The organism is Bacteroides sp. FSHCM14E1, assembly GCF_019633785.1.
GTDB lineage: Bacteria > Bacteroidota > Bacteroidia > Bacteroidales > Bacteroidaceae > Bacteroides > Bacteroides hominis.
Map to the genome: position 1 here is coordinate 115,344 of NZ_JADKYL010000012.1, position 47,520 is coordinate 162,863.

The window sequence follows — 47,520 nt, forward strand, 5'->3', positions numbered from 1 at the left end:
GAAAAACCAATAAACAAATAACTATCAACAATTAAAAACCAAACAAATTATGGCAGCACGTTATGATTTCAGAGAAGTTCCTTCTAAAAAAGAGAACGGAGAGGAACCCAAGCTTTATCCCCACATCATTTCGAGTGGAACCATCCGGACACGCACCATTCTTGAAGAAATTTCGGAAGCCTCCACCTTCACAGTAGGCGACCTGGAAGGAGTGCTCTGTGCCCTGACAGAGAAAATCTCCAAATATCTGGTGGACGGATACCATGTGGAGTTGGGCAAGATCGGCTATTTCTCGGCAAGCCTGAAGGCAACGCATCCGGTGAAAGATAAAAAAGAGATCCGCGCACAATCCATTTACTTCGACAACATTAATTTCAGGGCTTCGATGTGGTTTCGCAGACATACCAAGGGCTATGTGGAACGTGCCGGCAAATACGGTTCACGAAGCTCGTCACAGCTCAGCGAAGAAGAAAAGCTTTTTCGACTGGAAAGGTATCTAAATGAAAATGCTTTTATCACCCGTTCGGACTACACCCGACTGACCGGACGACTGAAAAATAAAGCGTTGGAAGATCTACACCGATTTGTAGATCAGGGCATTATCAAACCCAAAGGGCGAGGAAGCCTACTGGTATTTATCAAAAAATCGCCTTCCAAAGAGGAAATTTAGCGGGTGGAAGATGGAAGATGAGGGTGGAAGATAAACGGCTAAAAAACCGCATCTTCCACCCTATTAGTTTACTACGAATCAGACAGTTATCTTTTAAAAGGTGGAAGATGGAAGATCGAAATGCATTTTTTGTATGAGAGGAGGATTTTCTTCATGAAAGCGGCAAACTTCGATTCCTCGTTTATTGGGTCTGTATCCTGAATTTCAGTATCTTCCATGGAGACCAGCATTGCCGCAAGCCTCTCCTCTATCGATTCAAAGAGTTTTGACTGTTTGGAAACACATTCATTCAGCAGTTCGGTTTGCTTTTCCAGCAAACGGATCTTTTCTAATGCATTAGCATATAATTTCGCGATTATCTCGACATTTTCAAAGGTGATGGCACAACCGTAGTCTTTTCCTGCTTCAGCCGGAAGGCTATGCAATTTAATAAAATCACACACGCTGTCATCATTCAATAACAAAGTGTAGTTTACGTAAGTGAAAGTAATTTCAGGAAGTTCCGACCAAGAGAGAACATCTTTTACCGTAGTCTCGTATTTTTCGGCAGCTTGCCGTAGAGTAATCCAATTAGCCATACAGGGAAAAAGATTAAAGTTAAAATAATCTACCCTGCACGGTTTCTTGAATGTGATTATATGAAAAGGTACGGGGCATTACTCATCCAATGGATTAGGTATGTAGCGGCACCCCGACACATGGATAAGTAAGCCCGTACCAATACAGATACAGGCTGCACTCATCCGGTGTGTCTTATAAATCGCTACATTTTAATCCACCGAAGAGAACTGCGTATTTATGGGCATAAAAATGTTTATGCCAACCATAGTTCTACTGCAAAGATACGTTTTTTCTGAACAAAACAACAAACAATAATGAATGTTTTTCAGAAAAGCATTTATCTATCTGCAAGAAGATTATGCGGATGGCAGGATATGTTCAATCAAACGCAATCCAACTTTACCATTCATTCTATTCATTTACCACAAACTGTCTGATCCGGCAGGCCGTACCCTTACTTTGCGGATGATGATCTTTTGACATCCTGAGCATCAGACGATGTTTGCCTTTCGGCAACTCCGTATCGAACATATATACCCAAGGAATATACAGTCCGCCGCTCCAAGCCGTAAACGTATCCAACTTTTTAAACGTAGCACCGTCAATACTATATTCCAGAATCCCGGCAGCCGGACCACTTACACAGAAGATACCGACAGCCGTCCCTTCAAAGTCGAGTGTCAGTTTCGCTCCGGGACGATCGGTTTCAAGCATGGGCACATCGACAAAGCCCGGACGCGTTTCGGCAATAAGGCGCGGAGTCCACGAAGGGACTAACTGCCAGCCTTTATTTATATGAGCTTGCCGGATGTCGACCAACTTGCCATTTGTATAACTATATCCGTCTAGCGGCACGGCAGGAAGCACATGAGGCTTGACGGCAGTTCCGGCAGCAACACAAGAAGCATACATTTCATCGAGCACCTTATTTATCGTAGCCACATAATAAGCATGCCCCAAAGGTTTGGGATGCGTACCGCCAAACTGTTCCCAATTGAATTCACCTTCCCGCATACGGGCGGCGATTTCTGTAGCGAGGTTGACGGAAGGGACCAGATAATGGTTCGCCACCCGTTCGTGATTCAGAATCACATCGGGCATCTGACCTCCGTCCAGTTTCGGGATGAAAGGATCGTAGATAAAATGCAGCATCATGATATCCATAGACGGATTGGAAAGCAAAGCATGGCGTACGATACCTTCCATTCCTCTTACCTGCTCAATGGCATTAAAGCCGTTGGTATCATCGTTCACCGCCGCTTCCACAAAAAGCAGATCGACTTTGGCCTTGGACAACACATCGTCCGCCAAGCGGAATGCTCCGGGCGTACTGCCCGTAGAAGGAATCCCGGCATCGATAAAGGTAAACTTTGTATAAGGGAAACGCTGCTTCAAATCTTCACAAATCATATCCCTCCATCCCTTCATTTCTGTGATGGAACCTCCCAGAAAAGCAACCGTACCAACACGTTCTTTCTCAAACATCTGATACGAGTTACGATAGTCCCCTCTTAATGTATAGCATTGTTTGGCTTCATAACCCGGCTGATGGCGGATAATAAAGTCGACCACCGGAGCAGGATCTGACAAACTATGCGGATGATGATCCACTCCTGGTTTCAAGATAAGTTCGAATGGAGCCCCCATGGCTGTATATCGTTGGCGGACAATAGCCGAGTTCTCTGAAAACGGCACTACCTTGTCACTGTCTCCACATACACAGATCACCGGAATCCTCGCATCCGCCAAAGGTTTCAGCCGGTCAATCGGATTACCGGAAAATGAATTCATCTGATCATCCGTCAGCCCCCATTCCTCTAACAGACCTTTCCATAGTCCGGCATTCTCAGGCGAACGTCCCGGCCAACTGAATACGTTACAAACCGGAGCGTCCACATAGATACAGGCCACTTTATCCGGATGATCGGCCGCCCAATTATAAGCAAACAGACCTCCACGACTGAAACCCTCAAGCGTTACTTTGGGAGATAGTCCATACATACGTACCATATTCCAATAAAAATCAGTACCGGACTTCCGGGCACGGGGACTTCCATAAAGATGAGTCAGATCATAATATGCCACATGAAAACCACGCCTCAACAATTCTTCATCAACTGAAGCAAAAGCACCGAAAAAAGCAGGACGCCAGATCCAGGGATTGCCGGTTGCCGCATGTTTCGGGCAGACAACAATAGCCTCCCGATCCTGATAAGCAAAAGTATATTGATCGAACCCTTTCCATTTACCTTTAAGTCCCGGGAAGGGTTGAGAAACATGTGCCGGTGGTTCCTCGCCGGTCAGTTGCCGGTAAATGGCCTGTGCAATACGGACAGCAGCTTTTTCGTTGGGATGTACGTTGTCGGCAAAACACTCTTTCATCCCCGTTAACGGAGTATGCAGATCGATTACTTTCAATCCGTATTTGGCAGCCAACCGGTTGATAACCGGCATCACTCCATGAACAATGATACTATCATTGATGCCCCACTGGACAGCGTATGCGGGAATAGGATAACATAAATAAATTTCCGGCTTCGACGGTAATGCCCGAAGCGTTCGGATCATCGTCTCCATATCTTTCTTAAAATCGGATTTATATCGCCAGTTCTGAGGTTTCGTATCATTGGTCCCCAATTTAATAGTCACAATATCGGGATTATAGTCCAATGCTTGCCGATAGCGCTCTTCCTTCATATAGGGATTGTCCCCTTTCATCAGCATGGTGCGGGCACTGACTCCAAAGTTCCGGACCTCATAACCGTCGCCCAACATCTGCCCCAGCACAGCGGGATAGCTGTCTTTAGCAGGATTACGTGTACCTACACCATATGTGATACTATTACCGATACAGGCTATTTTGATAACCTTTTTTTGTGCTGCTACATATTGTACGGTAATAAAAAGCAGGAATAAAGAGATAATTGCGTTTTTCATTATTCTGTTAGTTTATCCGCCCCAAAGATACACAACGGTTTTTAAACCCAAAAAGATACGTATGAAAACAATTGTTCCTGACAATTATTCTAATTACCTTTGCCAGCAACCGCTATCAATAAAACAATGGAAACAAAAGACGAAGCCTGGCAAGTAGTCAGCAGCAAATATCTATTTCGCCGCCCGTGGTTGACCGTACGGTGCGACGACATGCTTTTGCCTAACGGCAATCATATCCCGGAGTACTACATCCTTGAGTATCCCGACTGGGTGAACACCATCGCCATCACCAGAGAAGGAAAGTTTGTATTTGTCCGCCAGTTCCGACCGGGAATCGGCAAACAGCTATATGAACTTTGTGCGGGTGTATGCGAGAAAGAGGATGCATCACCGCTTGTTTCGGCACAACGTGAACTGCTGGAAGAAACCGGATACGGCAATGGTAACTGGCAGGAATATATGGTGATTTCGGCCAATCCAAGCACACATACCAATCTGACTCACTGCTTTCTGGCAACGGATGTAGAACGAGTAGACATACAACATCTGGAAGATACGGAGTCACTTACAGTGCATCTGCTCACCTTTGAAGAGGTACAAGAACTCCTGAAAAGCAACCAAATCATACAGGCATTACATGCGGCACCGCTCTGGAAATACGTAGCAGAACAAAAACAAATGAAATAAAACAGTTATCCGGGTAGGGAATTTTTCATTGGGTGTTGTCTTTATAGGAAAGAACCTATAAAACCAACAAACATTATGAAAGAATTTATGCTGATCGCTTCTCTGGTTTTGTCATTCTGCATTCTTATTTTGTGTAGAGACTATATCGTATTTATGCTGAAAAAATGAAAAAGTTTCGCTTTTATGCCTCTTTTTTCGTTTTGACATGACATAACAAATAAGGAATCATTATTTTGCTTTTCTTTGCAGTGAGAAAGAAGAGCATCATGGATTCCTTTGATAAATATATATCCCGAAACCTTCCGCTGGTCAGCCTGATCAGTGCGGTTTTTATCATATACCCCAATATAGCCTGCACTCCGTGGGAGCTAAACTCTTTGAAGCCATCGGACTACCTTGGTTTCTTTTCTTATTTTATATATCGCTTCCTTTTCTTTTGGGGGATGATCGGTTTCCTGATAAACTACAATCTGCGGCAGATCCCGACAGCGCTATTCCGGAAACGCCTGACTCACAACTTCCTGTTTGCACTGACCGGTTATCTGTTCTTCGCATCCGTTTCGTACACCATCTCTTCGCATGGTTTCCATACGGATTTTCTGGGAAGCACTTTAATCTCCCAGTTCTTCACGCTCTGCTTTTTATGCACATTGGTAGGATACATCTCCATGCTTTATACCCGGCAGAGAGAAAAAGAGCAGGAAATAGAACGTCTTCGTTTTGAGAACTTACAAAGTCGTTGTGACGCACTGGCCAATCAGGTAAACCCGCATTTCTTCTTTAACTCACTGAACGGAATATCTTCATTAATACGAAAAAAGAATGATGAAAACACGCTGATGTACGTCAATCAGCTATCTGATATCTTCCGGTACATCTTGCAAAGCGACCGGAAAGGGCTCGTCACGCTGAGAGAAGAACTGGAGTTCATCCAATCTTTCCAATACGTAATGGAGGTACGTTTTGCCAATAAACTGGTTTTTGCCATCGACGTAGCCGAAAGGCAAAAAGATTTGCTGACACTGCCTGTACTCTCACTACTTCCGTTAGTCGATAACGTCACCGTACACAACCGGATAGACAGCGAACACAAGATGGAGATCTCCATCCGGCTGAACGAACAATCTGAACTGGTGGTGTCCAATCCCATTTACCCTAAGCTATCCCCGCCCGACACAAACGGAACCGGACTAAGTAACTTGGAAAATCGATTCAATCTGTTAATGAATAAGCAAATCCGGGTGGAATCTGACGAAGAGACATTCCGGGTATATCTACCTCTAATATAGTAGTTGTTATGAAAGTACTGATTGTAGAAGACGAAACCGCTGCCTATGAAAACCTGACGGATATCCTCGCGGAGGTAGCCCCCGATATCCGGGTCATGGCCAATACAGAAAGTGTCACGCAGACTGTCGGATGGTTGCAGTCAAATCCGGCTCCGGATCTGATATTCATGGATATTCATTTATCAGACGGATCGGCCTTTGCCATTTTCGACAGAATAAAGCTGGAGACTCCTATTATATTTACAACGGCTTATGACCGATATGCCATCGAAGCTTTTAAAGTGAACAGCATAGACTATTTACTGAAACCTGTCAAGGTGGAGGATGTAGAACACGCACTGGAAAAATACAGCAAACTGACCCGACAGGACCTTTTGCAATATTTGGCACAACTGACGCAGCTGAAACCCGCACCCAAGTACAAAGACAAACTATTGATTGCACATAAAGACAAACTGCTCCCGGTGAGCATAAAAGAGATTTCTTATTTCTACGCAACCGGTAAAAACACATATGTACGCCTGAAGGACGGCAACTGTTATCCTTATTCCAAGACCTTGGAACAGATCGTCTCCTCACTCAATCCGACAGACTTTATCCGGGCTAACAAACAGTTTGTCATAGCCAGAGACAGCGTAACGGATATAACTATCTGGTTTGACAGCCGACTGCTTATCACACTCGATACCGAAGTGCCGGAACGTGTTTATGTCAGCAAAAACAAAGCATCGGAATTTAAGACGTGGCTTGTAAACGATAAATAACAAACTCAATAAAAACAAACGCAATGATACGAAAAATCAGACTAACATGTGGCATCATCTGCCTGACACTGATCACCCTGCTGTTCCTTGATTTCACCGGAACACTGCACGGTTGGTTCGGCTGGCTGGCAAAAATCCAGTTCCTTCCTGCGATACTGGCATTGAACATAGGGGTAGTAGCCTTTTTAATAATTCTGACAGCCGTATTCGGACGAATCTACTGTTCGGTGATTTGTCCGCTCGGAGTATTCCAGGATGTGGCAGCCTGGGTTGGGAAAAGACGGAAAAAGTTGCCTTACTCCTATTCTCCGGCACTCTCTTCACTACGCTACGGGGCATTGGCTATATTCATCATTACTCTGATAGCAGGAGTTAGTTTCATCGCAACTTTGTTTGCTCCGTATAGTGCTTACGGACGTATTGCAAACAACCTGTTCCAACCCATCTGGTTATGGGGAAACAACCTGTTTGCTCATCTGGCGGAACGAATCGACAGTTATGCATTTTATGACGTCGAAGTCTGGATGAAAAGTCTGCCGACATTTATCATCGCTGCAGCGACTTTCGTTATCCTGATTCTGCTGGCATGGCGAAACGGGCGTACCTACTGTAATACCATCTGCCCTGTGGGGACAGTACTGGGATTTCTTTCACGCTATTCTTTATTCCGCGTCACGATTGATACGGATAAATGTAACGGGTGCGGACTGTGTGCACGCCATTGCAAAGCGGCATGCATCAACTCCAAAGAACATACGATAGACTACAGCCGTTGTGTGGCTTGCATGGACTGCCTTGGCAAATGCAAGCAGAAAGCGCTCAGTTACCAATTACGAACAAGCAAAACAGGATCAACACAAGTGAAGCAGAATGCTCCTCTGGCCTCATCCGGCCAAGTAAATGAAGCACGCCGCAACTTCCTGACCGTAACGACAATGGTAGCCGCAACATCGGCACTCAAAGCACAGGAGAAAAAAGTAGATGGCGGACTCGCCACCATAGAAGATAAGAAAATACCCAATCGGCAGACACCCATCACACCTCCCGGTTCGTTGAGTGCGCGTAATATGTCTGCACATTGCACGGCCTGCCAACTGTGTGTATCAGCCTGCCCCAATCAGGTATTGCGTCCTTCCACGAAACTGATGAACCTGATGCAGCCCGAAATGTCGTACGAACGCGGCTATTGTCGTCCGGAGTGTAACGATTGTTCCCAGGTATGTCCGGCAGGAGCAATCCGCCCTATCACGGTGGCCGACAAGTCTTCGACTCAAATCGGGCATGCGGTCTGGGTAAAAGCGAACTGCGTACCACTGACTGACGGGGTGGAATGTGGCAATTGTGCCCGTCATTGTCCGACAGGAGCCATTCAGATGATTCTATCCATACCGGACCAAACAGACTCCCCCAAAATACCGGCAATCAATACCGAACGTTGCATCGGTTGCGGAGCATGTGAAAATCTTTGCCCGGCACGCCCGTTCAGTGCCATCTATGTAGAAGGTCACGAAAGACACCGTATCATATAACACATCCCAAAAGTAGAAACATATGGAAAAACAGAATAAGCATATAGACCGAAGAGGATTCCTCAAAATTGTGGGTATCAGCGCCGCTACAACAACTGCCGCTCTTTATGGTTGCGGCTCCGGAGATAAAGCCGGTCAGGGACGGAGTGCCTCTTCTCCTGTCCCCACAGATAAAATGACCTATCGCTCAGTAGGCGGAATCAAAGATAAAGTTTCTCTCCTGGGGTATGGCTGCATGCGCTGGCCTACAATCCCTTCACCGGAAGGGAAAGGAGACCTTATCAACCAGGAAGCCGTCAATGAACTGGTAGATTATGCTATCGCCCACGGAGTAAACTATTTCGATACATCGCCCGTATATGTACAGGGCTGGTCGGAAAAAGCAACAGGAATTGCCCTCAAAAGGCATCCGCGTGAAAAACTGTACATAGCAACCAAACTATCGAATTTTTCAAACTTCTCACGTGAAAACTCACTGGCTATGTATCACCAGTCGTTTGAGGATATGCAGGTAGAGTACTTTGATTATTATCTGCTGCACGCCATCGGTGGCGGCGGAATGAAAGTGTTCAACGAACGATATATCGATAACGGCATGCTTGACTTCCTTCTCAAAGAACGTGAAGCCGGGCGTATCCGGCACCTCGGCTGGTCATTTCATGGTGATGTCGAGGTTTTCGACCAGGTACTCGCCATGCATGATACGGTGAAATGGGATTTTGTACAAATTCAACTCAACTATATGGACTGGCGCCACGCTACAGGAAACAATGTCAATGCGGAATATCTTTACGGAGAACTGGCCAAACGAAACATTGCCGCTGTCATCATGGAACCACTGTTGGGCGGGCGCCTGTCAAATGTCCCTGAACACATCGTGGGACGACTGAAACAGCGACGTCCTGAAGACAGCATAGCATCGTGGGCTTTCCGCTTTGCCGGTTCACCGGAACTGGTACTGACTGTATTGAGCGGTATGACCTACATGGAGCACTTGCAAGATAACATCCGTACTTATTCACCACTGGTTCCTCTGACCGATGACGACAAGGAATATCTGGAAGAGACTGCACAACTTATGATGCAATATCCTACCATCCCATGCAATGACTGCAAATATTGCATGCCCTGCCCATACGGCATCGATATTCCTGCCATCCTCGTTCATTACAACAAGTGCGTAAACGAAGGGAATATTCCGCAAAGCCGGACAAGCGAAAACTATAAAGAAGCACGGCGCGCTTTCCTGATAGGCTATGACCGCAGTGTACCCAAACTACGGCAAGCCAGCCATTGTATTGGCTGCAACCAATGCACCTCACATTGTCCGCAGTCTATCCGGATTCCGGACGAACTGCACCGTATCGATCATTTTGTAGAACAACTCAAACAGGAAACGCTATAATGGAAAAGATAATCGATCTACTCCACTCCGGAGGCTATTCCTGTGTGATCGGGAACGGAGCGGAAATACGCACCTTCACTCAACGGGGCGTAGCCGATTTATACGATCTGTTCCGGCAAGAACCCTCTTTCATGAAAGGAGCCTGCATTGCCGACAAGGTGATTGGGAAAGCTGCCGCAGGACTAATGGTTCTGGGAGGAATCCGCCGGGTATATGCAGATGTCATCAGCCAACCCGCACTTACACTCCTGCATGATGCCAATGTTGAGGTTACTTATATCCGATTGGTGCCTTTCATTGAGAATCGGGACAAAAGCGGATGGTGTCCGCTGGAAACAGCTTGCCATGAAATCAGTTCTTTAGAAGAAATATTCCGGATCATTGAGAATTTCCTCTCCAAAATGAGGATGAAGAAAAATCTGCTTGGCATCCTGTTTGCCTGTACTTTTCTAAGTACCTCTTTAGAGGCACAAGTCCGGAGAGACACGACCCACACGACACAGAATTACGAGATAGACGGGGTAGTAGTCACCGGCACACGAAATGAAACTGACATCCGCCATCTGCCTATGACTGTTTCAGTCCTGAACCGCGAAACCATAGAGAAACGTTTAGAGCCTTCTTTACTCCCCATGTTGACAGAACAGATCCCGGGGTTATTCACAACCAGCCGTGGCATCATGGGGTATGGCGTGTCGAACGGTGCGGCAGGTGGTATCAGCCTGCGTGGCATCGGAGGCAGCCCCACTACAGGATTATTAGTATTGATTGACGGACATCCACAGTACATGGGGCTAATGGGGCATCCTATTGCCGACGCTTATCAATCGATGCTGGCTGAAAAAGTGGAAGTAGTACGTGGCCCTGCATCCGTACTTTATGGTTCGAATGCAATGGGCGGAGTAATCAACATCGTGACCCGTCAGCAGCGGGAAAACGGAGTGAAAACGGGAGCCCGGCTGGGATATGGCTCATATAATACATGGACGACCGAAGTTACCAACCAAGTAAAAAAAGGACGTTTCAGCAGTGTTATCACCGGTTCTTACAACCGGACAGACGGACATCGCCCCGATATGGAGTTTGAGCAATACGGCGGATATACAAGGCTGGGCTATGAATTGAACCGCACATGGAACATATCCGCAGATCTGAACCTGACGCATTTCAATGCCTCTAATCCGGGAACAGTCAGCACTCCGGTTTTCGATAACGATTCACGCATTACACGTGGCATGACTTCATTTGCTTTGGAGAATAAGTATGAACATACATCGGGGGCACTCAAGTTTTTTTATAATTGGGGTAAACATCACATTAATGACGGATACGGTACAGGCGAAGAACCACTGGACTACCGTTTCAACTCTAAAGACCGGATGACGGGAATTTCCTGGTACCAGAGTACTTCTTTATTTACGGGTAACCGGCTGACTGTAGGATTAGACTATATGCGGTTTGGCGGTGAAGCATGGAATCGCTTCATTACAGACCGCCATAAAGAAAATATCTCGGATAAATCGGAAAATGAAATTGCGGGATACGTTGATTTCCGTCAGGCAATCGGTAGTCATCTGACAATAGACGCAGGGATCCGTGCAGATCATCACACTGTCTCCGGAACAGAATGGATACCACAAGTCGGCTTGTCGGTACAGTTGCCACACAACGCAAGCTTGAAAGCTATGGCCAGTAAAGGATTCCGCAACCCTACAATCCGCGAACTATATATGTTCCGCCCTGCCAATCCCGATTTATTGCCGGAACGGTTATGGAATTACGAATTGTCTTATTCTCAACGACTGTTCGATCAAACGTTTTATTATGGGGTTAACCTCTTTTATATCAATGGTGACAATATGATCCAGACTATCCGCACAGACGGACGTCCGCTGAACGTAAGCACCGGTAAAATAGAGAACTGGGGAGCAGAAGCCAGTATAGCGTACCACATCCATCCTACATGGAACCTGACTGCTAACTACAGCTGGCTTCATATGGAACACCCTCTGGTTGCCGCACCGGAACATAAATTATATGCAGGAATTGATTACACAAAAGGCAAATGGAATTTCTCCACCGGAATACAATATGTGGCAGGACTTTATACTGTAGTGAGCCCTGAAGAAAAGAAAGAAAACTTTCTTCTATGGAATCTTCGAGGTAATTATCGTATCTGCTCCATCGCCGGCCTGTTTGTAAAAGGAGAGAATCTGCTGGCGCAACGTTATGAAATAAATGCCGGTTACCCTATGCCGAAAGCTACATTTATGGGAGGAATCAACATTAACTTTTAATTATCATATCATAATATGGAAACAACATCTATCAAGCTTTATTCATTAAATTACAACGATGCCAAAACATATCTGGCAGCGATGCTGTTTGTCGTGGGAAATATGGCATTGCCCCAACTTTTTCATCTCATCCCCCAAGGGGGTATCACCTGGTTACCGATCTATTTCTTTACTCTGATCGGAGCCTATAAATATGGGTGGAAAGTCGGATTGTTGGCAGCACTCTTTTCACCTGTCCTGAATTCATTGTTATTCGGTATGCCCCATCCGGCAGTTTTACCTGCTATCCTTTTAAAATCAGTGCTTCTGGCTGTAGCGGCCGGTTATGCCGCCCATCATTATAAGCGTATCTCCATTCCCATTCTGCTGGTTGTCGTGTTGGCCTACCAGGTGGCCGGTACTCTGGGTGAGTGGATCATGGTCAAAGATTTCCTCAGTGCCGCACAGGATTTCCGTATCGGCCTGCCGGGAATGGCTCTGCAAATATTCGGAGGATACCTGTTTATAAGCCGTTTGATTTATAAATAAAAGGAAAGGCTTTCGCAACGTTAGCATTATCCGACTCAGGATATCCGGTAAATATCTTCCGATCACAATTAGATAAAGAGTAAAGCATCTGTTCAAATGGGCTTTACTCTTTATTTCTTCTACCGTACAGACAACAGTATATAATACAGCACCTCTACCATATTCCTAATTATACACTTCTTTGATGTATATAGTCCGTTTTGTATATATTTCCCCAATAGAGTCATTACCGTAAACAGTAACAGACAGATTAACTTTGCAACAATTATTGTTATCCATCCTATTAAAACTATTAAGAACATGAAACAACAAATCTGTACTATTACAAAGTATATCCTATTTGCTTTGTTAACATTCAACTTCACTGCTTGCAAACAACAAGAAGAGAAAACTCTGACTTTTGCCATTGCGTCAGACTTCCATGCGCAAGATGTACCCGACGGAAAAGAGCGGATAGAAACTTTTATCAAAGCCGCAAAAGATAATAATGTGGATTTTATTATTGAATTAGGTGATTTCATCCGTTTGGATAGTGCTTCAATACCTTATTTAAATGCTTGGAACAGCTTTACGGGTGACAAATATCATGTGATAGGGAATCACGACATGGATCGGTATTCTCCTGAAGAATACGTAAAAGGCAGAAATATGCCGGGACGGTACTATTCATTCGACAAAGGAGATTTCCATTTCATTGTCCTGGACGGAAATAACCTCTATGACGGTAAGAAATATACTCATTATTCTAAAGCCAACTATTATGTCGATGCCAAAAAACGCGCATTTGTAGATCCGGAACAATTGGAGTGGTTAAAAAAGGATTTGAAAGCCACAGACAAGAAATGTATCTTATTCTCGCATCAAAGCATCGAAAAAGCGATGAACAATAAAGAAGTCGTACGCCGGATTCTGGAGGACGAAAACAAACGCGCGGGCTTTAAGAAAGTAGTACTGGCATTCAGCGGACATAATCATAGCAACTATACTGAAGAAATAAACGGAATCACTTATATGCAGATGAACAGTGCATCGTATGTATGGATAGGCGAACCGACACAGACAGAGAAACGCTATCCGGAAGAAATAAATAAAAAATACGGAATCTTACAATATTCAATGACTTACACCCAACCTTTATATGCTATTGTAAGCTTGAATAGTAAGGGAGCAAAAGTAAAAGGGGCAAAAGCTGATTTTATTCCTCCTACACCAAAAGACCTAAATATGAAAGACTCAATTGGCACTTTCCCCTTGGTGTCAGTTATAGAAGATGCAGACATAAAATTCTAAAAATATACCTTTAACTCCCCTTTTATCGCTAAAAGAAATAGAACAAAAATGAAAAAAGTCATTTTATCAGGTGTCTTATTATTATCTGTCATCACACTTAATGCCCAGAAAAAAGAGACATATAGGGAATTGGCAAATCCGGTCGCCACCAACCCTGCACAATGGGCAAAAGTCAAGACTACGCAGGTGAGTTGGGGAAGCACGGACTCACGATATAAAAAAGAGGAACCGGCTCCGATCTCCCGTATACAAAAGAGCATGAAACTGACTGCCTGGAAAGGAGAGAAAGTTTCCGCACAGTTCGTTGTATGGAGCACACAGGATGTGAACCACCTGTCATTCGTAATCAGTGATTTGCGATCAAGTAAGAGCAAGATCACTGCAACCGGAAACATACAGAGCGGATTTGTACGTTATGTGATGACTGACGAACTAAACAAAGATGGCAAAGGGGGTTGCGGTTATCGGAATAAAGCTGATTTTGATTCGACTTTAGTTGCCGATCCTATTGATCATCATACCCACATACTTTCCATTCCGGCACGCTCTACACAGGCAGGATGGATTAGCATCCGCATACCACAACAAACTAAAGAGGGAAAGTATACAGGAACCGTTACCGTGAAAAACGGTGATAAAACATTATCTGAACTGCACCTGACCATCCATGTAAAAAACCGTACACTTCCTACACCGTCCGACTGGAAGTTCCATTTGGATTTATGGCAAAACCCTTATGCGGTTGCCCGCTATTATGATGTGGACTTATTCAGTAAGGAGCATTTTGATCTGATGCGCCCCATCATGCAGCGATATGCCGATGCCGGAGGAAAAGTAATTACTGCTTCTATCATTCACAAGCCTTGGAACGGACAGACGTATGACGCCTTTGAAAGCATGGTGACCTGGCTCAAGAAGGCGGATGGAACCTGGTATTTCGATTATACCGTATTCGACAAATGGGTAGAGTTTATGATGTCACTCGGCATCAAGAAGCAGATAGACTGTTATTCGATGGTTCCATGGAAACTTTCATTCCAATACATTGACCAGGCAAGCAATTCATTCAAATATCAGAATTGTAAACCGGGAGAAAAAGAGTACGAAGTTTTCTGGGAAACCATGCTGAAATCGTTCGCGCAACACCTGAAAGAAAAAGGATGGTTCGAGATCACACATATCGCAATGGACGAACGCCCTATGGACGTGATGCAGGCAACATTGAAAGTCATTGCCAAGGCCGATAAAAATTTCAAAGTATCATTTGCCGGAACTTATCATGACGAACTGGTACAAGGACTGAACGATTACTGCATTGCCATCGGCGAAAAATTCCCCCCCGAAGTTATTGAATCGCGCAGAAAAGCAGGCAAAGTCACCACTTATTATACTTGCTGTACAGAACCCCGCCCTAACACATTTACTTTCAGCCCGCCCGCCGAAGCCGAATGGTTGGGATGGTTTGCCGCCAAAGAGAACCTGGACGGATATGTCCGCTGGGCATTAAATAGCTGGGTAAAGAATCCGTTGCAAGACAGCCGTTTCACGGCATGGGCTGCCGGAGACACTTACCTCATCTACCCGGAAGGGCGTACCTCCATTCGCTTTGAGAGGTTGATAGAAGGTATACAGGCATTTGAAAAAATTCATCTGCTAAAAGAAGAGTTCAAGAGGAAAAATAATCGTCAGGGGCTGAATCAGATCCATAAAATTCTGAAGACATTCGATGAGTTCGGCCTGGAGACCCGTCCGGCAGCAGAAGTCGTGAAAAAGGCGAAAGAAACAATAAACCACTATTAACTGACTGAGATGAAAAGAAATATAATACTGATATGCCTGATGTTCACTGCCTCAGAGATGTACGCACAATGGGAGTGGCATAACCCGCAGGATAACCGAACCACCCCAGGTTCCGTTATCCAAAATCAAGGATGGAACGAAGACGGGGGCAATTATTGCCGTCTGCCATTACGAGCCAAAGCTAAAGTCAGAAAAAAAGTATGGAACCTTGCCGGTGAATCGGCCGGACTTGCCATCCGTTTTAAAACAGACGCGAAAGAGATCAAAGTAAAGTATAAAACAACAGGAAACTACAGCATGCCACACATGCCTGCTACCGGAGTTTCGGGAGTCGACCTTTACCGTAACTCAGACCGTGGGTTCTGCTTCGGCAGTTATTCTTTCGGAGATTCCGTCCGTTATAATTATCAGATAGACCGTGGCAACCTTTCAAACGGCGAACAGGAATATACGCTGTATCTGCCGCTGTACAATGGAGTGAAAGCAATGGAAATAGGAGTCCCCGAGGGTAGTAAGTTCTCTTTCATACCCCGGATAACCGAAAAACCGATCGTTCTTTACGGAACCTCCATTGCGCAGGGAGCTTGCGCGTCACGCCCGGGAATGGCATGGGGAAACATCGTGAACCGGTCATTGGAAATCCCTTTTATTAATCTGGGATTCTCCGGAAATGGAAAACTGGAGAAAGAAGTGCTCGACCTCATCAACGAACAGGAAGCATGTGCTTATATAATTGACTGCATGGCCAATTTAGGCGACTATGACGTGGAACAAATAAAAAAGCTGGTAAAGCAGGCTGTTCTTCAAATACGTGAAAAGCACGATACACCTATATTACTGGTAGAACATGCAGGATACAGCAATGGAACCACAAACCAAAAGCAATATGAAACCTACAGCCACACCAACAAAGGACAAGCGGAAGCGTATAAAGAACTGAAAAAAGCGGGAATAAAGGAGATCTATTACCTGTCAAGAGAAGAACTGGCATACGATCCGGACGCATGGGTCGACTATGTGCATCCTTCTGATGTAGGCATGATGCGGCAAGCGGCTGCCGTAGAAAAGAAACTCAGAAAAATGATTAAATGAAACATACTTCATCAGATCAGTAAAGATTCAATAAACAAAAAGATTACTTCTTTAAAACGACTGTCATGAAAACATTTTTATTAGTACTTGTATGCTTTTGCTCACTCACAGGATTTTCCGCTCCCAAAGCCAAAAGAGTAGTATTAATTGCCTTGGATGGAATATCTGTAGAAGGCTTTCAAAAAGCAAACACTCCGAATCTGGACGCACTGCTAAAAGAAGGCGTGCTCTCAATTCAAACCAGAGTAGTGATGCCTTCGGTAACCTTGCCCAACTGGACAAGTCATTTAACAGGCAGCGGACCGGAACAACATGGGATCGTAGACAATGGCTGGGAAATCAATAAAAAGAAGTTCCCGTCTGTCGAAACCGATGCCGATGGTTATTATCCGTCAGTATTCAAAGTACTGAAAGATAAGGTTAGCGGAATGAAAACCGCTTTCTACTACAATTGGATTAACCTATTTTATCCCCATAACAAAGCCTATTTTGATGAAGTCAGCTATCTGGAGAACGATGCTTACCTTCCTAATTACGACAAGGCTTTCGAGTTCATCGTAGAAAACCGGAAACAACCCACCCTCGTATTTCTGTATTCCGTACATACAGACCATGCGGGGCACAATCATAAATGGATGTCTCCGGAATATATCAAATCCATCGAAGAAGCAGATGTCGAGATAGGCAAATTCATCGAAAAGATGAAAAAGGAGAAGTTGTATGAAAGCACACATTTCATGTTTTTAAGCGATCACGGAGGCATTAACTATGGTCATGGAGGAATGAGTGTGAATGAAATGATCGTACCATGGGGCATTACAGGACCCGGCATAAGAAAAGATTTCAATATGGAAGAACCTAACAATACAGTGAACACCGCATCGGTTATATTGCACTTATTTAAGGTGAACCAGCCACTTCCCTGGACAGGAGAAGTACCTAAATCAATCTTTAAATAACAAATACCCTATGAAGAAGTTATTATTATCCATTGTTGGTTTCATGGCTCTAACAAGTATCCAAGCGCAAAATGAAAATATACATTTTGCAAATACCATTGAGATTACTCCGGGAGACAGCAAAGAAACCATTATCAACAAGGCGGCCCACATAGTGCCTACCCCCAATCAATTAAAGGCATTGCAGAATGAATTTATCGCCTTCATCCATTTCGGACCAAACACGTTCACCCGCATGGAGTGGGGAAACGGTATGGAAGATCCGAAGATATTCGACCTTAAGGAACTATATACCGATCAATGGTGCGAAGCCATGAAAGCAGCCGGCATAAAAATGGTGATCCTGACAGTGAAACATCATGATGGATTTGTTCTTTGGCAAAGCCGATATACCAAACACGGCATCATGTCCACCGCATTCAGGGACGGGAAAGGAGATGTGTTGAAAGAGCTGTCTGCATCTTGCCGTAAATACGATCTGAAATTGGGCGTTTATCTCTCTCCGGCAGACTTGTATCAGATAGAAAACCCGGAAGGGTTGTATGGCAACCTGAGCAAATATACGCTGAGAACCATTCCGCGCGAAGTTGCGGGAAGACCTTTTAAGAACAAAACCCAATTCAAGTTTGAGGTGGATGATTACAATGAATACTTCCTCAATCAGCTCTTCGAACTCCTGACAGAATACGGTCCCATCCATGAAGTATGGTTCGACGGAGCGCATCCCAAACGGAAAGGAGGCCAGACCTACAATTATCCTGCCTGGAAGAAACTCATCAAAACATTGGCACCCCAAGCGGTTATTTTCGGACGAGAAGACATCCGATGGTGCGGAAATGAAGCCGGAAGTACCCGATCAACCGAATGGAACGTTATCCCATATATGCAGAATCCGGATACAGCGTCCCATTTTCCAGACATGGAAGCCCAAGACTTAGGAAGCCGGGAACAATTATACAAAGGTAAGTTCCTGCATTATCAGCAGGCGGAAACCAACACTTCCATTCGCGAAGGCTGGTTCTATAGAGATGATACGCGACAGAAAGTGAGAAGTACGGATGATGTATTCGATATTTACGAACGTGCCGTAGGGGGTAATTCAACCTTTTTGCTGAATATTCCTCCCAACCGTGAGGGACGCTTCTCTCCCGCCGATGTCAAGGTATTGAAGGAAACCGGAGAAAGGATCAGGGAGACGTACGGCACGGACTTACTGAAGAATGCCAATGGACCGAAGGAGGTTCTGGACGGGGATGCCGGGACTTACATCCAATCAGCTGACGACATTGTGATTTCCATGAATGCCCCCGTTACATTCAACCGTCTGCTCATCCAGGAGGCCATCCGCACGAATGGAGAAAGAGTGGAAAGACATACGCTGGAGGCATGGAAAGACGGAGCATGGAAAGAGATTGCCCACGCCGCCAACATCGGCTACAAGCGTATTCTGCGATTCCCAGAAGTGACTACCGATAAAATCAGGATTCGCATCAACGAAGCGCGCCTCACTCCCGCCATCAGTAACATCTCGGCACATTATTACCAATCCCGCCCCCCTCAACTGAGTTTTAAAAGAGCCTTGAATGGTATGATGACCATCGAGCCATTGCAACAGGAGTTCAACTGGAAAGCACATGGCGAAGACATCGCAAAAAATCTCAATGCGGGATTTAAGATCTATTATACCACCGATGGAACAGAGCCCGACACGAACGCTTCACTCTACACCGCTCCTTTCAAGATGGAAAAGGGAGAACTGAAGGCCGTAGCCGTACTCAACCGCCAGAAGGGAGCTGTACATAGCGAACTGTCCGGATTGATAAAGCAAGGATGGAAGCCCTTGGAGAGCAGCAACGGAACAGGCAAAAAGCAGATGCACAAAGCCTTTGACGCTGACCCGCGCACCTATTGGACCAGTGAAGAGGGGGTTCCTCCCACCCTCACTATTGATCTGGGAAAAGAAGAATCTTTGAGTGGCTTCGCTTATACTCCACAAAGAGAACACTCGAAAGGCATGATGGCAAAAGGCGATATCCTGATCAGCAAGGATGGCAGGAAATGGAAAAAAGCGGAGACATTCGTGTTCGGCAATTTAATCAATGATCCCACCAAGCGGTTTCATTACTTCAAACAAGCGGTGAAGGCACACTACGTACGCATTGAAACAACCGAAATCGCTGCCGGCGGAAAGACGGTGACCATCGCTGAAATTGATTTATTCTAAATATTAAATATAAATAGTGATTCATGAAGAAAAACATTTTATTCTTATTGTTACTGGCCGCTACCACGAGCGCAACTGCTGCATACAACGGCCGCGTGTTTGTTGACAAGAACAGCAATGGGCAGTTTGACCGTGGAGAGAAGACACTGGGAGGCATCAAAGTGTCTGACGGACTGAATGTAACGGAAACTGCGAAAGACGGAACGTACACACTGCCCGGACACGCCCGCCAACGATTTATCTTTATCACCACCCCATCGGGATACAAGACACTCAACAAACACTATCATAAGATAGACTCCCGGACGAATGGGTACGATTTCGGCCTTTTGACTTATCACCCAGGTATTGGCAAAGACGGATCGCATCAATACGTCCATGTTTCGGATACCGAAATATTCAACACCGAAGGCAACGAAGCCTGGGTGAGAAATATCCGGGAATATGCCGCCAATGAAAACGCAGCGTTCATTATACATACCGGAGATATCTGTTACGAGAACGGCATGAAGAAGCACATCAAGCTGATGAACACCGAAAACATGAACGTTCCCGTATTCTATTGCATCGGCAACCACGACCTGGTGAAAGGGAAGTATGGCGAAGAGGTGTTCGAAAACAATTATGGCCCTGTATACTACTCGTTCGACGTGGCCAATGTGCACTACATCGTCACACCGATGCCGGGTGGAGACCACAAGCCGGGATATACTCGCCTGGATGTGTGCAGATGGCTGAAAAATGATCTGGCACACATCAAGCCGGGGACACCGATTGTTGTTTTCAATCATGACATCCTGACGTATGGCGACGAGTTTATATATAAAGGTAGCGAAACGGAAAGTATCGACCTGAACAAACATAACCTGAAAGCATGGGTATATGGCCATTGGCACATCAACCACGTGAAGAAGCAGGGAAGCGTATATACAGTCTGTACCAGCGCACTGGACAAAGGCGGCATTGATCACTCGACCAGCGCTTTCCGAATCATGCATGTGGACGGGAAAGGAGATTTCAGCTCTGAACTGCGCTACTCGTATCTGAACAATAGCATCTGCATCGCTTCGCCTGCTGGTCATACAGCCTCACCGGAAGTGACCGTCAATGTGTACTCGTCGGCATCGCCGGTGCGCCGGGTCACTTACACTTGCCTGGATCAGGATAAACCTGTATTGAGAGACAAACGCCTCAGCCAAAGCTCCGACTGGTGCTGGACAGCAACATTGCCTTTGAAGGAAACGCATGCCGGCAAAGAACTCACCATACAAGTAGAAGCGGAATTCAAGAACGGAGAGACAGCCCGTTCCGAAAAAAACTTTGTCTATCTGCCTCAACAAGCCGACATCAGACTGACCGAGAACTGGGACAACCTGTTGGGAAATGCCACCCACACGGCCAAGGCCGCTACCGCACTGGACAGCATACCCGGATTGGCGTGGGTGAAAAACATAGGAGCCAATATATACATGACTTCTCCGCTTATACATAATGGCAACATATATACCGCTTCGGTAGACGAAGACCTGAAAGGGAGAGCGCACATCTATGCGCTGGACGGAAAAAGCGGTGAGATAAAATGGAAATATCCGGTGAAAAGTTCCGTTAAAAACACCATCGCGATAGATAATGGTCTTGTTTTCGCACAAGATGTACTGGGAAATCTCTACGCAGTGGACTGTGAAAGCGGAAAGCTATGCTGGGAAAGCAAACTGCCCGTAAACGGATTGCCCGCACTGATAGACGGATTGGTGGCCTGCGATGGAGTAGTATATGCGGGTACAGGAAAAGCCCTGTCGGCTTTCGAAGCCCGGACAGGAAAAAGAATCTGGAAGAACGAAGGATGGTCACAAAGAGAAGGAACCACTTCGACACTGACACAAGGAAACGGCATCCTGATAGGTTCGGTACAATGGAGCGCACTCTATGGCAACGACTCGAAAACGGGCAAGATGTTATGGAGTGTCAGCAATCATGGACTGCGAAACAGAGGCGCATCTGCCGCCATGCACGGGTCGCTGTTATACCTGATATCCGAGAAATCGTTCTTCATCTTAGAAGCCGCTACGGGAAGAATAATTGTACGCAAACCCTTGCCGTATAACTTGGACGCAACTTCCACTCCACTACTCACCGACAAGGAAATCATCTTTGGCACGGCAAACAAAGGACTTGTGGCACTGGATAACGAAACATTGGAAGAGAAATGGAATTGTCCGATAGGCGATGCCTTGATCTACACCGCACCATACAGCCGCCCGACTTCGGGAACCATAGAAACCAGCCCGGCATTGGCAGGAAAAACCGTATATGTAGGCGCATCGGACGGAGGCATATACGGCATTGACAAAAGAACCGGAAAAATCGTCTGGAAATACACCACCGGAGCACCCATATTCAGTTCGGTGGCCATATCGGGCAATACATTGATAGCAACCGACTTCGGAGGAAATGTATACGCTTTCAGTACGATAAAGAAATGATAAAGAACGCGAATCAACCTCACATATCCCTGATTCACACATAGAGAGGTAAAAAGAAAAGTTTGAAGAAAGAAAGGCTGTTTTCCGTAAGGGAAGCAGCCTTTCAACATTTTGCAAGAAAACTACCGGGTCCTTAAGACAAAAAGATATCAAACATCCCATTTCAGTAACATTCACCTTATTAAAAACGGATGAGCCAGGAGATAAAAAGATAGAAACGGGAGCTTTCCGAAGGGGAAAACCGGGCTCCGGGGGATGAAGAGCCGGGCTTTTCGCGGAAAGAAGGAAGCTTTTGCTCTGAAAGAAGGAAGCATTTACCCCTAAAGACGGTTGCATTTCCTCCATAAGCCCTTATGTTTTTAAAATACATCCTTGTGTTTTCGGAATTTTCTCCTGTTATTTCCAGAATGATGGTTTACGGGAACTCTTTTATCTCTGGTTGGCGAGAAGAAACAGTGCTTGTCAGCAGAGCAGAAAGACAGCTATTTCTATCAAGAAAGACACCATAAAACACCCAAGAGCATAACTTGGCTTCTTTTCAATCGCAAACAAAAAGGATAAGAAGCAATAAGATATTAAGCTAATCAAGCAGGAGGCGTTTTTTGCCACAACAAATATTCAGGGACGAAAAGAAACGATTCTGAAGGCGGCTGATTATCAAAATGACAAAAAGAAAGACTTGCATACCGACGTTTAAACCGATATACAAGTCTTCATCTATCTATTAACGTAACCAAACAAAGTCCTTATCAATAATAACGATTCATCGTTATCGAATATCAAGACGCTCTTCTTATTCTGCCCAGAACTTATTTTGAACCAGGTTTTTATTCAACGTAATATCATCCACCGCAATCGGAGAATAATAATATTTAGGTTCTTCGAACTTAAATTTACCTACCTGAGATTTCAAGCGGATGTATCCCTTATCTCCTTCAGTCAGCTCGATGGTATGCCCTTCCAATGTATAAACGGTGACCTTTTTCCTATCCTCTTCCGGGATATTGTCAGCCTCTGCCGAGTTTCTTACAAAAGCGATATCCGGTTGGCCATCACCTGTCAGATCGTACAATCCCATTCCTGGAATATAAGATCCCTCGGGTGCCTTTTCCATCAGTTTACCACAGCTCCAACGCATCAGGTCGTTATAGCGGAAACCCTCGCAAGCCAATTCAATACGACGTTCACGGCGCACCTCCAGAACCGCTCCTTTCTGAGTAGAGGAAACGTTGGAATAACGTACCTCCTGCACCGGATCGATATTCGCAAGCCAATCTGCCAACGAAGCTTCCGGCATTCCGACGCGTTTGCGGATCAGATTAATAGAACGATCCACATCCGGCTGAGTCAGCGTGCCTAACTCCGCTTTTGCTTCGGCATAAATCAATAAGATTTCGGCGTAACGAAATATCGGCAAGTCTGTATAACTCAGATTCCATCCGATCTGGTCGTGCGTACGAGGATCGAACTTTATCTGCGGATAGCCTCCCGCATCCACATTTATACGATGGGACTCACTCTCGCTGGCCTTTTGATATCCGGGCCACATGATGGTCTGGCGCAAGCGCGGATCGCGATTCTCAAAGATCTCCTGATACGTTTTTGTCGCATATCCCGGTACCGATTGGAAGGTTTTCGTCCGATTCCCGTCAATGACCAGGTAATCCTCCATCAGATCGCGGGAGAGACCATGGTAAAAATCACAGACCTGCTGTGCGTTATGGAAACGTCCCAGTGCCTTGTCGTAATCACTCACCAGGATCATTTCCGGATTGTTCGTCAGGTTCAGACTGCAAAACAGGGATTCATAAGCCTCCAGTCCGTCGCTCTTCACTTCCGACAGGCTATATGTGCCATCCATCAGTTGTTCTGCCGCCGAAACCGCGACATTCAGAAAGCGGTCCGCGTCATTCAGCCCAAGTTCGGGATGATACTTCCTGAATGTGCCTTCGTTCAAGGCAATCCGGGCCTGAAGAGCCAAAGCCACATTCCTGAAAATGCGTGTCTTGCTTGCTCCCGTCTTCATGTTCTTTACAGCAAAATCCAGATCGGCCATGATCGAATCTACAACCAAAGCTCTGGGGTCTTGTGGCTTATACAATTCCTCGGTATCGGTAGTTTGCAAATCGGCGCTATACCAAGGCACGTCCGAGTATGATTTTACTTTATCGTAATACAACTTGGCACGAAACATCCGGGCAAGTCCTATATAGTGATTGATTTCGGCTTTGTCACCGGTCACCTTTCCGGTACGCGCAAGCATAAAGTTCACCTTACGGATATCCCCCCACGACCAAGTACCCCAGGTTTCGGGAGAACGCAAGCCACTCAGCAGTTCATAAGTAGAGCTTTCCTCCTTATAAAGCATATTGTCCGAAACAGCGTCCCAGTAAGAACCGCTCAGGTATCCATACATACCATTGGTGTACGACTCCAGGTCTCCCGCGTTCTGAAAAAACACTTTCTCGGTAATTGATGTTTCCGGAAAACGATCCATGAAAGAATCATTGCAACCACTCAACACGTTCAACAGGCCAAAGCCTAAGGCGGTGGTATATAATTGTTTTTTTATTGATTTCATATTATTCTACTTATTTAAAATGTTACATTAAGACCAAAAGAGTAAGAACGTTGCAACGGATATTTCTGCCCGCCCAATCCTTCGGGATCTACTTTATAGTGTTTATACAACCCCGAAATCGTAAGCAGGTTATCACCGGAGAAATAAACCCTCACACGGTTGATTCCAACCTTGTTCATCAACAGTGCCGGCAACGTATAACCAAAAGTCAGATTTTTCAGACGTATGTAAGAAGCATCTTGCAAATAGCGGGTTTGCGCCAATCCGGCTTCTTTGGATGATGATTCGGCCACATATCCCTTCAGACGGGGGAAATAACCGTCGGGATTCTCTTCTGTCCAACGATCGTAATAGTTTCCTTTGGTGATATTGGTCCAAGGTTGTGCATAAATTCCCCAGAAATACAAGTCTCCCGATGGATTATAGTCTTTTTTACCTACACCTTGCAAGAAAAGGCTGAGGTCAAATCCGTTCCAATTTCCACCTGCTGTAAAGCCATAAGTAAAACGTGCTCTGGAGTTACCAATCACTCTCAAGTCACCATGGTCATCCAACGTATTGGCGCCTCTATACACTTCACCGTCACCATTCAAGTCAGCGAATTTCAAATCACCCGGAGCTATCGGACGCGAACTCGCATAAGATGCCAGCTTCGACTGGTCTGCATGGTTATCGATGTCTTCCTGCGAAGTGAAAAATCCCAGGGTAGTATATCCCCATATTTCTCCTATTTCCTTGCCTTCATAATTACTGCTTAATACACCGGTTGTGTTTTTGAATTTGGTGATGTAAGCACGGCTGTCAGCCAAGTTAAATCCTAACTGGTAATCAAACGGTTTGCCGCCCAATTTAAACCGGTCTTTCCATCCCAATGTGATTTCCCAACCTTCGGTCTTTAAATCGGCAGTATTCTCTTTAGGCACAGAGGTTCCCAACACGTTAGGCAAAGGTTCTCCCGTAGTCAACATGTCTTTCGTACGGCGCACATAATAATCTCCATTGAAAGTCAACCGGTTATTAAGGAAGTTCATTTCCACACCCAAATTGGAAGTGGATACTTTCTCCCAAGTCAACCCTCCGGATACCAATCCCGGTGCATTGACGTATACCGGTTGTTCTCCGTCAATAATCTGGGAAGTTTTGCCCGATCCCATCGTTGCGATATATTCATAAGCACCTACATCCTGGTTTCCCAATACACCGTAAGAATAGCGTAACTTAAAGAAGCTGAATATGTTTTCAAAGGGTTTAAAGAATTTTTCTCTCGAAACTACCCATGCGACCGAACCCGACGGGTTGAAGACAAAGCGCGAATCTTTGGGGAAACGTGAAGTTCCATCGTATCGTCCGTTGAACTCGGCGATATACTTATCATCGAACGTATAATTGAAACGCGCATATCCTCCCCGAAGTGCCCAAGTAGTAATCGATTCGCTGACAGACATATCGCCCGTTGCCAATCCCAAAGTAGGAAGAGAGGTGGAAATCAAGTCCTTACGACCTAACTGGGTATTCTCATAACGATATTCCTCTTGGTTGAATCCGGCAATTACAGTGATCGCATGCTTTTCATTAAATGTCTTGTTGAATGTAGCGTAAGCATCGAACGTCAGACGCGTTGTTTCATTCGACTGGCTATAGGCGCTTGTCGTTTCATTGAAATATTTGGGTGCCATCTCAGGACCTTCATAGTAAGCAACCGGCAGGTAATGCCATCTATTTCTGTTCTTATCGAAGTTATAGGAAAAATTTCCGTTCACAAACAACACATCCTTTATAATATCCAGACGTGTCGCAAACTGGGTCTTTATACTTGAACCTTGTTCAGATGCACGTCCGCCCTCCTGCATCACTCCAAGAACCTGTGCTCCCTTTTTTGTCCACGAACCATCGGGATTTGTCAACAATTCCAGAGGGCTGATACGATTGATTTCCCAGAAATAGCTCGAGCCCAATGACGTAGGTCGTTCATAGTCTTTTATAATGAAGCTCGTATTGTTAGAGATGCTCCAGAAGTCGGTAATCTTGAAGTTCAGTTTAGAACGCAAGTTATATCGATGAAACTTATCGGGATTGTATTTAATCATACCATCCGTGAAGTTATACCCGGCAGAGAAGAAGTAATTTACCCTATCTGTCTTGCCTGAGATATCTACATTATGGTTCATTGAAAATCCGCTTTTTTTATAAGCTTCGTTCACCCAGTCCGTATTCCCGAAATAGCTGTAGGTGCCATTCGGATTCAAGAAATAGGGTGAAGTCGATGGATCTTCCGATCTTTTCTTGGCATACGCCAACTGCTCTTCATTAAACATATTATACAAAGGGCGTCCCATGATGTTTTTTGTTTGAGCCACAAGATACGGATCTGTGATAACCTCCGGTGTCTTAGTGTTTTGCCGCAAAGAGAAGTTATTATTATAATTAATGGTCAGCTTATCCGACTTACCAACCTTGGTAGTGACCAAAATTACGCCATATGCTGCACGCGAACCATAAATAGCCGAAGAAGAAGCATCTTTTAATACCGAAATGCTGGCAATATCATTACCGTTCATGTGATTCAACGCCCAGCTGCTTGAAATAACGCCATCAACTACAACCAACGGTTCGCCACCATTCAAAGAAGTGGTACCACGAATATTAAAAGAAGGAGCATCGTCTGCCTTACCACTACCTATGGTTACGTTCAGGTTGGCTACCGTTCCTTGCAGCGCTTGTCCCACACTGGTCACCGGACGGTCTTCTAATTGTTCAGTGGAAACAGTAGCAACGGATCCGGATAAATTTACCTTTTTTTGTACAGCGTAACCCACTACCACCACTTCATCCAAAGCCCGGCTATCTTCTTGCATGATAATATTAAGGGGCTTACCATCCCATTTTATCTCTTGAGTAACATAGCCCACATAAGAAATCCGAATAATATCACCCTTCTTTACGTTTGCAAAAGAAAAACGGCCATCCAATCCGGTAATTGTTCCAGTGGAAGTTCCCTTAACAGCTACAGATACTCCGATAACGGGTTCTCCTGTCACATCTTTTATTATACCGGTACAAGCACCGGCCTGCTGTGTGTTTTTCACATCGGTAACACCCGGATGGGCAACCGAATAAGTTGCCGGACCAAAGATTCCCATAAGGAACAGCAGCATACTTACTGATCTTAGTTTTCTAAACATTGTTTCATTTTTTAAAGGTTATAACTTTTTTTAAAGGCTGCTGCAAAGTTAAATAGTAACAATATGTAGAACACTAAAAAAGAACAATATGGGGTTGTATTATTAGGACGGGAAAGAAACAAAAAGTGCACAAAAAGGAATAGTTGTTATTAAATTCACAAAAAAAGTATCAATATCTATTTTTATACTCTGATTTTATATAGATTTGCATATCTTTTACACTTAACATATAATATAGATACAGAGCTATGGAAGACCTTTCTACACAACAGCGCTCTATTTGGAGTTTATTAGAAAATATTACAGAGAATCTCAAAAGCAAGCGTCTGGCGGACGTTTTTCGTTTTATATCATTCTACCCTTCAGAGACATACGGGCCCCATAAACATCAACGCATTGAAATTAACCATGTTAAGAAAGGAAGTTGTATTCTCCATTTAGACAATGAAAGCGTAACTTTCCGTGAAAGAGAAACTATGATTATCACTTCAAATGTCAATCATCTATTTGAGGCAGGTCCAGAAGGTACAACCCTAATGCAATTGGAGTTTCTGCCGGATATATTTTCTCTTTTCAACCTAAATGTAGGTCTGGAAGCAAATGATCTCGCCCATACTTCTGTTTTTTGTTTTCGGAGGAAAACAGATTAATTAAAATAGTAAACAACATATGCATCGTACGTACGGTACAACGCATTATTAACGAACTGGAAGCAAAAAGTCCACATTACCAGTATCTGGCAGTAATGTATTATGCTGAATTACTGATTCTTATTTATCGTCATATGAATGAAGCTTACCTACCAATCTGCACAAACGATTCTTTAAGAAAAGCCATTGCATATATCCGTCTGAATTACTATTCAAACATCAATGTTAAGGATGTCGCCGAGCATATCGGTATCAGTGAAAGGCATCTTAGACGCATGTTCTCACAACATCTAAATTTAGCTCCACTAGACTACTTGAACCAAACACGGGTCAATAAAGCCATTGAGTTGCTACGAAATACAGATATGTCAATAAAAGAAGTATGTTTCCAATGTGGATTTCAGTCACCACAATACTTTTCACGTGTGTTTAAACAGCAAACGAGTATCTCTCCTCGCGAAATGACAAAATAAGATTTTATTTTGTACACCTTCTTTATTATACTCAATGAAAAGACAACAAACTCCGGATGTCACCGATTACAGCAAGCCTTTACACTTGAGATTGCCGTCTTTACATTAAATACATCTCTAAAAAATCAGATTATATTCCAATCCTATTCGGCATTCTTCTTCAACCATTCTACTCTGCGTTGGTCAGGCAGGTGCCTTACCTTGAAGTGCTCAAATCTCACTTCAAATCCATTTCCATCAGGACAAGCAGCCATCAGTCCCACCTTCACGGGTATATTATCCTGTAACCAGGCATTACGCATTAGTGTGTAAGTTTTGTCATCAAATGAATAGAAAATTTCTACCGCATCCAGTCGTCTGACAGCTTTTATCCAGATATAAGGCACGGTTTTATCCAAAGTTATCACGCTCCAGTCACTCGTTTTATGAGTAACGACTGTACTCAAATTAAACTTCCCGTCTACAAACTCAATACCTGCTTTAATATAGTTTTCATGGTCAATACGAAGCATCAGTCCGGCTTGGTCGAAGCGTACTTTATAGTCACCTGTCACTTTTACTTTCGCCTCAAACTCACCACCATAGGTAGCATAATAGAATGGTGCATCATCCACCGTAAAACCATAGTGAGAAATCCGCCAATAATCACTTTGCGGAGTGACAGACATCGATAGTACATTATCTTTTATCTCCCATTGGTCCGGTTCATTGAACCATTGCATTTTTCCCAGCGTCTGCGCAAATGTCACTTGCGCCATCAAGCCCATAAATAGGGCCAAACATACTTTTTTCATTTTACTTTTTAATTATGCTTATCTTATAATGTATATTTTACTTTATCTTTTTCCGTGATTTGCCTAATCACACGGCAAGGATTACCTGCTGCAATCACATTGCCCGGGATATCTCTATTCACCACACTCCCCGCACCTATCACTGTATTGTCACCGATTGTCACACCCGGCAGCACACAAACTTGTGCTCCTATCCAGACATTATTACCCACATGAATGGGACGGGCATACTCTAATCCCCGGTTTCTTTGTTCTGCATCCAGAGGATGCCCCGCAGTATAGAATCCACAAGAAGGAGCTATAAAAACATTATCACCGAACGTTACTTTCGCTTCGTCCAGAATGACACAGTTCATATTGGCATAAAAATTCTCTCCTATCTCAATATTATAGCCATAATCGCAATAAAAGGGTTGTTCCAACAGAAAATGCTCTTTCGTCTTGTGAAGCAATCGACGAATAATGGCTTCCCGTTCAGTTATTTGCGAAGGACGTAAACGATTCAGTTCATAACATAATTCTTTGCAGGCCTGCCGTTCGGCTATCAGCTCTGTATCATAATTAGCATCATACAGCCTGCCTGTTCCCATTTTTTCTTTTTCACTTTCCATCAACAACTATGTTTTATGATTATCTTTGCAAAGGTAAGAGCTTGTATCTAAGCCTGCAATGCTTATTAATAACCATTTCCCTTCCCGATATGGACATTGTTGACAAACTGAACAAAGAGTTTCTGGCACAGCCTTTCTGCAAAGATGAACAACTGCCTGAAGAACTAAAAGAGTATAAACAAATAGCATACAACTATGCACGGATAGAAAATGCAATTGCTGTGCTTAGCGATATGCATACCAACATCAGCTACATTTATTATGGGGGAACAGCCGAAACGTTGGGTATAGCCAAACGTGGAGAAAGCCGGAATTTTGAATCAATATGGGAAAAGGAAATCTTTAAACAGATTCATCCCGATGATCTGTCAGAAAAGTATGTACAGGAACTCCGCTTCTATCACTTCCTGAAACAGATTCCTGCGAAAAAGCGTGCAGATTATTTTCTTATGAGCAAACTTCGCATGCGTAATACTTCCGGAAAATATGTTCCTGTCCTGCACAGGATGTTTTATGTATCTACCCACTCAAGCAATAGCATGTGGCTGGCCCTGTGCCTTTACAATTTATCGACTGATCCTACCATGAATTGCATGGTCATCAACTCGGCAAACGGACAGGCCATAGAACTGGAAAAACAGGACTACAGGAGCCTTTTATCCGACAGGGAAAAGGTGATATTGAAGCTGATCGATACGGGGAAAACAAGTCAGGAGATTGCCCGGACCCTATTCATAAGTAAAAATACCGTCAGCCGACACCGGCAAAATATACTGGAGAAACTCCAGGTAAAGAATTCCATAGAAGCTTGCAGAATAGCGAAAGAGCTAAAACTACTTTCCTGACCGGGCTTTCAGAAGGGTGACAGATCACTGGTCCGGGAAATCCTTATGGGCAGCTTCCCAACCAATAATAGCATTCTTGCGCATCTCTCCCCAATGATAATTTCCCGGTTCGCCGGTAGCCTTTATCACACGATGGCAAGGTATCAGAAAAGCAACCGGATTCTTCCCCACAGCAGTTCCGACAGCCCTACAAGCACCATTGTATCCGGATTTGATCGCCAAATCGGCATAAGTCGCCAGCCCTCCTGCCGGAATCTTCAATAAAGTTTCCCATACTTTTAACTGGAATTCCGTTCCTTTCAAATGCAGTTTGATTTCTTCCAGCCTGTTCCAATCCCGATCAAAGACAGACAATGCATGTTGCTGCTTCGTGTCCGGTGATAGCACATATTTAGCGTTAGGAAATATACTTCGCAAATGATCAAAAGCTCTCCTCTCTCCTTCATCGACAAAGGCCATGTGACAAACACCTTTATCGGTAGATGCTGCTATTATTTTACCAAACGGTGTATCGGCAAACGAATAATTAATATTCAATGCCAGTCCGCCGTTTTTATATTCACCGGGAGTCATTCCCTCTATGTTTATAAACAAGTCATGAAGTCGCCCTGTTCCCGAAAGTCCAAGCTCGCAGGCTGTATCAAAAAGTGTCGCATGGGTTTCTTTCAATATCTTTTTTGCATACTCAATATTCAGATATTGCAAGAAACGCTTCGGAGTTGTTCCCGCCCACTCGCTAAACATCCTTTGGAAATGGAAGGGGCTCATATTGATATGTTCTGCGATCTCCTCCAATTTAGGCTGCGTACGATAGTTCTTTTTAATAAAGCGGATAGCATCTGCAATCCGATTATAATTCAGTTCCTGCTGTGACTTCATCTATATTCAAAAAAACACTTTGTCAGAAAGTTCAAGTTCAAGTAATATCTTCTTTGCAGGAATTCCACCACCATACCCTACTAATTTACGGTCACTGCCAATCACGCGATGACAAGGAACAAGTATTGAAATGGGATTCGCCCCATTGGCGGCAGCCACAGCGCGAATAGCTTTGGGATTGCCTAATTTCCGCGATAAATCGCCATAAGATAATGTCATCCCATACGGGATATTCAACAACTCTTTCCAAACAGTCTTCTGAAAATCGGTACCGACAAAGAACAACGGAATATCAAAAGCCGTTCTTTTCCTGCCAAAATATTCATCCAACTGAATTATTGTTCGTACAATTACTTCGGATAAACTCTTTTCATAATCGGCATGTAACAGTTTCTGCATTCTCCGGTCAATTAATGCCCGCCTTCCTTCCCTGTTCCAATCGCACATGCAAAGTTTTCCTTGGTAAGAGCCTAATATCAGCTCCCCGCATGGTGATTGGTAGTATTGTATCTGAATAACGTTTTTCATATTTCTCTCTTCGTTGGAAAATTAATAGCTTTTTGTTTCTTTGATTTATCTGTCATTATCCGAAGCACAAGGAACACAGACACATTCACTCTGTTCGAGTACGTAGCAAATGTACGAAGTTTCCAAATGAAAAATAACCCGAAACTTGCTAAAATCAGTTTCCGAATGAGTTATTTATATAATAAAACCAGTTAGAGCAGAATTAATTGCATGAACGCTTCAACCGAACCATTAAAAGAACCTATTTAATAATTCTTCACCGGCTCTTCATGGAATGTACAGAGGCAACAAATACTAAAAAGGCTGTTTAAAAACTAATTGTTTAATAGAATATAGCTCTTTCTAAAAAGATAAAGCAATAAAAGAAAACTTACTTCTTTCAACAGTTAAAATTCATCTCAGGTGCAAAGATGTGTATCTTAGCGCCCGAGATGCACATCCTGGCCGCCAAGATTTATATCTTGCCCGCCAAGATGAAGAAAAAGAAGTGCAAGAACAACATATTGACCGTAAACACTATTTTAATGAGCAAGCGTAAACCTGTAGAAACTATTACATTCCATATATAAAAAGCAAGATAGGATATCTCCCCGATAAAGTGTTGGAAGTAGGATGTGGCGAAGGACATCAACAGATTGCAAAAGGAAAAATTATCTCACATCTGCCTTTTATACATCTCCTTCCTCGTTTCTTGTACAGATGGCTACTAAAACTATGCGGTGAAAAAGATGATACGATAAAAGAACTACTAAATATCAAACAGGCAAAATGTAGCGTTGAAATATTCAGAAATGTCGCAAAACAAGCCGGATACCAGATTATGAATGAACAACTATATCTTTTCAATCCTCACTATGAAGTCAAATTTGGCTTTCCGCCAAGAAAACTAAGCAAAGGAATCTCTATGATTCCATATGTAAGAGATTTCTTCAGCACAAGTTGTTTTATATGATCATAGAAAATGATTAAATGTTTCAGTAGAAAAATAGAAAACCCTTGTAAACTTTGTATTTACAAGGGTTTATCTTCATCTTTCGTACCCAGACCCGGGGTCGAACCGGGATGGAAGTGAATCCACTGGTGTTTGAGACCAGCGCGTCTACCGATTCCGCCATCTGGGCATTGGTTTCAAATGCGGTGCAAAGATACGGCTTTTTTTTGAACCTGCAAGAGTTTTATAAAAAAAAGGAGAAAAAAAGAATAAAACATCTCATAAACGCTTCGGTTTTCAGAGAATAAACTGTATTTTAGCAGAAACATTTAAAACAGTCAATATCATGACAAGTAAAGATAATTATTGCGTAATTATGGGCGGAGGTATCGGCAGTCGTTTCTGGCCGTTTAGCCGCAAGACAATGCCTAAACAGTTTCTGGATTTCTTTGGTACAGGTCGTTCGTTGCTGCAGCAAACCTTCGATCGATTCAATAAAATTATTCCTACGGAGAACATACTTATTGTGACAAATGCGATATATGCAGATTTGGTAAAAGAACAACTTCCGGAATTAGACCCCAAACAGATTCTGTTAGAGCCGGCAAGGAGAAATACAGCTCCTTGCATCGCATGGGCCTCTTACCATATACGCTCTTTAAATCCGAACGCCAATATCGTAGTTGCTCCTTCTGATCATCTGATTCTGAAAGAGGGAGAATTCTTAGCCGCCATAGAGAAAGGTCTGGACTTTGTTTCAAAATACGACAAGCTCCTCACCTTAGGGATAAAACCTAATCGCCCGGAAGCAGGATACGGATATATTCAGATAGCAGAACAGGAAGGAGATAATTTCTACAAAGTAAAAACATTCACGGAAAAGCCCGAGTTGGAGCTTGCTAAAGTTTTTGTCGAGAGTGGAGAATTTTATTGGAACTCCGGACTTTTCATGTGGAACGTCAATACAATCATCAAAGCAGGAGAAGCTCTTCTTCCAGAATTAGCATCAAAACTGGCTCCGGGAAAAGATGTATATGGCACACCGGAAGAGAAAGCCTTCATCGAAGAAAACTTCCCGGCATGCCCAAATGTTTCAATAGACTTTGGCATCATGGAAAAAGCCGACAATGTATATGTTTCTTTAGGAGATTTCGGATGGTCGGACCTTGGAACATGGGGATCATTGTACGACTTATCGCCTAAAGATGAACAAGGAAATGTAACTCTGAAATGCGATTCTATGATCTATAACAGTAACGACAATATCGTTGTATTGCCAAAAGGCAAGCTTGCTGTAATAGAAGGATTAGAGGGATTTCTGGTTGCCGAGTCAGACAATGTATTGCTGATATGCAAAAAAGACGAAGAACATGCCATACGCAAGTATGTAAACGATGCACAAATGAAATTAGGAGAAGACTATATTTGATTTCTGCGTAAAACTAAAAAAAGGGACTGAACGCCAGGTTCAGTCCCTTTACTATATTATGAAGGAAGAATTTTATTGGGCTGCTTCGTAAGCAGAATTAATAGTCTTAGCAATAGCGACGAACTCTTCATCTGCCAGCTTCAGTTTCGGATTAGAAAAAAGCATATCCGATTCATTCTGAATAGGAATCAAATGAATATGAGCATGTGGAACCTCAAGTCCGATCACTGCTTCACCCACTTTTTTACAAGGAAAGGCTTTCTCAATAGCACGGGCTATTTTTTTGGCAAAGACATGCATTGCAGCCAGATCCTCATCACTCAAATCAAAGATATAATCAACTTCCTGTTTAGGCACAACCAAAGTATGTCCCTTCACCAACGGATTGATATCAAGGAAAGCAAAAAACTTTTCGTTTTCGGCTACCTTATAGCATGGAATTTCACCTGCTATGATTCTACTGAATATTGTTGCCATAATCCCATATATATAAAATAGGGCAAGCCCCAGCATGGACCTGCCCTCTTGTTAAAACGAAATGTTTACTACTTCAAGACTGATTTTACCTTGTGGAACCTGGATCTCAGCAACATCACCTACCTTCTTGCCGAGTAATCCCTGAGCAATCGGCGTGCTAACAGAAATCTTTCCTTCTTTCAGATTAGCCTCGCTTTCTGAAACGATGGTATAAGTCATCTTCATACCATTCTTGGTATTCTTCAGTTCTACTTTATTCAGAATCTGCACTGAATCTGTTTTCAGTTTCGATTCATCGATAATCTTAGCATCCGCTATTACAGCTTTGAGTTTGTTGATTCTCATCTCAAGCATACCCTGAGCCTCTTTTGCAGCATCGTATTCGGCATTCTCCGATAAGTCTCCTTTATCGCGTGCCTCAGCTATTGCCGCAGAGATTTTGGGACGTTCCACTGTTTCCAGTTCTTTAAGTTCCGCCATCAATTTCTTGTAACCTTCTTCTGACATATAAGCCATGATGTTTTCCTCCTTTTATTTTTTAACGGTCATATAAAACAAAAAAGAATTCCAACATGAGTCATGCTGGAACCCTCTTTTCAATTATTTCTTCGCAAAGATAACCTTTTAAACGATATGCGTCAAGCAAAAAGTAATGCTATGTAACATATTTAAACGAAAACTTCTAATTTATAACAACTTAAAGCATAGACTTGATAGTTCCTTCCAAGTCTTTTATCGTCTCTCCACGGGCTCTCAGTTCATTGTTACGATTGATCAGGAATAGAGCCGGCAGATTCTTTACGCCATATAAAGCTGCATTCGTTGAGTAAATTCCATTTTCATCGCGAACACATACCCAAGGCAAATTATCGGCTGAAGTTTTCCAGAAATGTTCATCAGCGTCCAATGAAACCTGATAAATTTCCAGCCCCTGGCCCGCATACTTATTATACAAGTCACGCAGCATCAGGTTATGTGGAGCCGAAACTGCACTTTGGTAGACCGTAAAGTCAAGAAGAACGACTTTACCCTTCAAATCAGTGAGTTTACGGATATTACCTTTCATATCTCTCAAAGCAATATCAATCACACCTGTTTCAGCAATCTTTTCTTCCGGTATCTCGATTGTCTTTTGCTGGGGGGTACGAGTATTCTTCATACCTTTTATAACTATATTATAGAGATTCTTCGAACGTACCGCATGCGGATAAGTATTGTTCAGACTTGTGGCTACGGCACCAAAACATTTAATATCGTCTTTATTGTTCAAAGGATCAAAAATCATATAATTATTTAGCTTCTGGAACAAAGCAAAATAAGCAGAAGCTGTATTGGGAGCGGCAAAAATATAATTGATTTTCACATCATCCTTATAATTCTTCAACAATACAGCCAGGCTGTCTTCAAACACATCGTTACCTAATTGATTGGCTTGCGCAGCTTTTACCAACGCATCCACATTCTTCTGTAAACGGATCTGTTTTAGAGTCAGTTCTTTAATTTTCGCAGAATTGTCCGAGCCTTCTACTGTATAAGCAGTCGAAAAGTCTGTATAAGGCGCTTTGATGCTGACAGTTTCTGTAGAGTCAACCGAGAAATTAATCACTTTATCTTCCACCCGTAAACGATAAAACTCAGGAGATTCAGGGCGTAATTGTTTAAAACTGAATGAACCGTCTCCTTTCAATTTTACAGAATCCAAAGGCACAATTCCTTCAAGTCCGGAAGCTTCCAGATAAAGCATTTTTCCATCTGCTCCCGAAACATCTCCTTTCACATTAAATTTAGGGTCAGAATTACAAGAACTTAAAGCAAGAGCCACAAGAGCTACTAACGTTACTTTTTTCATAATATGCGTGTTATTTTTCAAGCTGCAAATATACTTCTTTTCAAGATTAGTCAAAGCATTTTGCCATGTTCTTCACTCCAAAATTGAAAAAAATCAAATTCCCACTAACTTTTTATCTCATTTTCACGAGATTAGTGCAATAAATGTATATCTTTGCGGGAATTTTGAAAGAAAGATATTAGATAAAACAATTTTTATGATTAACCCAATTGTTAAGACGATCGAGTTGGGAGATGGCAGAACCATCACACTCGAAACGGGAAAGCTGGCAAAACAGGCAGATGGCTCTGTGATGCTTCGCATGGGTAACACCATGTTGTTAGCTACTGTTTGTGCCGCTAAAGATGCAGTTCCCGGAACAGATTTCATGCCGCTTCAGGTAGAGTACAAAGAAAAATTTGCAGCATTCGGCCGCTTCCCCGGTGGCTTTACAAAAAGAGAAGGAAGAGCATCTGATTATGAGATTCTTACCTGCCGCTTAGTAGACCGTGCTCTCCGTCCTTTATTCCCCGATAATTTCCACGCAGAAGTTTACGTAAACATTATCCTTTTCTCAGCAGACGGTGTTGATATGCCCGATGCATTGGCCGGACTTGCAGCTTCAGCAGCACTTGCTGTTTCAGATATTCCTTTCAACGGACCTATTTCGGAAGTACGTGTTGCGCGTATTGATGGCAAGTTCGTTATCAACCCGACTTTCGACCAGCTTGAAAAAGCTGATATGGACATCATGGTTGCCGCTACTTATGAAAACATCATGATGGTAGAAGGTGAAATGAGCGAAGTATCAGAAGCCGAATTGCTGGAAGCAATGAAAGTAGCTCACGAAGCTATCAAAGTACATTGCAAAGCACAGATGGAACTGACTGAAATGGTTGGTAAAACCGTAAAACGTGAATATTGTCACGAAGAAAACGACGAAGAACTCCGCAAAGCCGTTCACGATGCCTGCTACGATAAATCGTATGCCATCGCAGCTTCCGGAAACAGAAACAAACATGAACGTCAGGATGCTTTCGACGCTATCCGTGACGAATTCAAAGCTCAGTTCTCCGAAGAAGAGTTGGAAGAAAAAGGTGCACTGATTGATCGTTATTACCATGACGTAGAAAAAGAGGCCATGCGTCGTTGTATCCTTGATGAAGGAAAACGTTTGGATGGACGTAAGACTACTGAAATTCGCCCTATCTGGTGTGAAGTCGGCTACCTACCCGGACCTCACGGATCAGCCATCTTTACCCGTGGTGAGACTCAGTCATTGACTTCAGTCACTTTGGGTACCAAACTGGATGAAAAAATCATTGACGACGTTCTGGCTCACGGAAAAGAACGCTTCTTATTGCACTATAACTTCCCTCCTTTCTCAACAGGTGAAGCAAAAGCTCAACGTGGCGTAGGCCGTCGTGAAATCGGGCACGGTAATCTGGCACACAGAGCACTGAAGAGAATGATTCCGGAAGATTACCCATATGTAGTACGTGTTGTTTCAGATATCCTTGAATCAAACGGTTCTTCATCCATGGCTACTGTATGCGCCGGAACTCTGGCCCTGATGGATGCCGGTGTGAAGATTAAGAAACCGGTATCGGGCATCGCTATGGGATTGATTAAGAACGCCGGCGAAGAAAAATATGCAGTATTGTCTGACATCCTCGGTGATGAAGACCACTTGGGTGATATGGACTTCAAAGTAACAGGTACCAAAGACGGTATTACAGCTACCCAGATGGACATTAAAGTAGACGGTCTGTCTTATGAAATTCTGGAACGTGCTTTGAACCAGGCAAAAGAAGGACGTATGCATATTCTTGGTAAAATCCAGGAGACAATTGCCGAACCACGTACCGAACTGAAAGATCATGCTCCCCGTATCGAAACAATGACTATTCCTAAAGAATTTATCGGTGCTGTAATCGGCCCGGGTGGAAAAATCATTCAAGGTATGCAGGAAGAAACAGGTGCTACAATCACTATCGAGGAGATCGACAACGTGGGCCGCATTGAGATTTCCGGAACCAACAAGAAATCAATCGATGATGCAATCCGCCTGATCAAAGGTATTGTTGCCGTTCCCGAAATAGGTGAAGTATACAAAGGTAAGGTACGCTCAATCATGCCTTATGGTGCATTCGTTGAATTCCTTCCGGGAAAAGACGGTCTACTCCATATCTCAGAAATTGACTGGAAACGCCTTGAAACTGTAGAAGAAGCCGGCATCAAAGAAGGTGACGAGATCGAAGTGAAATTGATCGACATTGACCCGAAGACAGGTAAGTTCAAACTTTCAAGAAAAGTTTTGTTACCCCGTCCGGAAAAAAAATAAATAATTCCTGTCCTTACTGACAGATTGATAACCTGGCTATTATTTATAGCCAGGTTATTTTTTAACCGGCAATCAGCATAAAAGTCATTCTTTTATTTTGATATTCCAAAAAGTTTATGTTGCTTTGTCATAACAAAATCCAACGAACCTTTAAAATCTATTCATGTCAAGCAACAACAGTCTTCATACCATGGACCTATTCAGTCGGTTCTTCCAAGAAAACCAGGAGAGGTTTCTGTCGTTTGCTTACTCATATACCCGAAATAAAGCCGCAGCTGAAGACATCCTGATGGAAGCAATGATCAGCCTGTGGGAAAACCGTGAAAAATGGGAAAAAGATTCTAATCTCCACGCATTATTGCTCACTATCATCAAGAATAAATCTCTTAACTACCTTGAGCACGAACAGGTACGTATGCGGGCCGAAGAAGCCATCAACACACACAAACAGCGGGAACTCGACCTCCGCATTGCTACTTTGGAAGCTTGTGAACCCGAATCGATCTTCAACACCGAAATACAACGCATTGTATATAAAACACTTGAACAGCTACCGGAACAAAGCCGTCACATCTTTATATTAAGCCGCTATCACAATGCTCCCAATAAAAAGATAGCCGAACAACTCGGTATTTCCATCAAGAGTGTAGAGTTCCATATCACTAAAGCACTGAAATTATTGCGGCTTGAGCTCAAAGATTATCTTATTTCCCTACTTTTCTAAAAAAAACTTCATTTTCCTTTAGGGTTGTCCGGGAGTATCCTGTTATATATACAGAAAGAGGAAATAAGGCCTCCGACAATATATAAACTAAAAACATTTTATGGAAGAGGAACTACTATACAAGTATTTTAAAGGAACTGCCTCCGAAGAAGAAGAAAAACTAATTCTAAACTGGGTGGATGCATCTCCCGAAAACCGGAAAGCATTTCAAAAAGAACGGATGCTATATGACATCGCTCTGTTCACGGATGAAAAACAAATAAACCGGAGAGACAAAAAAAACCGGATTCTCCCGATGTTGAAGTGGAGTGCACGTGTTGCTGCCGTACTCATCGTAGCTGTCAGTTGTGGGTTCTTGTTTAAGAATTACCAATATGAAAAATCAGCTCACCGGCAAACCATAACTGTTCCAGCAGGACAACGTGCACAAATCACACTGGCAGATGGAACAAAAGTATGGTTGAACTCAAAGTCTACTTTGACTTATGCATCCAACTTCGGACGCCAGGAAAGAAACGTAGAGCTGGACGGAGAAGCTTATTTTGAAGTAGCCAAAAACAAAAAGATACCATTTTTTGTCAACACGGAAATAAACCGGGTAAAAGTGGTAGGAACCCATTTCAACGTCTGCGCCTACAAAGGCAGTAACGAATTTGAAACGACCTTGATTGAAGGTATTGTCGACATCTATCCGGTAGGAAGTGATCAAGTGATCACCCGACTGACCAAAGACGAGTTCTTCGGATCATACAACGGAAAGTACAAGAAAACTACTTTACCTTCGTACGATTATCTGAGATGGAAAGAAGGATTATACTGTTTTGATGATGCGCCGCTTAACAGCCTGCTCAACAAACTGGAAAAATATTATAATGTGAACATAAGCGTAAGAAATCTGAAAATACTGAACTACCGTTGTACAGGTAAGTTTAAAGAGCAGGATGGCATAGAGCATATTCTGAAAGTCATTCAGAAAGATCATAAGTTCACATACCGCATCAATGAAGAAAAAGACAGTATCATCATTGAATAGAAATAAGGAAAGAGCTCAATATAGACCTTAAATTAGTACGAACCATTAAAAACCAGATACGCATGAAAAAGTAGAAAAGAAAGTCCATTATTCTCAAAAAAGAGAATCGGAAAGTACCCCCATACTTTCCGATTCGAAACAGTCAAAAATCGACCTTAATCAATTTATTAACTTAACACGTTACAAAGATATGAGAAAAATTTCTTTGCCAAGGCATTTATGCCCAAAAAATTTTGTTTCAAAACAAATATTGTTAACCATGAAGATCACATTATTCCTTCTCTTTTTCGTAGCATTCCAAGCTTACAGTGAGAATGGATACTCTCAAAATGCTAAAATAAGCATACCACGTTCAAGTCTGAAAGTAAGCGAATTACTATCAAAGATTGAATCTCAGACGGAATATCTGTTTGTCTATAACAAAAAGAATGTAGATACCAGACGTACAGTAAACGTACAGGCTGACAACAAAGCCGTATCCGAAGTTCTCGACGAAGCATTTAAAGGTACCAACATTAAATATGTAATGGAAGGGCACAACATTGTTCTGACCAAAAACAACGATAACGCCTCAACAGCCCAGCAGGACAGAGTAACCGTAAAAGGAGTAGTTACTGACCAGAATGGCGATCCCATCATCGGTGCCAATGTATTGGAGAAAGGTACCACAAACGGTTGCATCACCAATATGGAAGGCAACTTCAGCCTTAATGTACCCAGCAACTCTATTCTTACGATTACCTATATCGGTTATCATCCACAAAACATACAGGTAAACGGACAACAAAATCTCAACATAAAGATGCAGGAAGAAGCCATGGCACTGGAACAGGTAGTCGTAACCGCCATGGGTATCAAGAAAAAAGAAGCCTCCTTGACCTACTCAACCCAACAAGTAGGTGGCGACGAACTGACCCGCGCCAAAGATCCGAATATGATTAATGCCCTTGCCGGTAAAACAGCAGGTGTACAAATCACCAAAAGTTCATCCGGACTGGGCGGCTCAGCCAAAGTGTCTATTCGTGGCAGCCGCTCTATCAGCGGAAACAACCAGCCCCTTTATGTGATTGACGGTGTACCGATGCTGAATAGCAGCAACGAACAGGCTTCCACAGCCATCGGTGGTACTGCCGATGCAGGTAACCGTGATGGCGGTGACGGTATCTCCAACCTGAACCCGGATGATATCGAAAGCATGAGTATCCTGAAAGGAGCTTCCGCAGCAGCCCTCTACGGCTCACAAGCTGCCAATGGTGTCATCCTGATTACTACCAAGAAGGGTAAAGCCGGTATCCAGAAAATCACATTCTCTTCTAACTTGACTGTAGACCATGCCATCTGCCTGCCCGAATTCCAAAACAGTTATGCCATGGATCCCGAAGCAAAAAACGGTTGGGGGAAAAAGGCAACTCTAAAAGATTATGACAATGCAGATAATTTCTTCCAGAATGGTGTAACAGCCATCAATTCCGTATCCTTTATGAACGGCAGTGAAAAGATGCAAACTTACTTCTCTTATGCTAATACCACTGCCAAAGGTATAGTCGAGAAAAACAAAATGCAGAAGCACAATCTGAATTTCCGCGAAACAGCCAATTTCTTTAACGACTATCTAAAGCTGGACGCCAATGTCAACCTGATGACACAAACAATCAAAAATCGTCCGACTTCCGGTGGTTATTATATGAATCCGCTGGTGGGGCTCTACGGTTTCCCGAGAGGTGAAGACTTATCCGAATATAAAAACAACTTCGAAGTGTTTGACCCGGCACGTAATATGAATGTACAGAACTGGTATACTTCTTATCAGGATATGGAACAGAATCCTTACTGGATCACCAACCGCATCAACAGCAACGATAAACGTACCCGCGCCATCGCTTCACTGACCGCCAACGTGAAAATCACTGACTGGCTGAATATCCAGGCTCGTGGCACTGCCGATTACACACACGATCAGTATCAACAACGTATGTACGCTTCTACTGCTCCTGCCCTATCAGGACAAAACGGACGTTATATTGACTTGAACCATACAGAAACATTGTATTACGGTGATGTCATGGCTATGATAAACAAAAAATGGAATGACTTCTCATTGAATGGCGCAATCGGCGGCAGCATTAACAGTACGAATGTCAATTCTTTGAGACTGGACTCCAAAACAGCTTCACTGTACTACCCCAACGTCTTCACCGTAGCCAATATCAAAATGACACAGGCTGCTTATATCGACGAACAAATCAATCAAAAAAGAGTATTACAGTCTCTGTTCGGCACTGCCCAGTTAGGTTGGAAAGAAAGCCTGTATCTGGATGTCACCGCACGCAACGACTGGTCGTCTACATTGGCCTATACCAAACATAGCAGTTTCTTCTACCCCTCGGTAGGTCTGTCATGGGTGCTGAACAATACAGTGAAACTCCCCGAATGGATTTCTTTCGGAAAGATCAGAGGTTCATGGTCCAAAGTTGGTAACGATCTCCCGTTGTTCATCAGCAACACGATTCCGGGCAGTAATGATATCATCGGTGCAGGTGGTGCCATCGTTACTTACTCTAAAGCTCCTTTCAATGATCTGAAACCCGAGATGAGTACTTCCTATGAAATCGGTACCGAATGGAAATTCTTCAACTACCGACTGGATTTTGACTTCACCTATTATCGTACCAACACCAAGAATCAGTTATTTACATTGCCTTCATCGGCAGGTGCCGAGTATAAATACTACATGGTAAATGCCGGTAACATTCAGAACGAAGGTATAGAAATCACTTTAGGAGCCACTCCGGTGATGAATGACGCTTTCCGTTGGAAGACTCAATTTAACTTCTCTACCAACAAAAACAAGATTATCAAGCTTCATCCGGACCTGAAAACATTTGTTTATGGTGACGAAAGTTTCTCTTCCTCCTACTCCATGCGCCTGGTAGAGGGTGGTTCATTCGGTGATATTTATGGCAAGGCATTCGAGCGTGACAAGAATGGCAAAGTGGTGTTCACTGCAGACGCAGACGGTGACAAGATTCCAAACGTTATCGGTGGCGGCAATACAGAAAAAGTAGGAAACTGTAATCCGGACTTTATGTTGGGATGGAGCAATACTTTCACTTACAAAGGTTTCTCACTCTACTTCCTGATTGACGGACGTTTCGGTGGCGATGTACTTTCACAGACTCAGGCCGAACTTGACCAAAGAGGTGTCAGCCTGAACAGTGGAAAAGCCCGTGATGCAGGTTATGTCAATGTCGATGGAACCCAAGTGAAACCGCAAAAGTTTTATACCGCAGTCAGCGGACGTGACGGATGTACGGAATACTATATGTACGATGCTACCAACATCCGCCTCCGCGAACTTTCATTAGGCTACTCACTTCCTCAAAGCTGGTTGGCCAAAGCCGGCGGTGCTTTCAAAGATGTCCAGTTGTCATTCGTAGCACGCAACCTGTTCTTCATCTCCAAGAAAGCTCCGTTCGATCCGGATGCTGTTCTTTCAACAGGTAACGATAATCAGGGTATTGACGTATTCGGCATGCCGACTACCCGCAGCTTAGGTTTCAATATTAAGTTCACATTCTAAAAGAGATTCATCATGAAAAACAATATCAAATATATAGCAAGTATACTCTTAGGAGGACTGATCGGATTTTCAGCCTGTACCGATTCTTTCGAATCATTCAATACCAACGAAGCGGGATTCGATAACGATAGCAAGAAACAGGATTTCAACTATTATGGTATTCCACTGGGCATTATCCAGCAAGGAATCTACTTCAATTACGATTGGGGAAGCGGTAAGAACTGGCCTTTCCAGACCATGCAAAATCTGGGAGCGGATTTATTCTCGGGATACGTGCATGACTTCAAACCCTTCAACGAGGGGAAGAACAACAGCACTTATTATATGATGGACGGATGGAACGGTTCCACATGGGATAACACCTACGGATACATCATGCCGGAAGTCCAGAAATCTGAGACAATCAACGAAAAAGACAATATAGGATTCTATGGCATCACCAAGATATTGAAGGTGGAGCTAATGCACCGTTTGTCCGACTTATATGGTCCGATCGTTTACACCCAATTCGGATCGAAAACTGGTTCTACTCCCGATACACAACCGGAAGCCTACAAAGCTTTCTTCAACGATCTGGACGAAGGTATCGCAAAGATACGTGAATATCAAAAAGCCAATCCGGAGATAGAGAGCTTTGCTAAGTTCGATATCCTGATGCCCCAGGGAAAACGCACTTTCAGCGAGTGGATCCGATTCGCGAACTCTCTCCGTTTGCGCCTGGCTGTCCGCATCGCCATGGCGGACTCTAAACTGGCTGTTGCAGAGGCGCAGAAATCCCTTACAGACAAAGAAGGATTGCTGGAAGGAAATGATGAGGTGATAGCCGTATCGACAGCGTCGGGCTATACCAACCCTTTCGGAGAAATCAATATTGGATGGGGCGAGGTGTTTATGAACGCCAATATGGAGTCCTTGTTAGTAGGCTATGAAGATCCCCGTCTGGAAAAATACTTTAATAAAGCAGCCGGCTCCGACGCAACAAGTATTATTAACTACAAGGGTACTTACAAAGGAATCCGCCAGGGAACGGGTTTCAATCACCAGAACTACAACGGACATTCCAAAAGCACTATCACCCAGCAAACCGACGCCATACTAATGACTCCTGCCGAAATATGGTTCCTGCGTGCCGAAGCAGCTCTGAGGGGGTGGAGTAGTGAGTCCGTCAAGGATTGTTATGAAAAAGGTGTAAAAGCATCATTTACCCAATGGGGTGCTGCAGGAGCAGAAGCTTACCTGGAAAGCGAGAAGAAACCTGCAGACTACATAGATGCTTTCAAAGCGGAGAATAATGTGAAAGCTGTCAATACGCTGACCCCAAAATGGGACGATGCTGCCAGCAATGAAGATAAACTGGGACGTATCATTACACAAAAATGGCTGGCCATGTATCCGGAAGGAGGAGAAGCTTGGGCAGAACAACGTCGTACAGGTTATCCGAAATTATTCCCTGTTTTGGTTAATCAGAGTGAGGGTACAGTAGACACCGGCATCGGGCCACGCCGACTGAACTTCTTCGTAGGTATCAAAACAACAAACCCGGAACAATATACTCAACTGGTAAATGCTTTGGGTGGAGCCGATAATTGCGGCACTCGCCTGTGGTGGGACACCGGAAGAAATTTCTGACACACAAAGGTATAAATTTTAATTAGTGGTGTTTTCTTCGTATTAGTTACGGGAAAAAAGATTGGAAGGGGCAAAGTCGGGGGGCTTTGTCCCTTTTCTATTAAAAATAAAATCAATAGAAAAAATCCCCGAAAACCTAAACAATAAGTCTATAATAGATTAATAACAAACATATTACCCATCATAGAGTGTTTCAAAAGACGTTCGTTTTATGGAACAAAGATAAGGTGTGTTTTTCATCTGTGCAAATATTTCCACATTGTTTTAATTATCAATCTTTTATCTCTCTCTCTCTTACATTCTGTGTAGGAAGCAAAAATCGTGTTCCATAAAACGAACGTCTTTTGAAACACAAGAGCTGTTCTATCTATCTAACTTACACAAACTTACCGCAAAATAAAAGCTGTATTCACAGCCTGCTATAGCCGGCCTGTCCATTCTTAATGGGAAGGCCATGCTGAGCATGATCTATTTTATTCACTTTTAA

At 43.6% G+C, this 47,520-nt stretch carries 32 protein-coding genes, 1 tRNA gene and 2 pseudogenes; 23 read left to right on the forward strand and 12 right to left on the reverse strand.

All coding sequences use genetic code 11. The features are described from left to right. The first annotated feature begins 49 nt into the window (after positions 1-49). Positions 50-670 carry an HU family DNA-binding protein gene (locus tag ISX59_RS17015; RefSeq protein ID WP_032539192.1) on the forward strand — a complete coding sequence of 207 codons (621 nt, stop codon included), beginning with the start codon at positions 50-52 and terminating at the stop codon, positions 668-670. An 86-nt stretch (positions 671-756) separates the two neighbouring features. Here ISX59_RS17015 and ISX59_RS17020 read toward each other — a convergent pair whose 3' ends face one another. Further along, a complete protein-coding gene (locus ISX59_RS17020; RefSeq protein ID WP_005782123.1) occupies positions 757-1,248 on the reverse strand; it encodes a hypothetical protein in 492 nt (163 codons plus the stop codon). 394 nt (positions 1,249-1,642) lie between these two features. Then, positions 1,643-4,168 carry an alpha/beta fold hydrolase gene (locus tag ISX59_RS17025; RefSeq protein WP_220576086.1) on the reverse strand — a complete coding sequence of 842 codons (2,526 nt, stop codon included), beginning with the start codon at positions 4,166-4,168 and terminating at the stop codon, positions 1,643-1,645. 126 nt (positions 4,169-4,294) lie between these two features. Here ISX59_RS17025 and ISX59_RS17030 point away from each other — a divergent pair, with 126 nt between their 5' ends. The 13 genes from ISX59_RS17030 (at position 4,295) to ISX59_RS17090 (ending at position 22,515) form a co-directional block, all read left to right on the forward strand. Beyond that, on the forward strand, positions 4,295-4,855 hold the full coding sequence (locus ISX59_RS17030) for an NUDIX hydrolase (RefSeq protein WP_005811532.1): 561 nt from the start codon (positions 4,295-4,297) through the stop codon (positions 4,853-4,855). A gap of 266 nt (positions 4,856-5,121) precedes the next feature. Further along, positions 5,122-6,144 (forward strand): sensor histidine kinase, encoded by a 1,023-nt coding sequence (locus ISX59_RS17035; protein WP_032531583.1) that lies wholly within the window; start codon positions 5,122-5,124, stop codon positions 6,142-6,144. 8 nt (positions 6,145-6,152) lie between these two features. Continuing rightward, complete coding sequence (locus tag ISX59_RS17040) at positions 6,153-6,908, forward strand: LytTR family DNA-binding domain-containing protein (protein WP_032531584.1); 756 nt, start codon at positions 6,153-6,155, stop codon at positions 6,906-6,908. A 23-nt stretch (positions 6,909-6,931) separates the two neighbouring features. Beyond that, complete coding sequence (locus ISX59_RS17045; RefSeq protein WP_032531585.1) at positions 6,932-8,437, forward strand: 4Fe-4S binding protein; 1,506 nt, start codon at positions 6,932-6,934, stop codon at positions 8,435-8,437. A 22-nt stretch (positions 8,438-8,459) separates the two neighbouring features. Continuing rightward, positions 8,460-9,842 (forward strand): aldo/keto reductase, encoded by a 1,383-nt coding sequence (locus ISX59_RS17050; protein ID WP_005811550.1) that lies wholly within the window; start codon positions 8,460-8,462, stop codon positions 9,840-9,842. Then, complete coding sequence (locus ISX59_RS17055; protein ID WP_080715493.1) at positions 9,842-12,139, forward strand: TonB-dependent receptor domain-containing protein; 2,298 nt, start codon at positions 9,842-9,844, stop codon at positions 12,137-12,139. The genes ISX59_RS17050 and ISX59_RS17055 overlap by 1 nt, the downstream gene beginning before the upstream one ends. Before the next feature lie 15 nt (positions 12,140-12,154). Next, positions 12,155-12,667, forward strand: a complete 513-nt coding sequence (locus ISX59_RS17060; protein WP_005811556.1) for an ECF transporter S component — start codon at positions 12,155-12,157, stop codon at positions 12,665-12,667. A 300-nt stretch (positions 12,668-12,967) separates the two neighbouring features. Continuing rightward, on the forward strand, positions 12,968-13,957 hold the full coding sequence (locus tag ISX59_RS17065; RefSeq protein WP_022012277.1) for a metallophosphoesterase: 990 nt from the start codon (positions 12,968-12,970) through the stop codon (positions 13,955-13,957). A 48-nt stretch (positions 13,958-14,005) separates the two neighbouring features. Beyond that, positions 14,006-15,757, forward strand: a complete 1,752-nt coding sequence (locus ISX59_RS17070) for a DUF4091 domain-containing protein (RefSeq protein WP_032539190.1) — start codon at positions 14,006-14,008, stop codon at positions 15,755-15,757. Between the two features lie 9 nt (positions 15,758-15,766). Then, the gene (locus tag ISX59_RS17075) at positions 15,767-16,849 is read left to right on the forward strand and encodes an SGNH/GDSL hydrolase family protein (RefSeq protein WP_032539230.1); all 1,083 of its coding nucleotides are present in this window, start codon (positions 15,767-15,769) and stop codon (positions 16,847-16,849) included. A 65-nt stretch (positions 16,850-16,914) separates the two neighbouring features. Next, positions 16,915-17,808 carry an alkaline phosphatase family protein gene (locus tag ISX59_RS17080; protein WP_022012274.1) on the forward strand — a complete coding sequence of 298 codons (894 nt, stop codon included), beginning with the start codon at positions 16,915-16,917 and terminating at the stop codon, positions 17,806-17,808. 10 nt (positions 17,809-17,818) lie between these two features. Beyond that, positions 17,819-20,032 (forward strand): alpha-L-fucosidase, encoded by a 2,214-nt coding sequence (locus ISX59_RS17085; protein WP_032539189.1) that lies wholly within the window; start codon positions 17,819-17,821, stop codon positions 20,030-20,032. Between the two features lie 23 nt (positions 20,033-20,055). Continuing rightward, positions 20,056-22,515: a PQQ-binding-like beta-propeller repeat protein gene (locus tag ISX59_RS17090; protein ID WP_032539188.1), complete on the forward strand. Its 2,460-nt coding sequence runs from the start codon at positions 20,056-20,058 to the stop codon at positions 22,513-22,515. Positions 22,516-23,308: 793 nt separating this feature from the next. Here the strand turns inward: ISX59_RS17090 and ISX59_RS17095 are convergent. Together ISX59_RS17095 and ISX59_RS17100 are read right to left on the reverse strand one after the other, a co-directional pair. Continuing rightward, positions 23,309-25,096 carry a RagB/SusD family nutrient uptake outer membrane protein gene (locus ISX59_RS17095; RefSeq protein ID WP_220576087.1) on the reverse strand — a complete coding sequence of 596 codons (1,788 nt, stop codon included), beginning with the start codon at positions 25,094-25,096 and terminating at the stop codon, positions 23,309-23,311. 14 nt (positions 25,097-25,110) lie between these two features. Next, a complete protein-coding gene (locus ISX59_RS17100) occupies positions 25,111-28,236 on the reverse strand; it encodes a SusC/RagA family TonB-linked outer membrane protein (RefSeq protein ID WP_370633294.1) in 3,126 nt (1,041 codons plus the stop codon). Between the two features lie 290 nt (positions 28,237-28,526). On the opposite strand from ISX59_RS17100, the pseudogene ISX59_RS21455 reads away from it, so the two are divergent. Continuing rightward, a pseudogene (locus tag ISX59_RS21455) lies at positions 28,527-29,401 on the forward strand (helix-turn-helix domain-containing protein). A gap of 143 nt (positions 29,402-29,544) precedes the next feature. On the opposite strand, the gene ISX59_RS17115 reads toward ISX59_RS21455, so the two are convergent. Then, positions 29,545-30,195: a DUF1349 domain-containing protein gene (locus ISX59_RS17115; protein ID WP_005811559.1), complete on the reverse strand. Its 651-nt coding sequence runs from the start codon at positions 30,193-30,195 to the stop codon at positions 29,545-29,547. Positions 30,196-30,218: 23 nt separating this feature from the next. Next, complete coding sequence (locus tag ISX59_RS17120) at positions 30,219-30,806, reverse strand: sugar O-acetyltransferase (protein WP_022012267.1); 588 nt, start codon at positions 30,804-30,806, stop codon at positions 30,219-30,221. Positions 30,807-30,814: 8 nt separating this feature from the next. On the opposite strand from ISX59_RS17120, the gene ISX59_RS17125 reads away from it, so the two are divergent. Further along, positions 30,815-31,651 (forward strand): response regulator transcription factor, encoded by an 837-nt coding sequence (locus ISX59_RS17125; RefSeq protein WP_032539184.1) that lies wholly within the window; start codon positions 30,815-30,817, stop codon positions 31,649-31,651. 24 nt (positions 31,652-31,675) lie between these two features. Here the strand turns inward: ISX59_RS17125 and ISX59_RS17130 are convergent, their stop codons facing one another. Together ISX59_RS17130 and ISX59_RS17135 are read right to left on the reverse strand one after the other, a co-directional pair. Continuing rightward, the gene (locus ISX59_RS17130) at positions 31,676-32,530 is read right to left on the reverse strand and encodes a methylated-DNA--[protein]-cysteine S-methyltransferase (protein WP_032539183.1); all 855 of its coding nucleotides are present in this window, start codon (positions 32,528-32,530) and stop codon (positions 31,676-31,678) included. Positions 32,531-32,536: 6 nt separating this feature from the next. Further along, on the reverse strand, positions 32,537-33,058 hold the full coding sequence (locus ISX59_RS17135) for a methylated-DNA--[protein]-cysteine S-methyltransferase (protein ID WP_032531591.1): 522 nt from the start codon (positions 33,056-33,058) through the stop codon (positions 32,537-32,539). A gap of 487 nt (positions 33,059-33,545) precedes the next feature. On the opposite strand from ISX59_RS17135, the pseudogene ISX59_RS17140 reads away from it, so the two are divergent. Beyond that, positions 33,546-34,010, forward strand: a pseudogene (locus ISX59_RS17140) (hypothetical protein). A gap of 85 nt (positions 34,011-34,095) precedes the next feature. Here the strand turns inward: ISX59_RS17140 and ISX59_RS17145 are convergent. Then, positions 34,096-34,179, reverse strand: a tRNA-Leu gene (locus ISX59_RS17145). A gap of 156 nt (positions 34,180-34,335) precedes the next feature. On the opposite strand from ISX59_RS17145, the gene ISX59_RS17150 reads away from it, so the two are divergent. Beyond that, entirely contained in the window at positions 34,336-35,418 is a 1,083-nt protein-coding gene (locus tag ISX59_RS17150; protein WP_220576090.1) for a mannose-1-phosphate guanylyltransferase, read from the forward strand. Between the two features lie 72 nt (positions 35,419-35,490). On the opposite strand, the gene ISX59_RS17155 is transcribed toward ISX59_RS17150, so the two are convergent. The 3 genes from ISX59_RS17155 to ISX59_RS17165 form a co-directional block, all read right to left on the reverse strand. Then, positions 35,491-35,895 (reverse strand): HIT family protein, encoded by a 405-nt coding sequence (locus tag ISX59_RS17155; RefSeq protein WP_032530810.1) that lies wholly within the window; start codon positions 35,893-35,895, stop codon positions 35,491-35,493. A 51-nt stretch (positions 35,896-35,946) separates the two neighbouring features. After that, positions 35,947-36,411: a transcription elongation factor GreA gene (gene greA, locus ISX59_RS17160; protein WP_005782039.1), complete on the reverse strand. Its 465-nt coding sequence runs from the start codon at positions 36,409-36,411 to the stop codon at positions 35,947-35,949. A gap of 181 nt (positions 36,412-36,592) precedes the next feature. Continuing rightward, positions 36,593-37,744, reverse strand: a complete 1,152-nt coding sequence (locus tag ISX59_RS17165) for a thioredoxin-like domain-containing protein (protein ID WP_005782037.1) — start codon at positions 37,742-37,744, stop codon at positions 36,593-36,595. Positions 37,745-37,940: 196 nt separating this feature from the next. Between ISX59_RS17165 and pnp the strand changes: the two genes are divergently transcribed. From pnp to ISX59_RS17190, 5 genes are all read left to right on the forward strand, one after another. After that, the gene (pnp, locus tag ISX59_RS17170) at positions 37,941-40,067 is read left to right on the forward strand and encodes a polyribonucleotide nucleotidyltransferase (RefSeq protein ID WP_005811578.1); all 2,127 of its coding nucleotides are present in this window, start codon (positions 37,941-37,943) and stop codon (positions 40,065-40,067) included. A 163-nt stretch (positions 40,068-40,230) separates the two neighbouring features. Further along, entirely contained in the window at positions 40,231-40,791 is a 561-nt protein-coding gene (locus ISX59_RS17175; protein WP_032530804.1) for an RNA polymerase sigma-70 factor, read from the forward strand. A 100-nt stretch (positions 40,792-40,891) separates the two neighbouring features. After that, entirely contained in the window at positions 40,892-41,824 is a 933-nt protein-coding gene (locus tag ISX59_RS17180; protein WP_005811580.1) for a FecR family protein, read from the forward strand. A gap of 259 nt (positions 41,825-42,083) precedes the next feature. Continuing rightward, positions 42,084-45,404: a TonB-dependent receptor gene (locus tag ISX59_RS17185; RefSeq protein ID WP_080714257.1), complete on the forward strand. Its 3,321-nt coding sequence runs from the start codon at positions 42,084-42,086 to the stop codon at positions 45,402-45,404. 12 nt (positions 45,405-45,416) lie between these two features. Next, positions 45,417-47,033, forward strand: a complete 1,617-nt coding sequence (locus ISX59_RS17190) for a SusD/RagB family nutrient-binding outer membrane lipoprotein (RefSeq protein ID WP_005811586.1) — start codon at positions 45,417-45,419, stop codon at positions 47,031-47,033. The last annotated feature ends 487 nt before the right edge of the window (positions 47,034-47,520 follow it).

Excerpts from the sequence above, each read along its gene's own strand:
- ISX59_RS17150 (WP_220576090.1), top strand. The coding sequence starts at position 34,336 with ATGACAAGTAAAGATAATTATTGCGTAATTATGGGCGGAGGTATCGGC.
- ISX59_RS17050 (WP_005811550.1), top strand. The coding sequence starts at position 8,460 with ATGGAAAAACAGAATAAGCATATAGACCGAAGAGGATTCCTCAAAATT.
- ISX59_RS17045 (WP_032531585.1), top strand. The coding sequence starts at position 6,932 with ATGATACGAAAAATCAGACTAACATGTGGCATCATCTGCCTGACACTG.
- ISX59_RS17190 (WP_005811586.1), top strand. The coding sequence starts at position 45,417 with ATGAAAAACAATATCAAATATATAGCAAGTATACTCTTAGGAGGACTG.
- ISX59_RS17015 (WP_032539192.1), top strand. The coding sequence starts at position 50 with ATGGCAGCACGTTATGATTTCAGAGAAGTTCCTTCTAAAAAAGAGAAC.
- ISX59_RS17165 (WP_005782037.1), bottom strand. The coding sequence starts at position 37,744 with ATGAAAAAAGTAACGTTAGTAGCTCTTGTGGCTCTTGCTTTAAGTTCT.
- ISX59_RS17120 (WP_022012267.1), bottom strand. The coding sequence starts at position 30,806 with ATGGAAAGTGAAAAAGAAAAAATGGGAACAGGCAGGCTGTATGATGCT.
- ISX59_RS17060 (WP_005811556.1), top strand. The coding sequence starts at position 12,155 with ATGGAAACAACATCTATCAAGCTTTATTCATTAAATTACAACGATGCC.
- ISX59_RS17070 (WP_032539190.1), top strand. The coding sequence starts at position 14,006 with ATGAAAAAAGTCATTTTATCAGGTGTCTTATTATTATCTGTCATCACA.
- ISX59_RS17030 (WP_005811532.1), top strand. The coding sequence starts at position 4,295 with ATGGAAACAAAAGACGAAGCCTGGCAAGTAGTCAGCAGCAAATATCTA.
- ISX59_RS17095 (WP_220576087.1), bottom strand. The coding sequence starts at position 25,096 with ATGAAATCAATAAAAAAACAATTATATACCACCGCCTTAGGCTTTGGC.
- ISX59_RS17020 (WP_005782123.1), bottom strand. The coding sequence starts at position 1,248 with ATGGCTAATTGGATTACTCTACGGCAAGCTGCCGAAAAATACGAGACT.
- ISX59_RS17075 (WP_032539230.1), top strand. The coding sequence starts at position 15,767 with ATGAAAAGAAATATAATACTGATATGCCTGATGTTCACTGCCTCAGAG.
- ISX59_RS17040 (WP_032531584.1), top strand. The coding sequence starts at position 6,153 with ATGAAAGTACTGATTGTAGAAGACGAAACCGCTGCCTATGAAAACCTG.
- ISX59_RS17175 (WP_032530804.1), top strand. The coding sequence starts at position 40,231 with ATGTCAAGCAACAACAGTCTTCATACCATGGACCTATTCAGTCGGTTC.
- ISX59_RS17025 (WP_220576086.1), bottom strand. The coding sequence starts at position 4,168 with ATGAAAAACGCAATTATCTCTTTATTCCTGCTTTTTATTACCGTACAA.
- ISX59_RS17055 (WP_080715493.1), top strand. The coding sequence starts at position 9,842 with ATGGAAAAGATAATCGATCTACTCCACTCCGGAGGCTATTCCTGTGTG.
- ISX59_RS17185 (WP_080714257.1), top strand. The coding sequence starts at position 42,084 with ATGAAGATCACATTATTCCTTCTCTTTTTCGTAGCATTCCAAGCTTAC.
- ISX59_RS17085 (WP_032539189.1), top strand. The coding sequence starts at position 17,819 with ATGAAGAAGTTATTATTATCCATTGTTGGTTTCATGGCTCTAACAAGT.
- ISX59_RS17100 (WP_370633294.1), bottom strand. The coding sequence starts at position 28,236 with ATGGGAATCTTTGGTCCGGCAACTTATTCGGTTGCCCATCCGGGTGTT.
- ISX59_RS17180 (WP_005811580.1), top strand. The coding sequence starts at position 40,892 with ATGGAAGAGGAACTACTATACAAGTATTTTAAAGGAACTGCCTCCGAA.
- ISX59_RS17035 (WP_032531583.1), top strand. The coding sequence starts at position 5,122 with ATGGATTCCTTTGATAAATATATATCCCGAAACCTTCCGCTGGTCAGC.
- pnp (WP_005811578.1), top strand. The coding sequence starts at position 37,941 with ATGATTAACCCAATTGTTAAGACGATCGAGTTGGGAGATGGCAGAACC.
- greA (WP_005782039.1), bottom strand. The coding sequence starts at position 36,411 with ATGGCTTATATGTCAGAAGAAGGTTACAAGAAATTGATGGCGGAACTT.
- ISX59_RS17065 (WP_022012277.1), top strand. The coding sequence starts at position 12,968 with ATGAAACAACAAATCTGTACTATTACAAAGTATATCCTATTTGCTTTG.
- ISX59_RS17080 (WP_022012274.1), top strand. The coding sequence starts at position 16,915 with ATGAAAACATTTTTATTAGTACTTGTATGCTTTTGCTCACTCACAGGA.
- ISX59_RS17090 (WP_032539188.1), top strand. The coding sequence starts at position 20,056 with ATGAAGAAAAACATTTTATTCTTATTGTTACTGGCCGCTACCACGAGC.
- ISX59_RS17155 (WP_032530810.1), bottom strand. The coding sequence starts at position 35,895 with ATGGCAACAATATTCAGTAGAATCATAGCAGGTGAAATTCCATGCTAT.
- ISX59_RS17115 (WP_005811559.1), bottom strand. The coding sequence starts at position 30,195 with ATGAAAAAAGTATGTTTGGCCCTATTTATGGGCTTGATGGCGCAAGTG.
- ISX59_RS17125 (WP_032539184.1), top strand. The coding sequence starts at position 30,815 with ATGTTTTATGATTATCTTTGCAAAGGTAAGAGCTTGTATCTAAGCCTG.
- ISX59_RS17135 (WP_032531591.1), bottom strand. The coding sequence starts at position 33,058 with ATGAAAAACGTTATTCAGATACAATACTACCAATCACCATGCGGGGAG.
- ISX59_RS17130 (WP_032539183.1), bottom strand. The coding sequence starts at position 32,530 with ATGAAGTCACAGCAGGAACTGAATTATAATCGGATTGCAGATGCTATC.